The following is a 53908-nucleotide window of genomic DNA, read 5'->3' on the forward strand; positions in this document are numbered from 1 at the left end:
GTTGCTGAGCGCCCTGGACGCTCCCTTTTCGGCCTTGGCCGAGCTTGCCTTGGCGGAACCCGTCTTGGCTGCCGGCTTGCCGGCGGCCTTGGCGGTGGCGGGAGCTTTCGTCTTGCGCGCGGCAACGGCCATCGGCGATCCTCCAGAGAACTTCGTCTTTGGTTGTAGAGGATCGCAAAACTGTTGGCGAGAGAGCCATCTCGCAATGCAGCATTGCCTAAGCTTATGGAATCACTGAATTTTTAAGAATTAACTGAAATTGAGTTAATCGGCTTATCCGGAACTATTTGCCGGCGCTGAGGGCGGTCACCGGCCCATCAGGATGACGTCGTTCCTGTGCACGCGGCCGAGTTCGTTACGGGCGCGTTCCTCGAGCAGGTCGCGGTCGACCGCATCGTCGCGAACCAGAGCAAGCCGCTGTTCCCAGCCCTTGCGCTCGGCGGTCAGCCCGGCGAGCTCGCCTTCCATCACCCGCAGCGATTCCACGAGCGTGTCGCGGGCACTCAGGCCCCGCGCGCCGTGCTGCGCATGGAACAGAAAATAGCTCACCGCCGCGCCCGACACGAGGTAGAGCGCGAGCGTGACGAAGACGGATCTGACGCCGCGACGGATGACCATGCGCGCAAGGCTAGGACGCCTTGGTTTCCGGCGCGTTAACGGGGCGCTCGTAGAGGCGGCGAAACCACGCGAGCGACCCCGTCGGAAGCGACTGCCGAGCCGCGCAAGACCGCCGCGAGTTCGGCTTCGACGCGCCGGGCGATGCGCAGCCGGAAATGCAGCGGATCCCAGTAGTTTTCGTCGTTGCGCGTCAAGCTGGAGCCATGGGCATAATCCACGATGGAGGCATTGCGCCGCCCCGCAAGTTCCCGCAGCGCCGCTTTGCAGGCGTCGTAGCGCTGGGCGTCGGCGCTGCCCTCGCGCGGCAGGGATGCAAAATGTGTCGGCGGCAGCACGATCATCCGGACCGTTTCGCCAGGGAACGCCGCCAGCGCCGCGTCGAGCCAGTCGAGCGCCGGGAAGCGCCAGTCGCGCCGCTGTACCTCCGACACCGTCTCGGGCGGCGAAAGCGGCGTCATGTCCCGCGCGACGCCGGCCGACCCGGCATAGAGATGCCCGCGCGCCTGCGCGAGGTCGTAACTCGCTTCCGGCGGGGTGAAGACCTCATAGCCATCGCCGCGAATCCGTTCCGGCAGCAGCCCCATTTGGTACCCCAACAGCCGTGCGGCGATTTCCAGCGTGGTCAGGTTGAGCTGGCGCAGGCCATCGAACCAGCCGGCTCCGTCATAAAGCCATGGCGGGAACGGTCGCGGCGTGAGCCGCTTGGCCGGCGAGGTCGCGTCGGGTTCGCACCAGGTGTGATCGACACCCCAGATCACGGCTTTCGCGGCCGGGACGGTGCGGGCAAACAGCCGGGCCATCTCGACCTGCTCCCAGGGCGTCGCCGCATTCATCGCGAGATTGGCAAACCGCCCGCCGACCGAGCGCGACAGGATCGCGGGATCGAGCAGCCGCATCGTCGAGGTGCCGAAGACGCCTGAGTCGAAAGCGCCCGAACGCACCAACTGCGGGTACATGAAGCGCTGGTTCAGATCCATCAGCGGCCGCGCCGCCAGTCCTGCCGAGATACGCAGGCCAAACGGGTCCATGGCGACCACGAAACCCGACAGCAGCCCCGCCAGGGCGAGGGTCGCGATAACGAAGGCCTTCGACCAGGCAAACCAGCCCGGCCCGTCCATGCGCGCGCCCTGCAGACTCATCTCGTGCACCGGCCCGCAGCCGCGGCATCACCGTTAAAACAGCTAATGACGAGCGCATTTCCAGCCAGCTCGATCATGACCAGGGCGAGCAATACGGACATCCGGCAACCTCCGGCGCGCTTGTGCCACGAAACCCGGCGCGCAAACAATGTTGACCGCAACGCCCCGCCTCCCTATGTCAGCGCACCGGTGAGGGCGGGTAGCTCAGTGGTAGAGCACGTGACTTTTAATCATGTGGTCGAGGGTTCGATCCCCTCCCCGCTCACCAGTTTACTTAATGATTACAAGTGTTTGCGGCAATCCTGCAGCATAATTTTTTCATCCCTGAGCTGCACGGGTAACATCTGGGGTAACGCGTTGGCGCGTAGGGCGTGCTGGCCTGAGCGAATCCGAGCCTGTTACCCCGGAATAGCGCGCGGTCGGATCTCTGCCGATACAGAGAATTGCCTCGCCAACGGGTAATCGCCGACCGATTGTTAGGTCAGCCCAATTTTCTTTTGAGCCTCACGCCAGGCCCCTCCCCATTCTCCGCAACGAATATGACGCCAGCGGCCTCGAGTGCCTTCTGGATCACAGCGATCGCGTCCGGCGAAACCGAGACTGCGCGGTCGCTCTCAGCCCGCTTGATCGTGGGGAGGCTCAATTTGGTTGCCGAAGCTATGTCAGCCTGAGAAAGGCTGACCAAATGCCGCCCCGCCCGAATTTGCGCTGGTGATGGCAAGGCTCTTGATCCCTAAGTGTCAATGTGTCATTGATACCTACGTATCACGACCACCCACTAGGAGCAAATCAATGACGACGGACCCGATTCCGGCGAGCGGCAGCGCTATGCCAAAAATCAACACGGACGCGCTCGACGCGATCCGCTCTGATCTCACCCATCTTTATCACCTGCTCAACGCAGCGGTCGCCGATCTGATGGACGCGCCGCGGCCGGCCGAGATGATCGGGCAGCTCGATCGCCTTGGCGCCTTCCTGTGGATCGCCCGGGACATGGCGCAGGCCGCAGAGCACAATCTCGGCGAGGCGCTGTCATGAGCACCTGGAACGATTGGATGGAAGAGAAGCGCCAAGCTGCATTGAGGCTGGCGCATATCACAGAGGCCGGGAAGGTGCGCGCCCTGTACGATGCTCTCTGCGTTGTCGCCGACACGCTGTCGGCATTCCAAGCGCAGCCGCGTTTTCTGATCGAAGAGACGTCGGCCTACAACGCGGCCGGCCAGTATCTTGAAGGCCTTGAGGAACGCGTTCTGGCCGACGTCGACGCTCTTGTCGCGACGGCCAGGGCCGCCGTTGATCACCCAATGCAGCCGATGTCGCGGGACCAGTTCAACCGCGTGCTGATCCACTATGACGCCCGCTGCGATCAGCCTGCGGATGAGATCGCTGTTCTAGCTTCGACGCTGGCCGTCCGAGGCGATCGGATCGAAGCCGCCGTGAGGCGCCGCGAGATGCAGGAAGGCGGTGCGCCATGAGCGGCGCGGATCTCATCCTGCTCCGCAATCAGGTTAGCGAAGCGATCGAGCGCCTCGTCGCGCTGATCGACGCGATCGACGGTGATCCTGATTTCGAGATCACCTGCGAGGACGAAGGCGCTCAGTGCGACGACGAGGGAGCGCTCTATGCTTGACCCTGTCCAGCGCTGCCAAATCGCGATGGCCGTAGTTCATCTCTGCGTCGACATCGGCGACGACGACGGCGCCAGGGAAGAGCAGGACGAGTTCGACGGCGCCCTGACGGTGCTGATCGTGACGCCGCCTACCAGCCTGCAGGACGCGTCGGACCGGCTCCGCGTTCTCGCCTGCGTCGGTAATGTCTACTGCCAATGTTCCACCGTGGGAGAACGCGTCAGGGAGGGGATGATCTGCGTCGCGTCGTGGCTGGCGCGCACAGACGCTTTAGCGAAAGAAGCCAGTTGCTTCGGGGGTGGGGTGAGCTTATCCCCGCAACTCACAAATCAGCACTAGATGTCGTGTCCACAGGGGATTAAAGGCGCAACAGCTTGCGGAAATGCATAAAAATCGCGTATCAATGTGCCGCAGCGCATCCCGCGCTGCCCGCTCTGGTAGCGGCAAAACAAAAGCCGAGGCAGAGCCCCGGCTTCAAGTTGATTGCTACTCGCTCGCGCAAGCAGCCTCCTTAGTTCGCACTCCTCTTAAACGAGGATCTGGGGTCAGCTGTCAAGCGCGAGCGGGTATGCATCAGAAAGGCACTCCCGTGTTCGCCTACGTTATCACCTACGATCTTCGATCAGAACATCGAGACGCTCATTCGGCGTTTCTTCGACACGCTCCCGGCTACGGTCTGTCCTCATGGACCGACTGCGGCGGCGAGATGGTGCAGTTGCCTAACACTACGGTGACAGGGAGCTTTTTGAGCCTCCCCGAAGCAGAGGCCGCTTTCGACAAAGCCCTGCGGGCAGCAGCATTTGAACTCGCTTCATCGATCTACCTGGTGAAACAGTTCATCATACCGCAGGGGGCGGCTGGCGTTGTCCTTTCGGACAATAAGCGTCCGAAAGTTTCGCTCGCTAATCTGTTCAGCGCGCTTGCGCCTACGCCTGCGACTGGGCCGCTATCTCGGCTTGGAAGCATCCGGGCTTAATTCAAGAAAGCCCTGCCGGAGCGATCCGGCAGGTGTCTTATGGATGGGGTTCAGCGTTCAAGTGACGTACAGGATTCAAACGGCACGCTGAACGCCACGGCCGGCCTGAGTTGACATTGCCCCGCCCTGCCCCAAGACCAGAAGCGCTCGCAGCCTCCCCCGGTCGCGGGCAGGCCGCTGGCGCGCTTAGGTCACTATGTGCGCCGGCGGCCACTCTCAAACGGAACCTGCCCACGCTCGCTCAGTTGAAAAATTTGCCCGTGGCGCATCGTTGGCGCGGAGGCGGCCCATGCTGGCGATCGCAGCCGATGCGGGCAGGCCGTCGGTGCAGGACCTCAATCCTCACCGGCGGCCACCGGGCACCGCCATTTTGCGAATAAATCGCCAGGCGGTGCAGCGTCAGCCCGCAGACCGTGGGGAACTGGCGGCGCCGTCATAGCGCCACGGTGTGCATCGCGCGGACGTTTTTATTGACTCCTGCTATCTCAACGTAGCGGAATGCTCTCAAGAGTTGAGGGCGGGATTCGGCATGACGAGAGAGATCGCCCGGTCAGTCATCTTGAACCGGGTACTAAATCGAACGGTGACGCAGGCCAGAGGCCGCACTCCGCCGTTCCATTCTGGCGAAGAACTGCTCGACCTGATCGCCCATTTGGCGTCTCGCGGGCAAGGTTTTGAGAGCTTTTCAGGCGACGACGAAATCACTGATGATGCTCGTTCTCCCACTGGAAGCTTTATTCGTATCCGGCAAGTCGTCAAAGAGCCCTCCGAAGACGATCTGATTTATACGTTTCTCATCGAATTCGTGAATGATTCTTTGAAATCATTCTCTGTAGTTGATATTGAAACATTTGATGGGCGAGAGATTACAGCACGTCCTAGAGAACGGGGATCATTTTCAACTCACGTCTTGATGCGCTTGCCAAAGACCGGTGAAAAAGACCTAGCTGAGTATCGGTGCGCCATCGAATATTCTCCCAACGTTCGGCGCCTGGACATTCAGACACTTTTCGCCAGGCAGCTCCGCCGCATCGCCAAGGTTTCGGGGTGGGATTTCATCGAAGAGCGAACGGGCAAACGGGGGCAGGCCCTCAAGCCCAGTGCCTTCAAGTATCATCCGAAGTTCGAATTTGCGGTAGACGTCGGCCGCTCTATGAAAGCCCTTTCCGCCGGCCGGTCTCTCAGCCAAATTCTCCTAACGAAGAAATCTGAAAGGCAATCGATAGGCCTCCCGACTGAGATAAAGCATGTGGACGTGATCGCCGACGTCCAGATGCGGATATCAGGGAAGGAGGCGCCAGCCGACCCGCTGGAGCGTTCTACATGGCTCGACAGGCTTTTAGCTGCCGCACATGCTGACGGTTTTCGATCGAGGCTTTATTACAAGGGTACCGGCGGCAAGCCCGTGATTGGCTCGCTGGAGCATGAGTTGGCATCGGCGATCGACTTGGCGATGTGTCCTCGCGAAACAATTTCGCTCGCCGTCGAACCGCCACCTTGGCGCGCTAGCCTGGACGCTGAAACCAAGAGCAAGATGATCCTCTTGCTGCGGGACGATAAATTATGGGCACGACACCCAGGCGGCTGACTGATGTAACGACTGGGGTCCGCCAATCGCGGCTTCGGTTGCTCGCGCCCCTGCGCTATCTCATGATCCATCACCCCGAGAAAGCCAAATTCGATCTTTGGTATCCTCTGGCATTTGCGGTGGTTGGCATCGCCGCGCATGTCGCGCTGTTTCCTGACCTAAGCTTTTTTGGCGATGGCGGCCTTCTAAAATTTGCGCGCGATCTCCTCATAATGGCGGTGCCTTTTCTCGTCGGCGCCTTGGCATCCGTCGCAATGGGCTTACCCGGCAATCACATCGACAAGAGGCCCATCGGTGCGGACTTGTTGCTTGATGAACGGAAACTGACCCTCCGCCAGTTCGTCTGTTATCTCCTCGGGTACCTCAGTTTTTTAGGTATCCTGACCCTTGGCGTTTCGGTGGCTGCAGACCTCGTACGACCGACTATCGCCATATGGCTCGCTGGCGCCCCATCGGCCGCTCCGGTGATCCTGAAAGCGATGGCATTCGGCTATTTCGCTCTTCTCTCGACTTTCACGATCACTCTGCTATGGGCCCTTTATTTCCTCACAGATATTGTCAATCGGCCCGCTGTCGAGGACGATATCTGACCGATTAGACCCGTCGGCGCCAATACATCCACGGCCTGAGGCGGGATGCCACGATTCTAAGCGAGAGGGCATAGCAAATGGCGCTGGCAAAAGAAGGTTGGACTGTGCAGGTGCAGACGTCCCTCCCAGGTGCGACCCCTAGCACGTGGTATTATCACGTCGGCTTCGATACCGAACCGGAATGCGAAGGTGCTGCTCGCATCGATCCTCGCGTTGAGCCCGGTTCCAAAATTCAAGCCGTCCGCCGGCTCACAGTGGGCGATATTGCGGGGCTCAAACTGCAAGAAGAAGAGGTCCGGGATGCCGATGGGCCCCCTCCCGCCAACGCTTCTTGAACGAACCTGAGATCGCCGCCCGCGCCAGTACATCCGTGGTCGCGGGCAGGCCTGTCGGCGAGGTGCTGACTACGGAATGATCAGGCGGACAAAGAGGGCCAGCGGTTGATCCAGCGGCAGGGGCACCCTACCTCCAATGCATGATCGAAAAACGGGTTAGCAAGGTTATCGCACTCACTGCGGTGATCGCCGCCGTTGTCTACTGGTGTTCGCCCTATCTCGCTGTGGCGCGTTTTGCTAACGAGGCGGAACGGGGCGATAACGCTGCGGTTATCCAGCGCCTCGACATCCCGCGGCTGCGGAACTCCTTTGCGAGGCAGATCGTTCGGGCCTATCCCGTGGACCCTGGCTTGGTATCGAGCCTCGATCCCGTAACGCGACAGGCTGCGGGGCTCGTGGCGGTGGCCTTCGTCGATGCCATTATCGAGAAACACTTCACCCCGGAGGCGATTTTGCGCGTCCTGGCAGCCCGGAGAGGATCGCCGCTGGCCGGTGCGGCCGGCGTCAGCCTGCCGACCATGCTCGCTTTGGGCGGGGCTTGGGACATCTTCATGGCCTCCGGCTTCACGGGTCCGGTTTCGTTCTCGGTGGAGGCCAAGGCTGAAGCCGGGGGGATCTACCGCTTGGGATTCCGTTTCATCGGTGGAACTTGGCGAATGGTCTCGTTCGGGTTGCCGTCCGATGTCATCGCACAAACCATCACCTTGCTGAAGGCGCGCACCCAAGGTCGGTAAAGAGCAATAGCGACGCCGCGCGCAGTGATCAGCCTGCCTTTGCCGTGGCGCGCTGCACCTGCTTCATGCGGCGCTGCTGTTCGCGCGATATCGGGACGACGTTGGCCGGCGGGTTCGGGTCTATGTGCTCGCCGACGCGATCATGCCAGGTCCGGACGATACGCTGCGCGATGCCATGCTCTGTGACCTGGGTGACGATCGCCTGCCCACCGACGCAGTGGCGCTCGGGCAGGCTCGGGTCCGTCCCCAGCCGCGTGCGATAGCCACGCTGGATTTCCATCACCTTCAACAGCGACGCCTCGATGTTGCTCTCGTCGAAGACGCCGTTGATCAGCACGCCGGCGGCGACGAGATCATGCAGGTGTGGGTTCGGCCCGATGATGACCGCGCCGCCCGACCAATCGAACGCGGCGCGGCCGGGGACATCGATGCTTGCCATCTGAATTGCGATCACCGCCTTACGGCTGTCGGACCAGCCGATCGCCGAAAGTTCGAACTCGCGCTCCATGGCTTCGTCGTTGTCTTGCTCTGCGAACCACGGCGCAATGAAGCCCGGGCTCTCAATCAGATTGTCGAAGCTGCTCACCATCAGGTCGATGCGCGACGCCAGCGCCGGAAGCGTCGAGATCAGGCCGCGCGTCGCCATCGCCATCCGCAGGCGCGGGATGGCGATGCTTTTCGACACGAAGGAATTCACTACCCCGTCGTCGTCATAGGCGGCCGTATCCGTCATCAGGAGCCCACGCGGCCCCGATGCGAAAAGATTGATCGCGGTCATGCGGCTTCTTTCTGCTGTTCGGGTTCCGGCGCCGGGGCGGGCTTAGGCTTGACGCCAAAGGTCCCGGCAAGGCCAGCGATCGAGACCAGGCCGCCCGCTAGCTGCTTGCCGTCGATGCCGAGACCAGAGAGGAAGCCGCCGCCGCTGTCATTGCCGGCGGCACGATGGAATCCAGCTTCGAAGCCGACGGCCGAACCGGACGCCGTGCCCTTTGAGACGGCATCCTGAAGCGGCTTCAGGTTTCCGCCAGTGAGCAGGCCCAAGAGCCCGCCCTGCCCATTTTTCTCCTGCGGCGCCAGGCCAGAAATACCCGCGAGGCTGCCCTTGCCGGATATCAGCGCGTCCAGCGATGACGAGAGGAAGCTCTTGCCCAGGCCCTTCAGCGCGGCATCGATCCCGCCGCTGCCCGTCAAGAGTTCCTCCGCGAAGGATTTGAAGCTGCTCCCGATCGCGTCGAAGCTCTCTTTGAGACGCCGGTTAGCCTCGATCGCATCCTCGGTGGCCTTGCGCTGTACCGCATACGCATCGGCCTGCTTCAGGATGGTCTCGGTGATCCCGTCTTCGTCGGCACGGCCCGCGCTCGCCGCAGCGCGACGCAAGCGATTTGCCTCCGTCAGGCGATAAACCTCGACGGACGTTTTGCCGGCCTGATCCTGTTGCAGCTTCAGCTCTTCGATGGAGTCTCGCGACTTCGCCAAGGCGTTGTCGAAGGCATCCGCAGTGTCGCTGGCTGCCGAGCCGGCGGATTTCGATGCGCCAGCCATGGCGAGCGCGCTTGCCTGTGTCGCACGCCGTTCCGCCTCGCTCTTGCCAATCACTTCGCCGACGAGATCCAGCGTCTTCTGCTTTGCGGCAATGGCTGCCTTGTCCGCGTCCGTCGTCGCGTTCTTCGCCTCAAGCGCCAGAGCGTCCTTCTGCCGGAGCAGTTCGGTGCTGCTGATAAGCTTGCCCTGGCTGTCGGTCAGCGACGACACGGCACGGTCATAGGCGTCGTACGCCGTCTTGACCTGATCGACGTTCGCGAGATCCCCCGGATTGGCCAGCGCTGCGCCGAGTTTGTCGCGCTTCTGCCGCAGCTCGTCGAATTTCGCGTTTAGCGGATCGAGAGCCCGCGCGATCTCGCCAGCGGCGATGCTGGTCTGGCGCGCGGTCGCCTCGCGCGCGACATTGGAAGCTGCCTGACCCTCGCGCCGGATTTGCTCGCTCATGCTCTCGATCTGCGCGTCGAGATAGCCAGCCGCCGCTTTGCCGCGTTCGGTCTTGCCGGTCGGCCCGTCAACGATCCCCTGCCGCTGGCTGATCAGCTTCTGATAGGTCTCCTGCGTCGATGCCGCGCGTAGGGCATTGGCCATCGCACTGGCGGCCCCCGACGCGGCCGAGGCAACAAACTGCCAGGCCCGACCAAGCACCGTCGTGCGATTGGCGGCGTCGCTGATCGACGGGCCGAGCGCGTCCATCAGCGAGCGCTGCGCCCCGTAGTGGTCATTGGCCTGTACCAGGTCGACGATGTTCTGCCGGATGCGGTCGGACAGGAAGCCGAGCTTGCCATTGAGCTCGTCGGCTCCCTTCACAGGATCCGCAAAGGCGGCCGCAAGCTGGCTCGTCGCTTCCTTGGCGTCGACGCCTATGACGGCGGCGAAGTCCTTCGTCTTCGTGATGATCCCTTCGAAGTTCTCGACGCCGATCTTTCCGGTGGAGGCGAGAGCGGCGGTGATGTCTCGCGCCATGCTCTCCGTCACCTTGCCGCTCGATGCCGCCTGTGTGGCGATGCGAGCAAGGCCGTCCACCGTCGCACCAGTGCTAGCGCCAAGGCCCAGCAGCGACCGGCGCAGCGCCTCCGCCTCGTCATTGTACCTGACCAGCCCAACGACGCCGGTGGCGCCGATCGCCAGCAGCGCAGCCGCCGCAGCGGTCGCGGGGCTGATCAAGCCGACGAGATAGCTACCGATCCCCGCCAGCGCGCCGCCGACGCCCGCCGACGATGACGAGAGAACCTGCTGAACCTGGCCGCCTTGTTGAGCGAGGATCATGAATGGCGACTGCCCAGAGGCGAGCCCGCCGGCGATGTCATTTAGTTGATATCCGAGGTTCTGAACCTGATGGCCGGCCAAACCCGTCGCCTGCGAAAACCGGCTTGCTGCAACGGCATTGTCGTTCATCGCGGCGCCATGCTGCCCGAACCGGGCGCGGGCCCGCTCCAGTAGCTCACCCTGGCGCTCCAGCGAGATCAGCCCCTGGCCACGCGCTCGATCGAGATCCCGCTCGACTTTCGCCAGTTCCTGCGTCGCACGATAGTGCTCATCATACCTGCGCTGGATCGACTCGACCCGCTTTTCGAGGCTGATCGTGGCGCGCTCGGATTGCTGAGACGCGGCCGCGACGCCTTGATGCGACCGGCCGAGCGCGTCGAGCTTCGCTGCCGTCTCCGCCACGCCAGACGCGGTCGCAACGATGTCGATGCGCTGGATTGTTGCAAGATCGGGCATCGGGCTACCTCATTGTCACGACGATGGCGGGAACACGCGAAGCACTGGCGGCCTTCCGCGTGCCGCCACCGATCGAGGCGCGATAGCTGAAGCGGATGCTCGCGACATTGCCGAAGCGGCGCTGCGCGGCACGGGTCGCTTGCTGAAAAACCGCATCCGTTCCGGGGACGCGCATCGTCATCACGCCAAGCTCGATCTTTCTCGAATAGGGCAGCGGGTTGAGGAAAATCAGTTCTTCGGCACCGGATACGTCCTCGCCAGGCGCGACCTCGCGACCGTCGGCGAACAGCTTGTGCGACGCCTTGTAGTCACCAGAATCGACCGGACTGACCCGCTGCAGTTCCGCCAGGATGAATGTCGCGATGTCGGTCGCGATCTCGAACGTAAAAACGATGCGGCCGCCATCGGCGCGTACCTGATCGAGCGGCTTGCCCTCGCTGCCGTCCACAAATTGCCGATGCGCGGGGACGCGGCCGAGCGCGCGCTGATTTTGGGCCTGAGCATCCTTCAGAGCTTGCCGCGCATATGCCGCAACTGCTGTGCTCTGCGCTCTCGGCGATATAGCGTGATCGACGACGAGACGGAGCGTCTGCTCAATGGGCTGGATTCGAGTCGCGACCGCCATCACGCCGCCTCGCGATCTTGCTTCGCCAGCCAGGCGCTCGATTTCCCGACGCGATCAGCAGCCCAGATGACAGCGTTGCGGAATAGCCGGAACCGTGGCTCGAGGATCAGCCGCTCGGCCGTGTCGCGCGAATACAGCACGGGCTCGCCGCCATCCGTCAGACCGCGCCAATCGAGCAGGACGGCCTCGATCAGCACACGCGACAGTGCGGCAGGGTTCGGCCGAGCCATCAATTCCCGGACCATTACATCGGGCATGTGCTGATGCCGCAAACCGCTTTCGCGCATCCGCGCTACGCGAGCGCGAACTCTCTGCGCCGCGTCGCAATCCAGCCCGCGCACCAACAGCTCCAGGTCGCCCATCTCCGGGATCCCAGAAACCCAACGGCCTTCGTTCTCGGCCGCGATGTCGATGCGCAGATCCGACAGGTTCACGGCGCCTTGGCTTTCTTCGCCAACGCCGCCGCCTTGCGCTTGGCGGCCCGGTTTGGCTTGGGCTCCTCCGGCGGTTCAAATGCCGTTGCGATCGCCGCGGTGTAGGCGTCGAAGTGTGCGCAAAAAGCGTCCTCAAAACCGGCGACATAGGCCTCCAGCCCCTCGCCATCCGCGCCGCGCCCGGCCAGATCGAGCAACTTGTCGCTGACAAGCACCATCCGCTGCCGCTCGGATTCGACGTTAGCGGCCTGCGTACGGGCCTTGCCTGCAGCGGGCTGGCAATAGGCCGTCCGCGCCTCTGGCGTCATCGCGATCAGCGCACGCATCTCAGGGTCGTGGTGATCGCGGATGCGCTGCCGGGCGAAGTCCTTGCCGTCGATCCGGCCGATGGCAGCACACTGGTCTGTCGTCAGGGTGGCGCTCGTCATCGGTTCGGTCTCCTCATGATGCTGAAGGGGTGAGCAAAAGCGCGCGACGGGCTGGAGCCCCCCGTCGCGCGCTGCTCAGCGGCGCTACCCTCATCCAGACCAGCGCTGCGAGGTGGTGGTGCTCAGACGAGGGCATGGGTTAGCCGATCGCTGAAGGCACGCATTTGAATTCGGAGTTTTTCAAAGGCCTCGTCGACGAGGAGACCGCCTGTCCCGGCTTTGGTCAGTGAACTGCCGTCATCCTGCTTCAGGACGGCGAAGGCCTGAGGAACCGCGCCACGATCGACGAGGGAGATTTCGACCAGGTCGCAGTCGTATAGGATGCGGACCGAACAGCCCTCGATCTCCTTCGTCTCTGCGTCGCGGATCTCGTACCCAACCGACATCCCCGCCCGGCCGAGCCGGCGGACCATCATCTTCGCCAGTGTGCCGTTCACGGTGGAAGGCAGCAGGCACTTGAAGGCTAATCCCTTGTCGTCGGAATGCAGTTCGAGAGCGTCGGCGGTCGTGGCGACGAGCTTCGACTCGTCATGGTGCATTAGCAGCCGGACGGCGCGGCCGGAGCACAGGGTCCGGGCGAAACAGCCGACCGCGAAGACGTCGACATGGCCCTTATATTCGTGGGCCTTGTTGAAGCGAGTGGCATAGCCGGCGATGACATCGCCTCCGCTGGACACAGGCCAATCGAGCAAGCGCAGCGGGACCAGGCCATCAGGCCGACGGATCTTCGTCTCGCCGTCCCAGACGACGTTACCGTGGCCGAACCGCTCAAGCAGAGCGTCTGTCTCGGGACTGTAGGCACCGCGGGCGATCATCACCGATACGCCTTCGGCAGTTCGTCGGCCGCGACGTACCCGACGCTCACAAGCTCGCGCATCCATCGCGCCAGCTCGCCATCGCGACGCTCCGGCGCCACGCCCATGAAGTCGGGCCGGCGAGGCTGCAACCGGCCCATCGCGACGTTGTCGGCGATCAGGCGGTCAAGCATCGCCTCGTGGCGCGTCCAAATCGCATGCACCTCGACGAGCTTGCCGAACAGTGCCCGCATGATCTCGCGATGCTCGCCGGCGAGGCCGTCGCAGACGATAGCCGACGCCTCGAGCCAGGCAGCGCGCTCCTGATCCGCCACGATCGCGATCGCCTGCTTTACGTCTTCGATCTCGGCCCGCATCTCGCTAAGCAGATCGCTATCGCTTTGGCGAAGCGACGGAGAGACCAGTCCGGCCAGGCCGGCGACGCGATCCTGGCGAGGGGGAGGCTCGTACCCCGCGCCACCGATGCAGCGCTTCAGGGTTTCGGCGTATGTAGCCTGCAGCTCGCGCTGCCTTTCCAGCAGCGCCACATGACGCAGGCGAGCGTCGCGATAGGGCGCATGATCGTCCAGAGAGGGCCACGGCGCAGGAGCAGGAGCGGATGGCAGGAAGTTGCGTGTCAGAGCGTTCATGCGGTGAAGTCCCTCGATTTCGGAGACCATCGCAGCTCAGCAGATCCACTAAAATTATGGTGGCAGAATTTTTTTGCGGTGCTTCCGACGAAGGCGCTCCGCACAGCTCTTCGCCTTTCGGCGAGGCCCATATGCCTTTGCCACGGCCAGAAAGCCGGCCGTCAGGCTCTTCACCGCACCCGTCGCAAGCATGTTTTCAGCCTCTGCTATCGCGGTGTCGTCGTCTATCGGGGGCCGGCCAGGCGGCGTGCGGATCATGCGCGCGGCCGAGAGATACCGGCGCTCCCCGGTCACCCCGGCGACATGGTCCAGGAAGGCAGCAACGTCCTCCGGTTTGAAATCATACCGCGCCATGGGCGATCACGCGCGCTGCGATGTCAGGTGCAAATCCTTCGACAGGCGTCGCGCGGTGGAAGTCGTCGCCTCGATCTGGCGCAGCACGGCGAGCTTGTCGCTCGGGAACGGCGCTTCAGGCAGCATGTCGCGCAGATCGTCGAGCCGGGACCGCGCCGCGACTAGATCGCAGAGCGCGTCGAATTCAATCGACTGGACGGGCCTCCCGGCATCAGAACGGGCCTGAATCAGCCTCCGGAACGTCGTTTTCTCCGCCTTTTTCATCCACGACGGCGGGGTTAGCTGCACCCCAGACTCTGATTTCATTGATCAATCTCCAGTATGCCGCAGTGAAAAATCCGCTGTGATCTGCATTTCTGCGCATTAATTCAAAGCTGCCGGCCCGAAAAACGCGGCAGCATTATTCAGCGCCCTAAATTTTCTGCACGTGAGACCGGAAGCGGTGGAGGCCCCTTAACGTCCCAGACATTGAAGATGGGGGTGGGGGTCTCGTCATCCGCTGCCCCCCGGCGCGGTCTCAATGCGCTGGACAAGGCAGCGCCCGAATTCGTCCCGGCGCAGTAACAGCGCATCGGTGATGTTGCCGCGCTCAGCGACCTCGCGAGAAGGCCAGGCGGCAATCCAGCCGGCGCGCGGGCGATCAGGCTCGACCCAAACGAGCCGGAAGCCATGATGGTCGTTGATACGATGCCAGCCGGTGGCAATCGGTGTCATCATGCCCTTACCCCTTCGACCGACGCGGGCATGTACGTCCCCGGGGATGCGGGGTGGCGACGCGGGAACGGCAGGATCGGCGCCGGCGCGAGTTTACCTCGCTGCCTCGCCACAGCGCGGTCGTAGCCAGCGAGCGGCTGCAGGCTGATCGCGTGCCATCGCGGAAGCTCCTCGCGCTTTGATCTAAAGCTAACGACTTTCTCAGGCGGAAGGCGCTCAGCCCAAGAGAACAAGTCAGATGCAATTTCCGTCATGCCGATGCCCTCCTGGCAGCAGCCCGCCGCGCGAGAGCTTGCTCGCGGGCATGCAGGATTTCGGGTTTGCATTTTTCCGCACCGAACACGCGGACACGCTGAAGCGCGTTGGTCAGCAGGCCTGGCGGCACGTAGTCGGCCAGATCGCGGCCGTCGGCTTGGTCCCCAGCGCCAAGCACCACCATCATGGCGAGCTCATCACGATCGGGAGAAACATCCTCGTGCGTGCGCTCTGAGTATAACCTCCCCTCGGTAGCAGAATTTGAGGGTGTTTCTGTTGAGGGTGTTATGAAGGTGTACGGGGGGTCCTGCATGACGGACTGTCCGACATCCCCATGACGGACTACCCCGGTATGCGCATGACGGACTGCATCAATCGGTTGCGGCTCCTGTAGTCCGACATCCCCATGACGGACTGCGGCCTTCCGAGCGCGCCACGCTGCGGTGGTCTGTCTGCGTCGCTGAATACGTTTTGAGCGCAGTTCATCAAGCCCTGCGACCAGCGCCATGGCGGCCTTGAGATTGATCGTGTACTCGGTCGTCCGGTCGCCTGACCCTGGCTTGACGGTCCAGTACCCAATAGCCTGAAGATTGCGCCTGTTGGCCTTGCAGGTGGACGGGCTGCCACAGCTCGGCACCTCGGCCATGATCGTCTCATCGCCGATCACCGCCACACGCGTCGTCTCGTTCATCGCTTTGAGCACGCGAACGAACATCCGAAACTGTCCATCCGTCACGCGACGATCGGCGCAAATCCGATGCTGCAGGTCCAGCTTCTGGCTTGTGAAGCTCTTCGATGGCGCTTCGCTCACAGGGGCGCCTCGAGGCTCATCAAGCGGCGGCCGACCAGAGCGACCAGCAGCTCGGCTTGGCCGGGCCCGATCTCTAAGATGGCTGCCTGCTCGCGCAGGAGGTCGGGCCGCGGATCGAGCCCCAGGGCCCGCACGGTGGCGATCGTCGCGTCCACGTTCGCGAGCGTGTCGTGGTCGGTCAGCAGAGCGTCGAGCGCTGCGGGGCTGAAGCTGATTTGCTGCATGGCCGCGTCTCAGGCCACGCGGGAAGGCTTGGGCGGGTTCAGGCCCGTTTCCGTCGGCAGGGATGCTTCCCACGCCTCAAGGTCGGCCAAGCGCCAGTACTTCCGCTTCGCGATGACGAGCGCAGGCTTTGGTAGATTGAGGGTCGGGTCATTCGCCCAACGGTATAGGGCGGATTGCGAGATGCTGTAGCGCTGCAAAAGCTGAGCGCTCGGTAGAAGTTCGACTGACATTCGAAAAGCTCCGATGCGTTGCGGAGCCTTCCAATTTCATCACAAACCTTCCGTTGTCATTGGACTTCGTTGATGGGCGGATGTCCAACGGCATGGGTCAGCGCCCGATAGGCCCGCTCAATACGCTTGCGGGCGGCTTCGAAGGAATTGCCGCGGATGCCGTGTCTGGCGACCGCTCGCGCTGTGGCCTCCCGCAAACTCATGGTCCCATCACGCGAGAGACCCTTAACCGTCGCGAGCGCCATATTGACTGACGTTTTATCGACATCAGGCCAGTATCCCCGGAGTCGATCGTCGTCCCATTTACCGTCGCACCTAACAAGTTCGAAAGCATTAATCAGCTTCTCGAACTCGTCGATAAAGCTTACGCCCCGGTTATTCTCTGCCGTTGCGCCCATGAACTGCGATAGCAAGCGGACTTGCTTCATGAAATTCTCGGCGTTTGCGAAGTGCTCGATTGGCGGCTCCGGAATGATCCGGACCTCCGATTGCCAGCGCTCCATCATCTCTCGATAGACGAAGTCACGGCCGTCATCGTCATCGACCGGCCTATTCATGGTGATCCACCTTGTCGAAGGCAATCGACTGAGCCCAACGAACCAAGGCCGAACGCTTTTCGTCGAGGTACTGATGGCGGTTGTATACGCCCGCGACGCCGCCGCGACTGGCGCCCTTGTGGTTTAGCGTTCTTTCGATGACCTCGAACATCACGCCCAGCTCGGCCATGCCACTCGCCATCGTCCGACGAATGTCATGGAAGGTCCAAGGCTCGCGCGGGCGGATCTCAGCAGGCGATAGGCCGGCTGCCTTGCCCCGCTTCAAGTCGAGCTTGGCAATCTCTTCGTCAAGCTTCTGCTTCGCCCTGGCGAAGCCGCTGACGGGCGTCTCCAGTGTCGTCGTGAATAGGTACTTGGCCGGCTTCCCAAGCTTGGGCTGCTCCCGGATTAGGTCGACAACGGCCGGCGCCAGCGGGACGACGTGGCGCTCATCGTTCTTCGCCCTCACCGGGGGAATCTCCCAGAGGCCGGCGTCGAGATCGAATTCGTGCCACTCGGCTTCCGCGACCTCGCGCAGGCGCTGACCTGTCAGGATCAGCATCTGCACCATGGGCCCGAACGGATAGCCCAAGCCGTCGGCAACAGACCAGATGTCGGTGAGCTCGGCCCGGGACAGCACGCGGTCGCGCTTGGACTCGGCCTGCTTCTCAATCCCGCTGCATGGGTTCACGCTGATCAGGTCGCGGGACAACGCCCAATTGAAAACGCGGCGGGTGTGAGCGAGTGCGCGGTTGGCGGCTATCGGTGCGCCGCGATCGACAACGGCATCCACCATGCTGATCACTTCGCGCTTCGTGATCTCGTGAATGAGCTTCGATGACCACCTGTCTTTCGTCTCGCGCTCAAGAATGGACTTGATCGAGTCGTGCGAGCGGAGCGCCGATGCGTCGCGCTGCAGATATTGCTCGACGACGGTCCACCATAGATCGCGGGTCCGGCTTGGCGCGTCAGTGAAGACGATGCGCTTGAGCGAGCGCTTCTCTGCCGCCGGATCCGCGCCCTTCGCGACCTTCTGCAGAACCTCCCTCGCCTGCTCTCGCGCCTCCCCTAGGGCGATCATAGGATAGGGCCCGAGCGTCACCTTGACGGGCCGGCGCTCCATGTCCCGATAGCGCACGCCCCATGAGCGCTTGCCGCTCGGCTGCACGATGAACGCCAAGCCGGGCACCAGCGCGTCCAAATGCTCCCGACGCTTGCCAGACGGATCGCCCTTGGCGGCGTCGCAGAACTTGTCCGATAACCGTACCGCCACCCATTGACCTCATGATTTGGCGCATCATGCAGTCCGGTCAGGGTAACAGGGGTGTCAGAGACTGTCGATAGGGAGCGAAAGGGATTGGAAGGGAGCGAACGGGATAAAATGGGATAACCATCTGACAAATGGCCAAATATGCGGATTTTGACATGGCTATCGGAAGGCCTCGAAATACCCCCTGCCCTACCTTTTAATCATGTGGTCGAGGGTTCGATCCCCTCCCCGCTCACCAGCGACCTCGGGAATCAGGCTTGGACAGAAGCTCCGCCCGTTCCCCGGATTCGTCCCGAATGTGAAATTCGGGAAGCATGCCGGGCAACCTTATCGCGCAAAATCTTCCTATTGGGCAGTGCCTCCCGAGGGCAGCACGTCCGGGCACAATCCCTTGGGATTGGCGGGAAGATAAGTGCGGACGCGCTTCAACAAGCCGGCGCGAACCGGGTCGGGGGTCGCAAGCGACCGGATATGACGCGCCCATTCACAAGCCGTGGTTTCGACGAGAAGGTCTGGGTCAAGCGAATTGACGATGGCGATGGTCAGGGGCCCGAGCCTTCCATCTGCAGGAATCGGCTGGCCGCCGGCCTTGCCTATGGCGATCTGGGTGATCTGCATCGCCCGGGTCGCGCCCATGTTGACCGCCATGCTGAGATAGGTCGCTTTGACGGCAATGGAATTGATCGGGCTGACGCTCTGCAGATAGAGCTTGCGATAGATGTCCCTGGCGACGGGCAGAGACAGATTGCGCAGCTCGTCCTTGGTCACATCCCGTCCGAGGAAGGTCTTGAGTTGCGGCAGGCTGATGCCGAACTTGGTCGCGCCCATCGGGTCCGCGGGAGGGTCGATGTAGCCGCCTTCGAATGAGATCACGAGATCGATCGCATCGTCGTCCGTTCGCACCTCGTTCAGACCGGTGGCAGCGGCCGTGGGCGCACTATTGGGGTTCTTCTGCAGATAGGTCCGGATGCGCTCGGCGTAATCGGGCAAGAGACCGACATCGGCGAGAAAGGTCAGATTGGTCCGCACCGTCTCCCGGCTCGGGCTCTCGACGAATTTTTTGATCAGATCGGCCTGAAGCGCTTGCCGGGACCTGGCCGCCTCTGCCTCGATCGTATTCGACGCATTGATCGAGCCGGTGATCGTCGTCGTCATCAGCGTCAGGAAACCGCCGACGATCGCAAGCGTGAGGGGATTGGCGAGAAGATCCTTCCACGCCGTCCGCCGCGAAGTCCTCGACTCACGCCGCTGCAACCAGAACTCGGCGCCGACCTTTTGCCGCTCGAAACGCAACCGTTCGAATTCGAGCGCCAGCCGCCGCTCTTCCAGCCGGGCGGCGGCATCTGACAAGTCTCCCGGCGGCGAGGCTCCGTCTGCCAATTTCTTCCCCAAAGGACGCCATACGCAAAAACCCGCGCAATTCTTGCGCCTCGATCCGCCGATATTCGGTCATCCGCGAGGACACGAAACCTCGCCGGAATTTGACACGGCGGACGCCAGAGCAATTTCATTTAAAAGCGCCGCAACCGATCCGGTCGCGGTATAGTCAAAGCCGAAATCCATTTGGGGACAATCCCAAAACTGTTCAAACAGGCCAAGCTGGCCGAACATTTCGTGCAGCACCGGGACCCGGAACGCTGTCTATGGCGACATTAGCGTCTGGAAGGACCAAGCCGATGAAAGAGCCGATTGTGATCCATACGGAAGAGGATTACGAGGCGGCGCAGGCCCGCGCCAGGGAACTGGAAGCGGCCGAAAGCCCGGCCAACCATGACGAGCTTGCGGCGCTGGCCGAAGCGATGCTCGCATGGGAGCTGCGGCGGGACGAAGCCTAGAGCCGACAAGACGCCACTGCCCCGCGCGCGCCGGCCTTCAGCGCTGGCGTAGGCGATCCCGCAGCGGTTCTGGCCCGGTTGCGCCAGGCAAGCTGGTGCTATCACGCCCGATGCGGCATTCCTTCACCATCGAGACGACTTGTCCGAGTCGGCGCTTCTCCGAGGACTACGATGACCATCGCTCCGAATTTCGACCTGTTGATCGACCGCCGCGGCACCCATTCGGCGAAATGGGACAAGATGGAAACCATCTACGGGGTTTCGCCCTCCGATGGCATCGCGATGTGGGTCGCCGACATGGACTTCCAGCCGCCAGCTTGTGTGCAGGCGGCAATCGAGGCGATGGCGACGCATGGCGTCTACGGCTATTTCGGCGACGACCGGGCCAATCACGCCGCCATCCGCTGGTGGATGAAAACCCGGCATGGCTGGGAGTTCCCGGCGGAAGCGATCTTCACCACGGCAGGGCTGGTCAATGGAACGGCGCTCTGCGTCGATGCCTACACCAAGCCCGGCGACGGCATCGTCCTGATGACGCCGGTCTATCACGCCTTTGCGCGGGTCATCGAGGCGGCAGGCCGCCGCGTCGTGGAATGCCAGCTCGCGCTCGATGAAGGGCGCTACGTCCTCGACATCGCCGGCTGGGACGCGATGATGACGGGCACGGAGCGTATGCTGATCCTGTGCTCGCCGCATAATCCCGGCGGGCGCGTCTGGACGCGCGACGAGTTGCGGGAGATCGCGGATTTCTGCCGCCGCCACGACCTGATCCTCGTCTCGGACGAGATCCATCACGACCTCGTCATGCCCGGCCACAAGCACACGGCCATGGCCGTCGCCGCGCCCGAGATCATGGATCGCCTCGTGATGATGACCGCGACGACCAAGACCTTCAACATCGCCGGTGCTCACGTCGGCAACGTCATCATCCCCGACGAGGCGCTGCGCGCCCGCTTTCGCGGACGCATGGGCGCGCTTGGCATCTCGCCCAACTCCTTCGGCATGATGATGGCGACGGCCGCCTACAGCCCCGAGGGCGCGGCCTGGGTCGATGCGCTGGTCGCCTATCTAGACGGCAATCGCAAAATCTTCGACACAGCGCTCGACGCCATCCCCGGCGTGCGCTCGATGCCGCTGGAAGCGACCTATCTCGGCTGGGTCGATTTCGGCGGCACCGGCATGGAGCCGGCCGAATTCACGGCTCGCATCGAGAAGCAGGCAAGGATCGCCGCCAACCACGGCGCGAGCTTCGGCACCGGCGGCGGCAGCTTCCTGCGCTTCAACCTGGCGACGCCGCGCGCCGTCGTCGCAGAGGCGGCCGAGCGCCTGCGGGACGCCTTCTCCGACCTGCAATAGCAGCGCCCGGCTATCGCTCGAAACGTCGACCGATCCCGCGCTCAGCGCGGGATCGGGAAGATGGGCTGTGCGTCGGCGAAGGCGGCCGGGTAGATCACCTTGATGTCGTCGCCCTGGACCTGGGTCACGACGGGCGCCGCGCCCATGTTCTGGCCGTTGACGAAACGGGTTTCGCCATAGGGCATGATGTGGTCGGCGAAGCGTGAGGCCTGCAGCGCCGCCAGCACCTTCGGACGCTCGCGCGATGCGGCGCGCTCGACGGCGTCGGCCGTCAGCTTGACGCAGGCATAGTTCAGCGCGAGCTGGTAGGTGAAGAAGCGCCCTTCGCCTTCCAGCTGCTTGCGCAGCGCCAGAGCTTCCGCGCTCTTGGGATTATACCAGTGATTGCAGTCCATGACGTACTGGGCCGCGTCGTGGTTCTCCTTGAGGAAGCGATAGTTCGAGGCGGCGCCGTTCAGGACGGCAAAGATCGCCTTTGGCCGAATACGCTGCTGCTGGATCGTCCGCGCGAGCAGCGAGGCCTCGCCATAATAGCTCGCCGGAATGATCAGGTCGGGATTGCGAGCGCGAATCTGCAGCGCGATATTGCCCATGTCGCGCGCCGGCGTCGGATGGGTCAGAGGCGCAAGCACCTCGAAGCCCATCTTCTCCAGCTCCGGAGACATCAGATCGGCCAGCCCCTGGCCGAAGAGTCCTTCCTCGCGCACGAGCTGCACCGACTTGATCGGCTTGCCGGCGGCTTCGTTTAGCTTGCCGATGTTCTCCAGCGCGGCCCGCACGACGATGCCGAGCCCCGGGCAGAAGCGGAAGGTATTGGTCAGCCCGCGCGAGGTGATCTGGTCGGACACGCCGACATCGACCACATAGGGCAGATCGTACCGCGCCGCCGTCTGGGTCGCGGTAAAGCAGATCGGGCTGGCATAGCCGCCGACGATGGCGCTGACACCCGCCTCCTGCATCTTCTCGACTTCCTGCGCCGCCGCCTCGGGCCGCGACTGGCAATCGCCGACAACCATCTCGATCTGCGCGCCGCCCAGCGACTTGATACCTCCGGCAGCGTTGATCGCCTTGACCGCAAGTTCGGCGCCATAGAGACCCTGCTGACCGTCGAAGGCGAGCGCACCGGTCACCGGCTGGAGGATGCCGAGCTTCACAGTCGGCGTCTGGGCGCGCAGCACGGCCGGCATGGCGATGGCAGCGACGCCGAGGGTTCCACTCTTCAGGATCTGGCGACGGTCGAGGGTCTGAGACGTGGTCATGACGGCGTGGTCCTCCCGGTTTGCTTTTTTCCAGCTTGTTGTCGTGATTGGCATCAGCCCGGCGCTTTTCGCGCGCCCGGAAACCGCGTCCGCAACCGGTCGATCCAGGGCGCGTCGGCGGCAAGCCAGGGCAAGGGCGACGCCGGCGCCGCGCCGCGTCCGCGCAGGATCTCATCCACCGCCCAGCTCAGGCAGAGATTGGACGACAGCACCGGGGCGCCGCCTATCGCGTTCAGCGCCGGCAGGCCGGCAAGCGACGGCAAGCCGGTCCCACTGATCAGCACCGCGTCGACATCGAGCGAGGCGAGATCTGACAGAACCTCGGAGCTGGCGCTGCTGCGTTGGGCATAGATCGGGTGGTAGCCGCTGGGTACCGGCGTAGCGTAGCGCAGCACGGCGATCTCGTAGCCGAGGCGGGTCCAATACTCGGTGCAGGGCGTCGTCAGCCATTCCGGATAGGGGCTGACCATGGCAAGCCGCCTTGCGCCGAGCGCACGAAACGCCGCGTCGATGGCTGCAGCGGCGGAGACGACCGGACGCGGCCCGTCCCAGGGCTTGTCGAAGGCCGCGACTGGCTGCTCGAGGACATAGGTCGCGCCCGTGCAGGCGACTGCGATCACCTCCAGCGGTGCGTCGGCGAACTGCGCGATGGCGTCGTCGATGGTCTCGAAATAGGCGGCCAGCCGGCGCTTCAGATCGGGCGCCTGGCAGGTCAGACGACCGGTGATGACGCCGACATCAGGGCTGGCCAGCAGCGCCATCTCGATCTCGGCCGTGGCGTTCGCCTGCGGCGTCAGCACGCCGACGAGCCCCGCATGACCATATTCGAGATTGCGCGACATCCGCCCCCTCCCCGCCGCCGTCAGTGTCTCAAGGCCGCCAACGCAGCACCCAGCCCTCAAGGCGCTTCAGGCCGCTGTTGATCAGCGCGCCGACGATGGCGAGTACGATCAGGCCGGTGAAGACCGAGGTCGTGTCGAACAGGCCCGATGCCTGCGAGATGATGAAGCCGATGCCGCGATTGGCGGACATGAATTCGCCGATCACCGTCCCGACCAGCGCGTAGGGCACCGAGACCTTGAGGCCGGTGATGACCCAGGCGGCGGCCGAGGGAATCGTCACCGTGCGCATCACCGCCCATTGCGAGGCGCCCATGATCTGGGTCGCGTGGATATAGAGCGGGTTGACCTCGCGCACGCCCGAGAAGGTGTTGAGAAAGACGACGAAAAACACGATCGCCGCCGAAACCGCGATCTTGGAGGCGAGCCCGATGCCGAACCACATGATGAAAAGCGGCGCGAGCGCGATCTTGGGCAGCGAGTAGATCGCGGTGATGTAGGGATCGAAGACTTCCGCCGCGAATTTGAAGCGGCCAAACAGCAGCCCGAGCGCAAAGCCGATCGTGGCGCCGATGGCGAAGCCCGCCGCCGTCGCCTGCAAGGTGATCGAGAGATGCAGCCAGAGCTGGCCGTTGAGCGTCCACTGCCAGAGCTTGGCGAAGACCTTGCTCGGCGAGGAAATGAAGAACGGGTCGAGCAGCCGTCCCGAGGACCACTCCCAGAAGGCGAGGAAGGCAAGCCCAAACGCGATCTGGCAGAGGATGACGAGCTGCTTGCGCCGCGTCAGCCCGGCCTCGAAATCGACGACGGCCTTGCTGCGCGTCGGCGCGCCGCCGGCAATTGCGCTCTCGTCGGCAGGAATCGTCACAGGTCCTCTCCCCGCGCAATCTCCGGGGCGAGCTCGGCCCAGAGCTTTTCATAGGCCGCCTCGAAAGCCGGCAGGAAGCGGACCTTGAAGACGTCGCGCGGATAGGGAATGTCGATCTCCTCGATATGCTTGATCTTGCCGGGCCGGCCAGAGAAGACCACCACGCGGGAGGCGACCGCGATCGCCTCGGCCAGATCATGCGTCACGAAGACGATGGTCTTCTTCTGCTCCTGCCAGATCTTCAGGAGCTGCGCCTGCATCACCAGCTTGAGCTGCGCGTCGAGCGCCCCGAAAGGTTCGTCCATCAGCAGCGTCTGCGGCTCGTAGACCAGCATCTGCGCCAGCGCGACGCGCTTGCGCATGCCGCCAGACAGCTCGCGCGGGAAGGCCTTGCCGAAGCCGGTGAGGTTGACGAGCTTGAGCATCGCCTCGACGCGCGGCTCGCGCTGCGCCCTGGGCACGCCGCGATACTCCAGCGGCAGGCCGACATTGTTCTCGACCGTGCGCCAGGGCAGCACGCTGTCGGTCTGGGTCAGGTAGCCGACATGGCGGTTGATGCCGGAAACGACCCGGCCCTCATGCGTGATCTGCCCGGCGGAGGGGTCGATGATGCCGGCGACCATGTTGAGCAGCGTGGACTTGCCGCAGCCGGATGGACCGACGAAGGCGACGAGTTCGCCCTCCTCGATCGTGAGGTCGACATTGTCGAGCGCGACCGTCTCGCGACCGCGCCCGACATAGCGTTTCTCGATGCCCCTGATCGCGATCGCGGGCTGCATCAGGCGAGCGCGTCCTTGCAGAGGCTGGCGTCGACCAGCGTGTCGAACGTGACGGACGCCGGCACGGGATCGGACTTCATCGATTTGTTGACGAGGTTGATGAAGCTCAGGTTTTTCTCGAACAGCTCTCTCTTCGGCGTCGGGTCGATGAAATAGATTCTGCCGTTGTTGGCGAAGGCGGAATCGAACAGGGCCGGATCCATGCCCTCGAACCACTCCTTGGCCCACGCCTTGAATTTCGGCTGGTCGTCAGCGATCGACTTCAGCGTCAGCGAAATGCCCTTGCAATAGCGCACCAGCTGGTCGCGCTTTGTCTTCAGCGTCTGCTCATGGGTCGAGGCGCCGATGTACCAGAACTCCGCCATGGCCGGCGGCGGATTGGTCGCCATCTGGAAGAGGTAGTCGCAACCCTGCTTCTGGATCGCGAGGTCGGCGGTCGGCGACGAAAGGCAGAAGCCGTCGATCAGGTTCTGCTCTAGCGCGGCCAGCATGCCAGGCCCGCCGCCCTGGATCGGCACGAGCTGGAGATCGCTGTCGGCATCGAGCTTGCCGAGATCGGCGAGATAGCGCAGCAGCGCATCGGGCGCGGCGCCCGGCCCTGTCGTACCGAGCTTCAGACCCTTCAGCGCCGCGAACTTGGTCGCTGGCGGCGAGGCTTCGGTGATGCCGGCCTTCTGCAGCACGGTCTTCTTGACCACGACATGGCTGGCATAGCGCGCCACCGTCGAGATGAAGGTCTTGACCTGCAGGTTCTGGCTCTTGGCCCGGATCGGCTCGCCGGGATCGCCGAGCACGATATCGACGCCGCCGCCCTGCAAGGCAGCGATATTGGTGCCGCGATTGGAGGCGTTCGAGGTCACCTTGACGCCGGCCTGGGTGAAGAACCCGCCGGCATTGCCGTAATCCTCGGCCGCCCAGAGCCAGGATTTTGAAGTCGAGCGCAGCGTCACCAACTCCGGCAGCGCCGCCTGCGCATAGATTGTCTTGGGGATGAAAGGCGTACTCGCCAGCGCGCCTGCACCGGCCACCAGTACGCCGCGACGCGAAATCGACCGGAACACCGTCATCTCTCTTCTCCCCTGATGGCCTGCTGCGACGCCGGCGCCGCGTGAAACGATACTCTGCCTTTTTGCCTCCCGGCCCTGTTCCGGACCGTTCGAGCGCCATTGCCTCCGCTCGCTAAATTGGTATCGTCGTCATAATCAAATGACAAGTTGACTTTCGACCCGGAGCGCGGATTTGGAGTTCGATTTTATCATTGCAGGCGCAGGCTCGGCCGGGTGCGTGCTGGCGAACCGGCTCTCCGCCGATCCGCGCCACCGCGTGCTGCTGATCGAGGCCGGCGGGCGCGACTGGAACCCGCTGTTTCGCGTGCCGCTGATGACAGGCGTGCTGCTTCGCAATCGCTATGCCAACTGGTTCTACCGCACGGAAGCCGAACCGCATCTCAACGGCCGCACGCTGTTCTGGCCGCGCGGCAAGGTGCTCGGCGGTTCATCCGCGATCAACGGCATGGTCTACACGCGTGGCACGCGGCTCGACTATGACAGCTGGGCGCAACTCGGCCTGCCCGGCTGGTCCTATGACGAGGTGCTGCCGGCTTTCAGACGCTCGCAGGCCCATCATGGCGGCGAAAGCACCTATCATGGCGGCGACGGCCCGCTGCCGGTGTCACGCCCCGAGACGCCAAACCCGCTCTTCGACGCCTTTATCGCGGCAGGCCGGCAGGCCGGTTTCCCGCTCAATCCCGATTTCAATGGCGCCGAGCAGGAGGGTTTCGGCCGCTACGAGTTCACCACCCGCGCCGGCGAGCGCTGGAGTGCCGCGCGCGCCTTCGTCGCCCCCGTCCGCTCGCGCCAAAACCTCGCGATCATGACCGGCTGCCAGGTGCTGCGCGTGATCTTCGAGGACGGCCGCGCCAGTGCGATCGAGATCATGCAGGATGGCCAGACCAAACGAATTCCGGCCAGACACGAGATCATCGTCAGCTGCGGCACGGTCAACTCGCCGGCGCTGCTGATGCATTCCGGCATCGGCGATCCCGGGCAACTCGCCCGCTTCGGCATCCCGGTCGTCGCCGCCTCGCGCGATGTCGGGCGCAATCTCCAGGACCATCTGCTCGCCCGCGTCGAGCATGTCTGCACGCAACCCGTCACACTATACGACACGCTGCGCGGCGACCGGGCGGCGCTCGCCCTGCTGCGCGCCCTCATGTTCAAGACCGGCCCGGCCGCGTCGTTTCCGCTGGAGGCAGGCGCATTCCTGAAGTCCGATCCTGCGCTCGATACGCCCGATCTCCAGTCGCATTTCCTGCCTGGCCTCTCGACGGCCGCACTCCGTCTGCCTTTCCTGCCGCGCCCTGCGACGAGACATGAGGGCCACGGCTTCTTCGCCAACATCTATCAGTTGCGCCCGGAAAGCCGTGGCGAGATCGCCTTGCGCTCGGCCGATCCGCGCGAAGCGCCGGCGATCAGGCCGAACTATCTCTCAAGCGAGACCGATCGCCGGGTGCTGCGCGAGGGCGTCAAGCTGCTGCGGCGCGTGATGGCGCAAGCCGCCTTCGACCCCTATCGCGGCGCCGAGCTTGCACCGGGGCCGGGCGTCCAGTCAGACGACGAGATCGAGGCCTGGCTGCGGGAGACCGCCGATACCGTCTTCCATCCGATCGGCACCTGCCGGATGGGAGCGGACCCGCATGCCGTTCTCGACGAAAAACTACGCGTGCGCGGAGTTCGCAACCTTCGCGTCGTCGATGCGTCGAGCATGCCGACGATGCCGAGTTCAAACACCCACGCTCCGACGATGATGGTCGCTGAGCGGGCCTCCGAGTTCATCCTTGCGGAGGCGGCGGCATGACGCGGCGCCATTCAAGCCTTGCCGGCGGCCTCGCGCTTGACCTTCTCGTCATAGCCGCCCTGCCCCGACAACTCGGCCCAGGCGCGGAAGGCGGGCGACGCCTCGACCTCGCCGGCGAGGATCAGTTCGCGCCAGACCCGCGCCGCCTCGACGAAATGCGGCACGCTGCCGGGGAACATCGTCAGCGAGATCGCCTCGGCGAGATCGCCCTCCGGCACGCCGTCATGGTACGCCGCGACGATCTGCCAGGCGAGCGCATCCCAGTTCGCCTTGCACGCATGCACCGCCGCCGCCGCCATATGGACGAGCCGCATCGGCACACCGCCGGAAGCCGTCGCCAGCGCCTTGAGATAGGTCTCGCGCGGGCTCAGTCCCGGCAGATGCGGCAGCCAGTTGCGTTCGACGAAGCGGAAGGATTCGAAACCGAGCGCCAGCGCCGTGACCGAGAGGATTGTCTCGATCTCGGCTTGGGTCCCGCCTGCCTCGGTGAATTTCGGAATGTGATGCGTCGCGATCGCCTCATTGGTCGCGATCAGGATCGCCAGCCAGACGAATTCGCGGTCGTGCCGGTTCAGAATGCGCTCGTCGAGCGCCAGCGCCGTATAGGCCGCGTCATAGGCGTCGAGCAGTTTCGGCGCAGTGATCGCCATCAGGCCGTGATGCGGCAGCAGGTAACCGCGCTTGGCGCGCACGGCTTGCAGCAGTTCGGTCAGGGCGCGGTCGTCGGCCATCGTTTGGCATCCTCATGGGCGGTACGCCATGACAAGTAGTACAAGTCTGCACGGCCGTCGCCTGCTGATCACCGGGGCGGGCTCCGGAATCGGATTGGCTTTAACGGAACTGGCGGTTGCCGACGGCGCCGATTGCGTCGCGCTGGTGCGCAGCGACGAGGAGGCGCAGCGGCTCTCGTCACTGCTGTCGCCGGAGAAGATCGTCGCGGCCGACCTTGCCAATCTGCCGCGCCTTGCGGAGGTCGGTCGCGCTGCGCTCGCGGCGCTCGGTGGGCCGCCCGATGGCCTCGTCTGCTCGGCCGGTATTTTCGATCATCGCCCCGGTCTGGAAACCGAGCTCTCGCAGTGGCAGGCGACGCTCGACATTAACCTGACCGCAAGCTTTGCCATCGCCCGCGACGCCGCCCGTATCATGCAGGGTGGCAGCGCGATCGTTTTCGTCTCCAGCCAGATCGGCATCATCGGCCATCCGCGCGCAGCCGCCTATGCCGCCTCGAAAGCCGCCGTCAACGGCCTGACCCGGGCGCTGGCGCTCGAACTCGCCCCGCGCAATATCCGGGTCAACGCTGCGGCGCCCGGCCCGATCGCGACCCCGATGACGCAGCTTGCGCGCGACGATCCCGGCCGCGCCACCCGCATGCTGGCCTCGATCCCGCTTGGCCGCTTCGGCGAGCCCGGCGAGGTGGCCGAGGTCATCCGCTTCCTGCTCTCGCCGGCGGCGTCCTTCGTCACCGGCCAGATCCTCTGCATCGACGGCGGCGTCACCGCGGCCTGAATCGAAAACGAGGGACGAAACCGGACGACGAATTGCATTTGCGACGCAACCATGGCTTGCCTCGGACAGGCAAGGCGAGCCCGCTACGAGAACGACCGAGGAGGAACCGGCGGATGTCGATGCCGCTCAGCGTGAAGACGACGGAGGTGCGCCAGGATCTGGTCGCGCCGCTGCATCATCAGGTCTATGTCGTGCTGCGTCAGCAGATTCTCGACGGGCACTATGCGTCCGAGAAGGCGATGCCGTCCGAGCACCGGCTTGAAGAGCTGTTCGGCGTTTCGCGCATCACCATCCGCCGCGCGCTCGACCGGCTGGCGTCGGAAGGCCTGATCATCCGCCGCCACGGCAAGGGCACCTTCGCGCAAGCCGTGCTCGCATCGCCACCGATCCAGACCAATCTGCGCGGCATGCTCGAAAACCTGCTCGCCATGGGCCTGAAGACACATGTCGAGCTGATCGATTTCGGCTATCTCGCAGCCCCTGCCGAGATCGCCGGCCTGCTCGAGCTGGAACCGGGCGCGCTGGTGCAGAAGGCGATCCGCGTGCGCAGCTTCGAAGGCACGCCCTTCTCCTTCCTGACGACCCATATCCCCGAGGCGATCGGCCGCTCCTTCGCCGCCGACGACCTGCGAGAAAAACCCTTGCTGGCGCTGCTGGAGCGCGCCGGCGCGGAGGTCTCGCAGGCTGACCAGACGATCACCGCCAAGCTTGCCGACACCCGTGTCGCGCCGCTGCTCAAGGTCGAGCTCGGCGCCGCGCTGCTGTGCGTAAAACGGCTCGTGCGCGACCAGAACGACCGCCCGGTCGAACTGCTGGAGGCGCTCTATCGGCCCGACATCTACGAATACCAGATGACCATGTCGCGTGCGAAACACGGTGCGACCGGGGTCTGGTCGGCCAACGTGAAATGAGCCCGGGGATGGAGCCCGACGACGCATCGGCAGCCGAGGGTCTTCGCGCCCGTATCGAGGCGATCCGCCGGGATCGCGGCTTCCTGCTGCCGCATCATGGCGCGATGGCCGCCGCCATGCCGGCGCTCCAGGACGCCTATTTCGCGATGTATCGCGAGCTAACCTTGACCGAGCGCCATCTCGACGCCTTCGAGAAGGAGTTCGTCTGGCTTTGCGTGCTGATCGCCTGCAAGGAGGCTGTCGGAACCCATCATCTCGACCTGTTCAAACGCCATGGCGGAACAGACGCACAGGCCGTGACCGCGACGCGGCTGACGGCGTTCGCGATCGGGGCCGAAGCCTTCGGCTTCGTCGCGCAGCATTGGGGCTGTGTCTTTCCGCCGCTCGCAGACAGTGGCGCCTATCGTTCAGGAGTCGAAGCGTTGCTCGCCGGCAGCGACGTTTCCGCCAGGTTGGCCCATCTGGCGATGGCTGCGGTCCAGGCCGCGCTCGGACGGGATTGGGGCCTCGCGGCGCATATCGAGGCGGCGTACGCGGAAGGCACAGCCGAGGACAAGCTTGCGGAGGCGCTGAGCCTGATCATGTGGCCGGCCGGAGTAAACCGCTTCCTCGACGCCTGCGCCGTCTGGCACGATCTGATGACCACGGGCCGCGTGACGCCGTCCGAGCGCTTCAGGATCTGGGCGGAGACGCCACGGCAGGACGGTTTCCGGCCGGAACGGGCTTAAGGCGAGCGGCTTGGCGGGCGTTCGCGCAGCGCCTCAGAACTCGGCCAGAAGCCTTCCGAACCCGTCCATCCTGTCCTTGAGGCCGTTGGCGCGCAGGGCGTGCCGGTAGCACGGTGCGCGAGACGCTGCGACGGCTGATGGCGCTGGTTTCGCGCCGGCAGGGTTCAGGCGCCATCGTCGAGCGCGCCGACGCCCAACCCGCAGATCGGCAAAAGCGAATACTTGGCGCCGCCAGACCATCGGGTGAGACGCGGATTTTGTAGCGCTTTCGCAAATGCAATATCGATTGATATCGACATGAAAGTTACGGCCCCAGCGAAAATCACGCGCCAAGGATTTTTCTGATGCCTCATCAGTGAACCAAATCGCCTCCGGCACGTTCTCTCGGCATACCGCTGCTTGCGGATACTGACAGGAGGACATAATCATGTTGAAGCGTCGTATCGCATTGACGACCATCGGCTGCGCCATGCTAGCCGCCACGGCCATCGCCCAGACCAGCGCTCCCAGCCCCAGCGCTCCTGCTACCTCCGCTGCGCCGGCCGCCAGCGCCAGCACCAATACCCCGGACCAGAATCTCGCTGGCCAGGGCAAGTGGCGAGCCTCGAAACTGATGGGCGTGGATATCTATGGCCCCGACGACAAGAAGGTCGGCGACGTCACGGAAGTCCTGTTCGACAAGATGGGCAAGGTCGAGATGGTGACGGTCGGCGTCGGCGGGTTCCTCGGCATCGGCTCGAAGGACGTCGCGATTCCCTTCGAGCAGGTAACCTGGAGCGACCAGCCCATGGCTGCGACCGCTCCCGCACCGGCGCCCGCAGGCGGCAGCACCCTGGCGGCAGCGCCTGCCTCGTCCACTGCGGCCGCGCCGAAGGCTCCGGCGATGTATCCCGATCATGGCAAGATCACCATGACCAAGGACCAGCTGAACGCTGCTCCCGCCGTGACCTACAGCGGCACCTGATCTCGTATCAGCCTCGCGCGTATCTGGCCCGCCTTCTCACGAGGGCGGGCCTTTTCATTTGCCGGCAAAGTCGTTGGTTCGGACAAGTCCCGGCAGGGCGTCTGGAAGATCGTCTGCGATCAGCCCGAAACCCAACGCCTCGCCCGCCCTGCCGTGCAGCCAGACTGCGGAGCAGGCAGCCTCGAACGCCGGCATGCCCTGCGCCAGCAAACCTGCGACGATCCCGCCAAGCGCGTCGCCGGAGCCCGCCGTCGCGAGCGCCGCCGATCCGGTCGTGTTGATCGCCGCCCGGCCATCCGGCGACGCGATGACGCTGTCGGCTCCCTTCAGCACGACGACAGCGCCGGCGCTCGCTGCCGCAAGCCTCGCCCGTTCCAGCTTCGACCGGCTGTCCGCGATTGCGGGCAACGCTCCGAAAAGCCGGGCGAACTCGCCTTCATGGGGCGTCAGCACGCAAGGCGCGCCGCGTCGCTCGCACATCCGGCGCAAATAAGCGGGTCCGCGCTCGGCCAGAAGCGTCAGTGCATCGGCGTCCAGCACGGCCGGGATCGGCGCGCGAAGCACTGCGGCAACCCAGGCACGAGCCTCGGCATCGAGCCCCAGCGCCGGCCCGGCCAGCACGGCCGACACCCTATTGTCGCCGAGCAGATGGTGCAGCGCGGCCGCGTCGGGGATCGGCCTCTGCATCAGCGCGTCGGGCCCGCGCGAGGCATGGGCGATCAGCGCCTCCGGCCGACAGGCGATCGTGACGAGCCCGGCCCCGATCCGCAGCGCAGCCCTGCCGCCGAGCCGTGGCGCGCCGACGCCAAGAAGCCCACCGGCGAGTACAAGCACCGCGCCGCGGCGATATTTATGCGTCTCGACTTCATGGACGGGCCAAGCCTGCGACCATAGCGCCGGATCGTTGCGAAACGTCTTTTGCGGCGGATGACCCGCGTCGAACACCAGTTCGGACGCAATGCCGATATCGGCCAGCGTCACCACGCCACAAAGCGCCCGCCCCAGCTGAAGCAGATGGCCCGGCTTCAGCCGAAAGAACGTCACGGTCTCGTCGGCGCGGATCGCCGGCCCTTCGATCTGGCCGGTATCGCCCGATACGCCGCTGGGAACGTCGACCGCGACGACCGGCTTGCCCGACGCATTGATTGCCTCGACCAGCCTCGCGACCTCTCCTGACAGGGGCCGGCTGAGGCCGGCACCGAACAGCGCATCGACGATGATGCCAAAAGCGTCGGGCGCGGCGACACCCGGCATATCGACGCCGCCCGTCCAGCGCTCGGCCATTGTTGCCGCGTCGCCCGCCAGAGCGGAACGCTCGCCAGCCAGCGCCAAACTCACGGCAAAGCCGCGTTCGCGCAGCAGCCGCGCGGCGACGAAGCCGTCGCCGCCATTGTTGCCCGGTCCGCAGGCGACCAGGACACGCTGCCCTGGCCGCGCCCGCCGACAGACCGCATCGGCAACCGCCCGCCCTGCCCGCTCCATCAGGACGAGCCCCGACGTGCCGGCTGCGATCGCCGCGCGATCGGCCGCCGCCATCTCCGCAACGCTCAGCAGCGCCAGGCTCGTAGGATCCGTTTTGCTCATCGCGACATCATCGAAGACGCGCTTGCTGCCGGCAAGCGAGTCGCTCAACTCTTGAATTGCCTATATAATAATCATTTGATTATTATATAGGCCAAATTCTGCCCCATCATCGGGCGCGGCCGGCCTTTCTTCCACATGGCGGGTGGCTTGCGCCGATGCTATGAGCAAGGTCGACGGGCATTTCATCGGCCCCGGCGAGACGTTGGCCCGGCCTGTGCTGGTACCGACCCAGCTCGGCGGCGGGCGGACGGAGCGTTCGTTTCGTCCGGGCGCTTGTCCCGGGCCTGTCACGCGCGAAGGAGGCCGGTCGGCGCATGAAAAAGATCGAAGCGATCATCAAGCCGTTCAAGCTGGACGAGGTGAAGGAAGCGCTTCAGGAGGTCGGCCTGCAGGGCATCACCGTTCTGGAAGCCAAGGGCTTCGGCCGGCAGAAGGGTCATACCGAGCTTTATCGCGGCGCGGAGTATGTCGTCGACTTCCTGCCCAAGGTGAAGATCGAGATCGTGCTGGCCGACGAGATGGTCGAAAACGCCATCGAGGCCATCAAGAAGGCGGCCCAGACCGGGCGCATCGGCGATGGCAAGATTTTTGTATCGTCGGTGGAGGGGGCGATCCGCATCCGTACCGGCGAGACCGGCGCGGACGCGATCTGAGGGCGTCAATCCCCACCCGAGAGTTACGCGTCCCGGCGGTCTGGATGACCCCGCGGATCGAGTGAACGTTGAGAAACTGCTTGCGAGAGGAATGCTGAGATGAAGAGCGCCAAGGATGTCCTGAAGGCGATCAAGGACAACGACGTCAAATATGTCGACTTCCGCTTCACCGACCCGCGCGGCAAGTGGCAGCATGTGACGTTCGACATCACCATGATCGACGAGGACATCTTCGCCGAGGGCACGATGTTCGACGGCTCCTCAATCGCCGGCTGGAAGGCGATCAACGAGTCCGACATGCTGCTGATGCCGGATCCGACGACGGCGGTCATGGACCCCTTCTTCTCGGCCGCCACCATGGTCATCACCTGCGACGTGCTCGAGCCCGCGACCGGCGAGCCCTATGGCCGCGACCCGCGCGGCATGGCCAAGAAGGCCGAGGCCTATCTCAAGTCGACCGGCATCGGCGACACCTGCTATGTCGGCCCCGAGGCCGAGTTCTTCGTCTTCGACGACGTCAAGATCGCTTCCGACCCGTACAACACGGGCTTCAAGCTCGACAACGTCGAGCTGCCGATCAACGGCATGACCGAATACGAGGGCGGCAATCTCGGCCACCGCATCGCCGTCAAGGGCGGCTATTTCCCCGTCCCGCCGCAGGATTCGGCGCAGGACATGCGCGGCGAGATGCTGGCCGCCATGGCGGCCATGGGCGCCAAGGTCGAGAAGCACCATCACGAGGTCGCCTCGGCCCAGCACGAACTCGGGCTGAAGTTCGACACCCTGACCCACATGGCCGACACCATGCAGGTCTACAAATACGCGATCCACAACGTCGCCCAGAGCTACGGCAAGACCGCGACCTTCATGCCCAAGCCGATCTTCGGCGACAACGGCTCGGGCATGCACGTCCACCAGTCGATCTGGAAGGGCGGCAAGCCGATCATGGCCGGCAACAAATACGCCGACCTGTCGCAGGAGTGCCTCTGGTACATCGGCGGCATCATCAAGCACGCCAAATCCCTGAACGCCTTCACCAACCCCTCGACCAACTCCTACAAGCGCCTCGTTCCCGGCTATGAAGCCCCGGTGCTGCTCGCCTATTCGGCGCGCAACCGCTCGGCCTCCTGCCGTATTCCGTGGACGAACTCGCCCAAGGCCAAGCGCGTCGAGGTTCGCTTCCCCGATCCGATGGCGAACCCCTATCTCGCCTTCGCCGCCCTGCTGATGGCCGGCCTCGACGGCATCATCAACAAGATCGATCCGGGCCCGGCCATGGACAAGGATCTCTACGACCTGCCGCCGAAGGAGCTCAAGAAGATCCCGACGGTCTGCGGCTCGCTGCGCGAAGCCCTCGAAAACCTCAAGAAGGACAACGCCTATCTCAAGGCCGGCGGCGTCTTCAACGACGACTTCATCGAGAGCTATATCGAGCTCAAGATGCAGGACGTCATGAAGTTCGAAATGACGCCTCACCCGGTCGAATTCTCGATGTACTATTCCTACTGAGCCCGGCGCTCAGGGGAACGGACTTCCTCCCGACCGCGATGGTTTCGCGGTCCACCTTCCAGGCCGGGGCGCATGCGCCCCGGTTTTTTTTTCGTTCAGCCTGCCATCGCGCTGCGTCGGTCGTCTTCGGCCGCGCCGCGATAGGCTGCGATTGTCGCCTCGACATGGCGCTGCGTCGTCAGCGGATCGGCCCAGTAGTCGCGGTGGGCGGCGAGTCCAAGCCGGCTCGCGACTGCATCGTCCGTAAAGGTCTCAAGCGCGCCGACCAGAGCGTCCTCGTCTCCGGTCGGCACGAGCAGACCGTTCTCAGCGTCGCGGATCAGTGCACTTGCGCCCATTTCGCGCGCAGTGATCGCGGGTACGCCCTGCGCCATCGCCTCGGCCACCGTCATCGGCCCGGTCTCGTACCAAAGCGACGGCGCAACGAGGCAGCGCGCGGCCTGCATCTCGACGCGCGCAGCCTCCGCCGTGACCCAGCCTGTGATCTCCGCGGCCGGATTGAGTCTGGCGATCTCGGCCAGGATCGCCTTCTCGCCGGGGCCGACGAAGCGCAAAGGCATGCCGGCTCGCGCCGCAGCGCGGGCGAGCAGCAGCACCCCCTTTTCTTCGGTCAGCCGCCCGAGGAACAGCGCATGGCGATTGCGCGCCACATCGGCCGCCGGCCCGGGCAAGGCCTCGATCATGTTGTCGACCACGAAATGGCGACCGTTCTTCGGCAGGAACGGCTCGGCGAAACGGCGTGCGAAAGCGCTGACATGGATGAAAAGCGGCGCGCGCAGGCCACGCATTGCCTCGTCGGAGCGCCATTGCCTGGCGACGCGCACGAGCTTGTGGACATAGCTCGCCCGATCGCAATTGGCGGCGACGCAGGCCCCCGACATCGGCTTGTGGCGGCAGGGCGCGCCAGCCTTGAAGTCGAAATAGCCCCCGACCGGGCAAAACGAGAAATAATCGTGCAGGGTAATCGCGACCTGAAGGCCGCTTTCTCCTGCCGCCGCGATCGCGGCAGGGCTGAAGGCCTTGGTCCATTGATGCAGATGGACGAGCGTGCCGGCGGGCTGTTGTTTCAGCAGTCCCGTCAGGAACTCGTGCGCCTGCGCATTCCAGATGCCCTGTCGTGCGGCTGCGACCTTGCCGCCGACCTTCCAGACCTCTTCGCCCGAAAACATCTCGACCTGGATACGCGGATGGTCGAGCCGTTCCGAGACCGGGCCGATGGCGCAGGCGAAGACGATCTCGACGCCGGCTTCGGCCAGCCCGCGCGCGCTCTCGATCGCGACCTTGGCGGCTCCGCCATTGACCGAGCCGAAATCGCTGATGATGACGCTGCGCATCGAACAATCCTCCGCAGCCTGTCTCTAGGCCGCAAAGGTTGATTTTTCGTCGGTTGACGAAGAGAAGCCTGGCTTCAGCGCAGACCGATCACGGTGAGCGCAACCAGCGCGGCGACGCCTGAAAAGGCCCAGAACAGCCTGGTCGAGAGCGAGGCGCCGGCATCGGGCACCACGGCAAGCTCTTCGTGACCGAAGGATTCGCCGGCGAAACGCTGCGCGCGCTCCAACCCGGCCAGACGAACCAACACGACGGACTGACGCGACACCACGACGCTCTCCCTACTCCCGATCGTAGCACTTCGCGGCTTTCCGCATAGTCACCTGCCGGTACGACCAATGTCTGACGCGCGTGGTTAACGCCGGCTGAACCTCGCCGGTTCCTGACGAAAATTCGCATCGGATGATGACAGACAGGCGACAGGCCCGGGCCCGAATTCAAAGGTGCCCGGAAAACCGCTTCCGGCGACTTTTTCCCGCGTGGATTTGCGCCTATAGCGGCCTCGACGGCGCAGGAATTTCCCGACTGCGCTAATGTTTGCTGTTGCGAATCAGGAGTTGACGCAGGCGATGGCTGAGAACGGCGATCTTTTCGGCACAGATGGGGACCGGCCGCAGCCGGAGCGGCCCAGGCCGGAAACGCGCGCCGTCCCGCCGGTCCCGGCCCGACCTGTCCAGCAGCCCGCAGCAGGCKCGCCGCCGCGCAACGGAACCCTGTCGGAGACCGGCTACGACGCCTCGGCGATCGAGGTCCTCGAAGGGCTGGAGCCAGTCCGCCGCCGCCCCGGCATGTATATCGGCGGCACCGACGAACGCGCGCTCCACCACCTCTTCGCCGAGGTGATCGACAACGCGATGGACGAGGCCGTCGCCGGTCATGCCAGCTTCATCGATGTCGAGGTGCTGGAGGATGGCTCGATCGCGGTGACCGACAATGGTCGCGGCATTCCCGTCGACCCCCATCCGAAATTCCCCGGCAAATCGGCGCTCGAAGTCATCATGACGACGCTGCATGCCGGCGGCAAATTCGACTCCAAGGCCTATGAGACCTCCGGCGGCCTGCACGGTGTCGGCGTGTCCGTGGTCAATGCGCTCTCCGACCGACTCGAGGTCGAGGTCGCGCGCGGGAAGACGCTCTACCGCCAGCATTTTTCGCGCGGCATTCCCTTGGGTTCGCTGGAGACGGTCGGCGCCGTCGCCAACCGGCGCGGCACCCGCGTGCGCTTCCATCCCGATGCGCAGATTTTTGGCGAGGGCGCGCATTTCGTGCCGGCCCGCCTGTTTCGCATGGCGCGCTCGAAGGCCTATCTCTTTGGCGGCGTCGAAATCCGCTGGCGCTGCGCGCCGTTGCTGCTGAAGCCGGAGGGCGATGTCGCGGCCGAGGCCGTGTTCAAGTTTCCCGGCGGCTTGCGCGACTATCTCGGCCGCGAGATCGAGGGCAAGGACCTCGTCGCGGAGCCGATCTTCGCCGGTAAGATCACAAAGGACGGCAGCCACGGCTCGCTGGAATGGGCCATCGCCTGGCTCGCGACCGGCGAGGACGGCTTCATCTCGTCCTATTGCAACACGATCCCGACGGCGGAGGGCGGCACCCATGAGCAGGGCCTGCGCGTCGCCCTGCTACGCGGCCTGCGCGACCATGCCGAGCGCATCGGCCAGTCCAAGCGCATGGCGCAGGTCACCTCCGACGACGTCATGGCGACCTGCGCCGCGATGCTCTCCGTCTTCATCCGCGAGCCGGAATTCCAGGGCCAGACCAAGGACAAGCTCGCGACACTGGAAGCCGCTCGCATCGTCGAGAACGCGGTGCGCGACGCCTTCGACCATTGGCTGGCGGCAGCACCCCAGCAGGCGCTGCGCCTGCTCGACTGGTCGGTCGACCGGGCCGAGGAACGCCTGCGCCGCCGCCTCGAAAAGGAAGTTTCGCGCAAGACCGCGACGCGCAAGCTGCGCCTGCCCGGCAAGCTTGCCGATTGCAGTTCCGCCGGCGCGGCTGGCTCCGAGCTTTTCATCGTCGAGGGCGACTCGGCCGGTGGCTCGGCCAAGCAGGCGCGCAATCGTGCAACGCAGGCGATCCTGCCCTTGCGCGGAAAAATCCTGAACGTCGCCAATGCGACCCGCGAAAAGCTCAACGCCAACCAACAGCTCGCCGACCTGATTCTGGCGCTGGGCTGCGGCATCGGCAGCCAGTTCCGCGAGGACGATCTGCGCTATGAGAAGGTCATCGTGATGACCGACGCCGATGTCGACGGCGCCCATATCGCCTCGCTGCTGGTGACCTTCTTCTGGCGTCAGATGCCGCGCCTGATCGAAAAGGGCCATCTCTTCCTCGCCGTGCCTCCGCTCTATCGGCTGCAGTCCGGTGGCAAGAGCATCTATGCCCGCAACGACGCCCATAAGGACGAGCTGATCGCGAGCGTGTTCAAGGGCAAGAAGCCCGAGATCAGCCGCTTCAAGGGGCTGGGCGAAATGATGCCGGCCCAGCTCAAGGAAACCACCATGGACCCGAGCAAGCGCATCCTGCTCAAGGTCATGGTCGATCACGAGGCACGAGACGAAACCGCCGATGTGGTCGAGCGCCTGATGGGCAACAAGCCCGAAGCGCGCTTCCTCTTCATCCAGGAAAGAGCAGCGTTTGCGGGCGAACTGATCGACCTGTGAACCTGCACGGAGACGGCGAAGAAAACGCGCGCTACCCCGGTATTTCTGATGGGCTGAGGCTCATCGCCGGCGGGCTGTCACGGCCGATATGGGCGGGCATTGTCCCGCCATGTCAAACGAAACCCTGCTACCCGAAACGCCCCGTCATGACGACCCGCCACACTGCGACGCGACGGAGCCCTTTGCTCGGCAGCGCCCATATTGTCTGCCGTTGACCGCATGGGGAACCCTGCTGCCGCTGCATCTCGACGCGCTGGCGATCTGGCAACGCCCGGCTGGGACGACATCGCGATCTTCCACGCCATCGCCAGCGGCGGGTCGCTGGCCGTGGCGGCGGGACGGCTGGCGCTGAGCGAGGCCACCGTCGCGCGCCGCCTGAAAGCCTTCGAGGCCAGTCTCGGCCTGTCCCTGTTCAGCCGCGGCGCGAACCGCCTGTTCCTGACGACGATCGGCTCCGAGCTCGCGCAGGACGCAGCGGCGATTGCCGCGGCGGCCGAGCGCTTCGCGACGCGGGCGCATTCGGCGCGTGCGCTGGCCGATGCGCCCGTCAGGGTCACCGCCACGACCTCTATCAGCCTGTTCCTGACCATGCATGCGACGACGATTTCGGCGGCGGCCGGCGGCGTCGAGATCGTCATCATCAGCACGCGCGACCGGCTCGATCTGGCGCGCGGCGAGGCTGACATCGCGGTGCGGATGCGCGCCATTCCCGAGGAGCGCGGCCATTTCGGCCAGAAGATCGGCCGCCTCGTTCAGGCGCTCTACGTCCGTCGCGACGTCGATCCCGCGACCGCGCCGATCATCTCGGTCAGCCGGGACGTCTCGTCGCGGATCGAGCAGCACATCCTGCGCTGGGCGGCCGGCCGGCCGATCGCGGCCCGCGTCGGCGATTCGGCGGCGCGCTATGAAAGCGTCCGTTCGGCCGGCGCGGTGTCGATGGTGCCCTGCTTCATGGGCGATTACGACGAGACGCTGCTGCGCCTCGAACCGCCGCCACCCGAAACCGCCGACGAGATCTTTCTCGTCTCGCACGAGGTCTCGCGGGAGAGACCCGCCGTCGTAGCCGTGCTGGCGGCGCTGCGTTCCGTATTCCGATCCAACCGCGAAAGGCTGACGGGGACAGGCGCGCCGCACCGGCCCTGAAAGCCTCGACTCAAGTGGTCTGGATGCCAAGAAACAGCATGTATTGCGGCATCGTCCAGTTGTGCATGTAGTTGAACTGGTCCTTGGCCGCCGGCGTGTTGAACAGCATCTCGTTCGACCAGCGGCCGAAAGGAAGCAGCTCGACACCCGCCAGAGGCGGCTCCTTCGACGTCACTCCGCTTCGGAACTCCCGTCGCTTGGCGCCTTTGGGTGCATTGACGTGCAGTTGCGGGTTGCAGTCGATGCCGTAGCAGCAGACGACGTTGAGCTGGCTGCTGATCGCATTGACGAAGGTGTTGTGCTCGCTGATGCCGCTGCTGAAGGTCATCGTCTCGATCTGGTCGATCGAGAACGCATTGTTTGTCAGGCCCTGCATTTCCGTGAGCGCCTGGCGCACGAAGGGCCCGTCATTCGCAAACGGCCCCAGCTCCTGCCCGGCCGAGCGGACGATGTAGAGGAACCCCATGTTCTTGCGGCCATGCAGCGTCTCTGCGCCCCAGCGATTCACGACATGCTTGAGCAGGCAGAAATTGATGAGCTGGGGCGACAACGGATTTTTCCAGTTGAGACCCTCAAGCGTCTTGATGGTTTGGGCGCCCTGTCCGCCAAAGCCCTGACTGATGCAGATCAGCAGGCGGTCCGGCCTTTCGTTCTGCGGAAGCAGCAGAATGGCGGCCCGCTCGACGCCATTCTTCTTGGCGGCGAAGATCGCGAGCCGCCCGGTGCGCAGCGGCATGAAGCTGAACTGCAGCGCTCCGCCATTGGGGCCGGGCTTGTAGCTCGCGATGTCGATGCAGCCACGCGCTGGCAGAATCTGGGTGATCAGATTGTCCTTGCTGGGAAACGTCCCGACGATCTCGTCCGTGATCAGCCGGACGAGCGGATCGGGCTGGGGGATGATGTTGTTCAGCGCCGCGATCAGCTGCTCGATCAGGGTCGTCGTCAGGGGGCCGACGACGCCGTCCTTGCCGAGCTTGTTGTCGCCCTGGAATTCGACGACGCGGCCATGCGTTCGGGAACCGAAGATGCCGTCGGCGACCAGTTGCACCAGCTTTGTCGGTAGCAGGTTGAGATTGGCCTGCAGCAGCTTGACTGCATCGCCCTGGGATCCCCAACGCAGCGCCATGATGTCGAACCTTGGTTGATCTACGCGAATACTAGCCGCGCGGACAACGACTATACAAGGCTCGCTGGCGTCGACTCGACCAGCCCCTCGCGCAGCCCAACCGGGTCACGACGACGATGCGATGTCGCGCATCCGCGCAACGCTTCGCTAACCATCCTTTTACGGCTGCGGGCGCAAGGTGTGCCGAAGGTCGCCCGCCGCGACCGGGATCACGGAGCAGGCCCCATGCGGCTGATCGAACTTTTCTGGAAGAACCAGCGCGGCACGGTTGTCGCCAACCTCGCCAAATCGGCTGCGGCGATCGCGTTCCTCTCTGTCGTCGCAGCGAACTTCGTCTCGACGCAGACCGCAAAGCTCGACAGGGATCGTCTGAGCCAGGTCGCCTCGGCAGCGTCCGCGGGTAAGCCGATCGACCCGATGACGACCGGCTCGCTGCTGAAGCGCGCCGGCGACACCCGCCTCGACCCTTGCGTGGTCCAGCGCTGAGGCTTTTCAGCCCAGCCAGGCCAGCAACTCCCGCGTCACGGCTTCCGGCGCTTCCAGCGTCGAGAGATGGCCGCATCCCGGTACGACGACCAGCCGCGCCTTCGCCCCGATCCCGGTCGCGATCTCATGCGCTTCGGCGGGCGGCGTGATCAGGTCCTCCTCGCCCACCAGAACCAGCGTCGGGACAGTGATCGCCGCCAGTCCCGGCCGCGCATCGGGCCGCGACATGATCGCGCGTTGCTGGCGCACGAAGCCATCCGCGCCGATCGCCTCGGCCATGGCCCGCACCGCAAGCCGCAACGGCTCGTCGGTCAGCCGCGCGGGCGCGACCAGCCGCTGCCAGAGCAGGGTCGTGACGTTGTCGAAGGCGCCCTTTTCGGCGAGCGCGATCATCTGCTCGCGCGGCGCATTGGTCTCCGGCGTCGCCGGCTTGGCGCTGGTGTCGAGCAGCGCGAGCCGCGTGACCCGTTCAGGCGCCCGGCGCATCACCTCCAGCGCGATATAGCCGCCCATCGACAGGCCGCAGAGCGCAAAACGCTTTGGCGCGGCGGCGAGCAGCCTTTGTGCGATCTCGGCCAGCGTCTCGTCATGCGAATGATCGGCGACGAGGATTGCGCGGCCGGTGGCGAGCGCCGGCCATTGCGGTGCGTAAAGGGCTGCATCGCAGCTCAGCCCGGGAATCAAGACAAGCGGTTCCTGCATGGCGTCTATGGTGCCCGTCCGGTCCTAGTTTATTGACTTCGCCGCGCTTTTTCTGCATTGCACGGAAGTCCGAGGGCGCGCTGGAAAGAGAAGTCGCGCCACCGTTGCGGTCGATAGGTCATCCCGCCACGAGTAACCGACCCTTGAAGAAGCGCAACACTCGATGTCATTTGCCGAACTCGGCCTGAGCGAAAAGGTTCTGACTGCGGTCACGACTGCAGGCTACACGACGCCGACCCCCATCCAGGCCCAGGCCATCCCCCACGTCCTCGCCCGCCGCGACGTTCTCGGCATCGCCCAGACCGGCACGGGCAAGACCGCCGCCTTCACCTTGCCGATGCTGACCATCCTCGAAAACGGGCGCGCCCGGGCCAGGATGCCGCGCACGCTGATCCTGGAACCGACGCGCGAACTCGCGGCACAGGTCGAGGAGAACTTCACCCGTTACGGCGTCAACCAGAAGCTCTCGGTCGCGCTGCTGATCGGCGGCGTCTCCTTCGGCGACCAGGACGCCAAGATCACGCGCGGCGTCGATGTGCTGATCGCAACGCCCGGCCGCCTGCTCGACCATGTCGAACGCGGCAAGCTGCTGCTCACCGGCGTCGAGCTTCTCGTCATCGACGAGGCCGACCGCATGCTCGACATGGGTTTTATCCCCGACATCGAGCGGGTCTGTAAACTTGTTCCCTTCACGCGGCAGACCTTGTTCTTCACCGCGACGATGCCGCCCGAGATCACGCGCATCAGCGAGCAGTTCCTGCATAACCCGATCCGCATCGAAGCCTCGCGCCCGGCCACGGCGGCAGCCACGATCACGCAGCGGTTGATCGCCTCGAACAGCCAGGATTTCGAGAAGCGCGACACCCTGCGCAAGCTGATCAAGGAAGCCAGGGAGCTGCAGAACGCGATCATCTTCTGCAACCGCAAGCGCGATGTAGCAACCTTGCACAAGTCATTGCAGAATCATGGTTTCCCGGCGGTCGCCCTGCATGGCGACATGGACCAGTACGCCCGCATGGCGGCGCTCGAATCCTTCCGCACCGGCGAGATGCCGATCCTGGTGGCGAGCGACGTCGCCGCGCGCGGCCTCGATATTCCCGCCGTCAGCCATGTCTTCAACTATGATGTGCCGACCCATGCCGAGGACTATGTCCACCGCATCGGCCGCACCGGCCGCGCCGGCCGCGAGGGCGCGTCCTTCACCATCGTGACGCGCCATGACGAGAAGCTCGTGACCGCGATCGAGAAGCTGACGGGTGTCCCGATCGCCTGGGAGGGCGGCGGCATCGACAGCCTGCCGCCAGGCGCACCGCGCGAGGAGCGCTCCGGTGGTCGCGGTGGACGCAGCGAAGGCCGTTCCGGCCGTGGCGGCGAGCGCGGCGGCCGTGGCCGCCCCGACCGTGGCCCCCGTGCGGAGCCCGAGATGGCCGCGCCGCGCCCGATCCGGGTCGAGCGCAGCGCGAGCGAGGACGAGGCTGCTCCGCGCCGGCGCCGGCCCGAAGCGGACGGTCCGACCAAGACCAAGATTCGCGGAGACGGCGCCGCGGCGCCCGCGCCCCAGGCCGCCCGGCCGGAGCGCACCCAGGAGCCACGCCCGGCCAAGCCGGAACGCGCATCCGAACATCGCTCCGTCAGGCCGGACCGGCCCTCCGAGCCGCGCCGGCGCGACGATGATGACGGCCCGAAGGTCAAGGGATTGGGCGACCACGTACCGGCGTTCCTGATGCGGCCCGTCAAGGCTGGCTGATGGCTCTGCCTGACGTTCGGGCATAACCTCGCATTAACCCCGGCTCGTCATAGTCAATTCGTGGTCGCTGCTAGCGTAGCGGTCGCGAACGGGCGCATGCCGCCGTCGTAACGGACAGGATGTCCCGCTTCGATGTTCAATCGAAGCTGTCGTGGCTGAACGCCATGAGCCGGCTTCACGTCCGGACTGTCGGTAATGAGCGACCACGCGCAGGTTTCCGCCCAATCCTACGATCTGGCCGATCGCGTCATCGCGGCGATGCGCGAGCATGATTCGCCGGGATATCCCCGTGCCTTCGAGGTCTGGTACGCCCATCTCAGCGGCGAGATGCCGGCCGTCAGCCTGGCGATGAACGCCATTCTCGCCGGCAGCGACGGCAAGGTCGGCGTCGCCGACATCGACAACCTCTACGAACGCTTCATCGGCACGGACCGCCTTGCCAAGCAGGCCGAGCGCACCAGCCTGCAGGTCCTGGGCGAGATCGACGGGCTGATGTCGCTCGTCAACAAAGCCCTCGATTCCAGCGAGCGCTATCATGGCCGCCTCGCTGCGATGTCGGAGGACGTGCCGCCGCCGGCCGACCGCCAGAAGCTGCGCGAATGGGTCGAGGCGCTGGTGATGTCGACGCGCGAGGAGGTCACGCGCAAAACGCAGCTGGAATCGCAGCTGAAGGATTCCTCCAACGAGATCCGCAATCTGCGCGAAGCGCTCGAGACGACGCGCGCCGAGGCGCTGACCGATCCGCTGACAGGCCTGGCCAATCGCCGCCATTTCGAGGAAATGCTGCAGAAGTCGATCGATCAGGCGACGTTGCGGCGCGAGCCCTTCGCGCTGGTGATGGCCGACATCGACTTCTTCAAGAAGTTCAACGACGCCCATGGCCATCTGACCGGAGACCAGGTGCTGCGCCTCGTCGCGCGCACCATGAAGGACAAGTTCAAGGACAAGGCCGTGATTACCCGCTTCGGCGGCGAGGAATTTGCGATCATCCTGCCCGAGGCCGACGTCGTCGCCGGCAAGTTCGGGGCCGAGACCGTGCGCCAGGCGCTCCTGACCCGCGAGCTGGTCAAGCGCTCGACCAACGAGAACCTCGGCCGCATCACGATTTCGCTCGGCGTCGCCGGCTATCGTCGCGGCGATACGGCGGGCTCGCTGGTGGACCGCGCCGATCAGGCGCTGATGCAGGCCAAGCGCGACGGCCGCAACCGCACCGTCACCGAGGACGCGGTCGACCCGCTGAGCCACGTCGCCTGACCGGTGCAACATTAGCCCTGCGTCGGGCTGCCGCCCGCGCTAGATCGGTCCAGAGCCTCAATTCATCGGAGTCGTCGAGCGCCGCATCCGGCAAACGCCAATACCCGAGCGCACGTTCGCGGCCGCGCGCTTCATAGGTGAACGGCTGGCTCCCGGCCGCCTCGAAGCGGCCTTGCGTCTGTTCGTCGATTTTCAGAAATATCTCGTCCTGAAACACCAGCGCGAAAATCCGCTCATCGTCATAGACTCCAAGCCCGCCGAACATGCGCCGGACTCGCACGGGCAAGATATCCGCAAAGATCTCGCGGATACCGTCAGCGTCCACGATGCAGACTCACATCACCCGGGCTCAATGCCCCGCCAGAGCGCTTTCCGCCATGGGCTTGATCTCGACCGATTCGCCACAGCCGCAAGCGGAAACCTGGTTGGGATTGTTGAACACGAAGGTCGACGAGAAACGGTCGGTCTTGAAATCGAGCTCGGTGCCGAGCAGGAACAGCACGGCCTTGGCGTCGACGATGACGGTCGCATCCTTTTCGGAGACGATCTCGTCGCCCTTGCGGGTCTCGCGAGCCACCTCGAACGTATATTCCATCCCGGCGCAGCCGCCCTTCTTGACGCCGACCCTCAGCCCGAGCGCGGGCGCCGCGGCATCGACGGCCGATTGCGCCATGATCTCGCGAATCCGCATCGCTGCGGCATCGGTCAGCGAAACGACCTTCAGGCCGGGGATAGAGAACATCGTCGGTCCCTCCTCGATCGGGTCCCATCCTTTTTGAGAAGGACTGGCCCGATGAAGCAAGATTGCAGACCCCAACATAAGGATTGGTAAGCGCAACGTCGAGATGCCGGCGCGCAACGCCGTTCTTTCGCCTGGCGCATTGCATGGCGTGCACGCTCATGCACTGTGGCGGCCTCGAAACCAGCGACGAAGCCTCATGACGTACCGCACGCACCGCCCCGAAGCGCTCCGCGCCCTCGTCCGCGACATGGTCACGAAGGCTGGATGGACAGCCGGAGAGGCCAGCGAAACCGCCGATCACCTCGTGCTGGCCAATCTCAGCGGGCATGACAGCCATGGCGTCGGCATGCTGCCGCTCTATTTCAATTCGCTGGCGGACGGAAACCTCAAGCCGACATCGCTTCCGCTGACCAGGCTCGACGCCGCGCCCTTCCTGATCATCGACGCGCAGATTTCGCTCGGGCAGCCGACGGCGCGCAACGCCGTCGCGCGCGCCATCCCGATGGCGCAATCGGGCGGCGTCGCCATCCTGAACCTGCTCGATGCCCATCATATCGGCCGCATCGGACACTATGCCGAGATCGCGGCGCAGGCCGGGCTGGTCTCCTTCTTCTGGGTCAACGTCGCAGGCCGCCCGCCGATCGTCGCGCCCTTCGCGGCGAAGGAAGCCCGCTTCGGCACCAATCCGCATGCGATCGGCATTCCCGTTCCCGGCGGCGATCCGATCATCCTCGATTTCGCCACGAGCCGCATGGCCCATGGCAAGGCCCGCGTCGCGCTCAACAAGGGCGTAGCCGTTCCCGAGGGCTACATCATCGATGGCGAGGGCCGACCGACGACGGAGCCGCGCCACGTCTTCCTGCACGCCATCGGCGGCAACGAGACGCTCGGCGCGCTGCTGCCCTTCGGCGACCACAAGGGCGCCGGCCTCTCGCTGATCGCCGAATTGCTGTCGGCAGGGCTGATGGGCGCGGCCCGCATCGACCAGAAGCCGGCCAAGAGCTGGATCATCAATTCGCTCTTCGGCATCCTGATCGATCCCGCCCGTCTCGAACCCGACGAGGCCCTGCGCAAGGAGCGGATCGAGAGCTATCTCGCCTTCGTGCGCGCCGCCAAACCGCAGGACGAGGCCAACCCCGTGCTGACGCCGGGCGAAAAGGAGCGCGCGACGCGCATCGCCCGGCAGAAGGACGGCATCCCGCTCGACGACGAGACTTGGTCGCAGATCGCGGCGGCGGCCAAGCGCTTCGGCATCGACGCCGAGAGCTATTGAAGCCCCGGGATGACGCTCGACGGCTACAATGCCTTCTGCACTTCGCTTCCGGCGACCAGTCATGTCGTGCAATGGGGCGGCGCGCATGTCTGGAAGGTCGGCGGCAAGGTTTTCGCGATCGGGCGCGGCGACGACGGGCCCGAGCTCACCGTCACATTCAAATGCTCATGGGGCAGCTTCGATATCCTGAAAGAACAGCCCGGCCTGCGGCCCGCGCCCTATCTCGCCTCGCGCGGCATGAGCTGGATCCAGCGCCGGACCGACGAGAGCATGCCCGATGAGGCGCTGGAGGATTATCTGCGCGAAAGCCACCGGCTGATAGCGCAGAAGCTGACGAAACGGGCGCGGGCGGAGTTAGGCCTCGGCTGACCTACAGCAGCGCCTCACCGCGAAACACCGGCACGCAGGAGCCGCCGACCGTCGCGCGGATGCCATCGACAGCGCGCCAGGCCTTGAGGTTGAGCAGGCTCGGCCGCCCCATCTCGACGCCCTGCGTCAGCATGAACTCCGCCATCTCGCCACCATCGAGCGAAAGCAGCAAAGCCGCCGTCGTGGCGCTGGCGCTGCCAGTCGCCGGGTCCTCCCAGGTGCCGCCGAGCGGCGCGAACATGCGCGCCCGGATGTCGGCGCCATCGCGCGCATAGATGAACAGCGAGAGCCGCCCCTCTAGCGCAGGCCTGGCGTCGCGCAATCGCCTGAAGGCGGCGATATCGGGCGTCGCACGCGACAGGGCATCAGCCCTGACCTCGGCCAGCACGAAACGCACGCCGACCGAGGCCCGGACCGGCCGGTGATTGGCGACGACCAGATCGGCCGCGTTCAGCCCGGCGCAGGCGGCGATGCCCTCGACCGGGAGTTCGACGCCGGTCGAAAGCGGCTGCGGCGCGGCGATGGTCGCACCCGTGACTTCGCCGTCCGCCCCGCCAGCGACCCTGATCTCGACAAGACCCGCGATCTCCTCGAAGCGCAGCAGGCCATCATTGTCGCGGCCATGCCGCGCCAGCACATAGGCCGTCCCGACATTGGGATGCCCGGCAAACGGCATCTCGTGCGTCCGGGTGAAGATGCGCACGCGCGCCGTGTTGGCCGGATCGGCCGGCGGCAGCACGAAGGTCGTCTCGCTGTAGTTCATTTCCGCCGCGAGCGACTGCATCTCGGCATCGCTCAGTCCGCGGGCATCCGTGAACACCGCGAGTTGGTTGCCGCCGAAGCGCTCTGTCGTAAAGACGTCGACGGTCTCGTAGGCGAATTTGCGCATGGCGGTCTCCGGCGAACTGGCTGCGCCCGCCTTGATTGATGCCACTCTTCTCGCGCGCCGAATAATCAAGCTCGCTCATGCGAACGATCACGCGGCACGATGCGACAGCGACGGCCGTCAGAGCAGAAAGTGGAGGCCGAAGCCGAGGATGATAAAGCCGGCGGCGACGATCTGCGCCACGAATAACGGCTTCAGGCGGGCAAGTTGCCCGGCGTGCAAATCGGCCCTCTCGGCGCGGGACATCCGATTGCGGGCCTTGAACTGCTCTTCCAGCACGCGTGGATCGCTGCTGGCGCCGTCGCGCTCCAGATCCATGCGCACCGCGATGAAGCCGATGATCAGGCCGAGGATGCCGAGCCCGAAGAACCCGACGAGACGCAGCGCGCTATAGACCACGCCAATCGCGAGCGCCGCAAGCAGCGGGAAGGCCAGATAGTCCCATTTCGTGAAGCGCATGCGGCGACTATGCGCAAAAGTGGGAAATACGTCCATCAGGCGACGGTTCGCCCATAAAGCGGAACGATCGCCCGACGGGTTGGTTGCCATGAGACCAGGCAATCAATGGAGGCCGCCATGACGGAGCAGAACCGCGAGCACATGGATCGTCCCGAGGACGACAAGCCGCGCCGACCGGGAGACCTTGGGGCGGCGGCACGGCAGCGTCCGGGCCCAAGTCCCGATTCAGGGCATCCGACCGGGCCCCACGCGCCTTTCGACGAGGATGCCGGCAGGGCGGCCGAACGGGTCAGGCAGGACGCTGCCGGCCAGTACCGGCCCGGAATGAGCGATCCCAATCCCGATGGGCTGGTGAGCGCGAACCCGGTTGTCCTGTCGAAGGACGGCGACGCGACCAGCGGCAACGGCCATGGTCGCGACAGAGACGGCTCGAAAACGCCGCAAGATTAAGTGCGCAGTTGCCGCTCACCACATGTCGAGCGCGACCCTGGCCTCGTCGGACATGCGCGACTGGTCCCAGGGCGGATCGAAGGTCATGGTCACCTGCACGCCCGAGACGCCCGGCACGGCCGAAACCGCGTTCTCGACCCAACCCGGCATTTCGCCAGCCACCGGGCAGCCGGGCGCGGTCAGCGTCATGTCGATCGCGACCATGCGGTCATCGGCGATGTCGACACGGTAGATCAGGCCGAGTTCGTAGATGTCAGAGGGGATTTCGGGATCGTAGACCGTCTTCAGCGCGGCGATGATGTCGTCGGTGAGGCGGTCGATCTCCTCGGGCGGCAAGGTGCTGCTCGCGCCCATTGTCGGGGCGTTCGGCTTCAGGTCTTCGGCGGTGTCGGTCATCGCAACAAATCCGGTTCTGGCGAAAGGCGACCCTAGGAGAACAGGGTCTCGGCCTTTCGCAGGGCTTCGACGAGCTTATCGACTTCTTCGAGCGTGTTGTAGAGCCCAAAGGACGCACGGCAGGTCGAGGTCACTCCATATCGGGCGAGCAGCGGCATGGCGCAATGGGTGCCCGCCCGAACAGCCACGCCGGCGCGGTCGATCACGGTCGCGACGTCATGGGCGTGCGCGCCCTTCATCTCGAAGGCGACGATCGCGCCCTTGTCCCGCGCCTTGCCGAAGATGCGGATCGAGTTCATCTCGCCGAGCCGCTGCATGGCGTAGTCGCCGAGTTTGGCCTCATGCGCCGCGATGTTCTCGCGGCCGAGCGCCATCATATAGTCGAGCGCAGCGCCCAGTCCGACCGCCTCGACGATCGCCGGGGTACCGGATTCGAACCGGTGCGGCGCGTCGTTATAGGTGACCGTATCCTCGCTGACGGTGACGATCATCTCGCCGCCCCCCTCATAGGGCGGCAGCTTGTCGAGCCACTCCTTCTTGCCCCAGAGCACGCCCGAGCCGGTCGGCCCATAGACCTTGTGACCAGTGAAGCAGTAGAAATCGCAGCCCAGCGCCTGCACGTCGACCGGCAGATGCACCGCGCTTTGGCTGCCATCGACGACGAGCGGGATCTTGTAGGTCCGGCAGATCGCGGCGACCTCGGCGATCGGCACGATCGTGCCGAGCGCATTCGACATATGCGTCATCGCCACCACCTTGGTGCGCGGCGTGATCAGCTTCTCGAACGCCTCGATCAGGAAGTTGCCGTCCTCGTCGACCGGCGCCCATTTGATCACGGCGCCATGGCGTTCGCGCCAATAGTGCCAGGGCACGATGTTGGAGTGGTGCTCCAGGATCGAGAGGATGATCTCGTCGCCCTCCTGGATCTTGAGATAGCGTCCGAGCGAGGAGGCGACCGTGTTCAGCGAGCCGGTCGAGGAGCGCGTGAAGATGATCTCCTCGAGATGGGCCGCGTTGAGGAAGCGCCGGGCGCTTTCGCGAGCAGCTTCATAGGCTTCCGTCGAGGCGTTGGCGAGATAGTGCAGCCCGCGATGGACATTGGCGTAGTCCTCGCGCATCAGCCGGGTCATCGCCTCGATCACGGCTTCGGGCTTCTGCGCCGAGGCCGCGTTGTCGAGATAGACCAGCGGTTTGCCATAGACCTCACGCGACAGGATCGTGAAATCCTTGCGGATCGCCTCGACGTCATAGGGCTTCACGATCGCGTTCATGGTCTCAGGCCTTTGCGGGGGGCGCGGGCGCCCTGTCGGCGACCAGCTCGCCGCCATGTCCCCAGTTCTCGCGCTCGATCTCCTGGATCACGATATGGGTGTTCTGCGGATTCTTGCCGAGCACCTTGACCAGCGTCTGCGTGAACTCCGCAACGATCTGCGCTTTCTGCGCGCGCGTCGCGCCCTTGGTGATCTGGAGGTTGATGTAGGGCATCAGACCGCCCCTCCGACCGTGGCCCCGCGCTCGCCAAGCCAGGTTTCGATCTCGCGCATGATGATCTCCCGGACGGCTTCGTCGCTGACGAACTCGGCCACCTCGCCGGCGAAGGCGGTCAGCACCAGAGCCTCTGCCTGCGGGCGGGGAAGTCCACGCGCCATCAGATAGAACAGCTGCTCGCCATCCATCTGCGCGACTGTCGCGCCATGGCCGCAGACGACGTCGTCGGCAAAAATTTCGAGCTCTGGCTTGTTGAACATGGTCGCGCCGTCGTTCAGCAGCAGCGCGTTGCTCTTCATGCTGCCGTCGACCTTCTGCGACTGCGGCCGGACGACGACCTTGCCCTGGAAGACGCCGGTGCCTTCGCCCTCGATGACCGCCTTGAACAGCTCGCGGCTCTCGCCATGGGGCTTGGCATGGTCCATCACCAGTGTGACATCGCTGTGCTCCTGCCGGCGCAACAGCGAGATGCCGCGCAGCGCGGCGCGGATATGCTCGCCGCCGTAGCGCAGGAAGCTCTGCTGGCGGATGGTTCCGCAATTGGCGACCAGCGAGACGACGCCGAAATCGGCGTCGGCGCCGATTTCGGCCAGGATCGAATGGACCTGCACCGATTCCGGCCGCTGCCGCGTCGCCATGCGGACATGCTCGACGCTCGCGCCATCGCCGACTGAAAACGAAATCGCGTGGTTGAGCTGATAGGGCGAGGTTCCGAGATTCTCGTGAAGCTCGACAATGGTCGCCTTCGCGCCGGCCCCGATCTTGATCAGCGAGCGCGAGAAGATCGCGACCTCCTTGGTGCCGCTGCCGAGCGCCAGCAGCAGAATCGGGCGATCGAGCACGACGCCGGGCGCGATCTCGACCACGACGCCGTCCTGCATCAGCGCCACGTTCAGCATCACGCCGACATCGTCGGCCGCGACCTCAGGCGCGCGCAGCGCGTCGGCATACATATCCGGCGCCTCGATCAAGGCTTCGGCCAGCCCGCGCACGGACACGCCTTCGGGCAACCCGTCCATGTCGGACTGTGCCGGGCTGAAAATGCCGTCGATCGTGACGAGGCGCGTGCCGGATATGGTCTGCAGCGCGAGCCGGTCGGTCACGGCCTGCGTCAACACCGGCTTGCGGACCAGAGGGTTGGCCTCGCGCAGGAGCGAGCGCAGATCGGTATAGCGCCAGGATTCCAGTCTGCGATGCGGCAGGCCCTTGGCCTCGAAACCGGCAAAGGCATCCTCGCGCAGCTTGCGCACGGCATTTGCCCCGGGCAATTCGGCCTTGATCGCGGCAAATTGCTGCGAAAGCTGCTGCTCGGCCGCCGTCTTCAGGGGAGTGACGATCGCCATCACGCAGCGTCCGCGTAAGCGGCATAGCCGCTCTTTTCGAGCTCCAAAGCCAGTTCCTTGCCGCCGGTCTTCACGATGCGGCCCTTCGACATGACGTGAACGGTGTCGGGCACGATATGGTCGAGCAGGCGCTGGTAATGCGTGATGACGAGGAAGCCGCGATTTTGGGCGCGCAGGCGATTGACGCCGTCGGCGACGATGCGCAGC

General features: G+C 64.7%; 61 protein-coding genes and 1 tRNA gene (1 of these 62 running past the window's edge). 25 read left to right on the plus strand and 37 right to left on the minus strand.

Features of this window, described 5'->3' with window-relative positions; translation table 11 throughout:
- Nucleotides 1-306 precede the first annotated feature (306 nt).
- Nucleotides 307-618, minus strand: coding sequence for an FtsB family cell division protein (locus AC1DZY_RS15475; RefSeq protein WP_476821016.1), 312 nt, complete (start codon nucleotides 616-618; stop codon nucleotides 307-309).
- 35 nt (nucleotides 619-653) lie between these two features.
- Complete coding sequence (locus AC1DZY_RS15480) at nucleotides 654-1757, minus strand: hypothetical protein (protein ID WP_476821151.1); 1104 nt, start codon at nucleotides 1755-1757, stop codon at nucleotides 654-656.
- 193 nt (nucleotides 1758-1950) lie between these two features.
- Here AC1DZY_RS15480 and AC1DZY_RS15485 point away from each other — a divergent pair.
- The 8 genes from AC1DZY_RS15485 (at nucleotide 1951) to AC1DZY_RS15520 (ending at nucleotide 7608) form a co-directional block, all read left to right on the plus strand.
- Nucleotides 1951-2025, plus strand: a tRNA-Lys gene (locus AC1DZY_RS15485).
- Between the two features lie 524 nt (nucleotides 2026-2549).
- The gene (locus AC1DZY_RS15490) at nucleotides 2550-2795 is read left to right on the plus strand and encodes a hypothetical protein (RefSeq protein WP_476821017.1); all 246 of its coding nucleotides are present in this window, start codon (nucleotides 2550-2552) and stop codon (nucleotides 2793-2795) included.
- Nucleotides 2792-3232 carry a hypothetical protein gene (locus AC1DZY_RS15495; RefSeq protein ID WP_476821018.1) on the plus strand — a complete coding sequence of 147 codons (441 nt, stop codon included), beginning with the start codon at nucleotides 2792-2794 and terminating at the stop codon, nucleotides 3230-3232. Before AC1DZY_RS15490 ends, AC1DZY_RS15495 begins: the two co-directional genes overlap by 4 nt.
- A complete protein-coding gene (locus AC1DZY_RS15500) occupies nucleotides 3229-3387 on the plus strand; it encodes a hypothetical protein (protein ID WP_476821019.1) in 159 nt (52 codons plus the stop codon). Before AC1DZY_RS15495 ends, AC1DZY_RS15500 begins: the two co-directional genes overlap by 4 nt.
- Entirely contained in the window at nucleotides 3380-3724 is a 345-nt protein-coding gene (locus AC1DZY_RS15505) for a hypothetical protein (protein ID WP_476821020.1), read from the plus strand. The genes AC1DZY_RS15500 and AC1DZY_RS15505 overlap by 8 nt, the downstream gene beginning before the upstream one ends.
- A 1166-nt stretch (nucleotides 3725-4890) precedes the next feature.
- Nucleotides 4891-5949, plus strand: coding sequence for a hypothetical protein (locus tag AC1DZY_RS15510; protein WP_476821021.1), 1059 nt, complete (start codon nucleotides 4891-4893; stop codon nucleotides 5947-5949).
- On the plus strand, nucleotides 5925-6539 hold the full coding sequence (locus AC1DZY_RS15515) for a hypothetical protein (protein ID WP_476821022.1): 615 nt from the start codon (nucleotides 5925-5927) through the stop codon (nucleotides 6537-6539). Before AC1DZY_RS15510 ends, AC1DZY_RS15515 begins: the two co-directional genes overlap by 25 nt.
- 475 nt (nucleotides 6540-7014) lie before the next feature.
- Nucleotides 7015-7608: a DUF2939 domain-containing protein gene (locus tag AC1DZY_RS15520; RefSeq protein ID WP_476821023.1), complete on the plus strand. Its 594-nt coding sequence runs from the start codon at nucleotides 7015-7017 to the stop codon at nucleotides 7606-7608.
- 28 nt (nucleotides 7609-7636) lie between these two features.
- Here the strand turns inward: AC1DZY_RS15520 and AC1DZY_RS15525 are convergent, their stop codons facing one another.
- From AC1DZY_RS15525 to AC1DZY_RS15595, 15 genes are all read right to left on the minus strand, one after another.
- Nucleotides 7637-8386, minus strand: a complete 750-nt coding sequence (locus tag AC1DZY_RS15525) for a hypothetical protein (protein WP_476821024.1) — start codon at nucleotides 8384-8386, stop codon at nucleotides 7637-7639.
- Nucleotides 8383-10872, minus strand: a complete 2490-nt coding sequence (locus tag AC1DZY_RS15530) for a phage tail length tape measure family protein (RefSeq protein WP_476821025.1) — start codon at nucleotides 10870-10872, stop codon at nucleotides 8383-8385. Before AC1DZY_RS15530 ends, AC1DZY_RS15525 begins: the two co-directional genes overlap by 4 nt.
- 4 nt (nucleotides 10873-10876) lie before the next feature.
- Nucleotides 10877-11497 (minus strand): hypothetical protein, encoded by a 621-nt coding sequence (locus AC1DZY_RS15535; RefSeq protein WP_476821026.1) that lies wholly within the window; start codon nucleotides 11495-11497, stop codon nucleotides 10877-10879.
- Nucleotides 11497-11931, minus strand: coding sequence for a hypothetical protein (locus AC1DZY_RS15540; protein WP_476821027.1), 435 nt, complete (start codon nucleotides 11929-11931; stop codon nucleotides 11497-11499). Before AC1DZY_RS15540 ends, AC1DZY_RS15535 begins: the two co-directional genes overlap by 1 nt.
- Nucleotides 11928-12359 (minus strand): hypothetical protein, encoded by a 432-nt coding sequence (locus tag AC1DZY_RS15545; protein ID WP_476821028.1) that lies wholly within the window; start codon nucleotides 12357-12359, stop codon nucleotides 11928-11930. The genes AC1DZY_RS15540 and AC1DZY_RS15545 overlap by 4 nt, the downstream gene beginning before the upstream one ends.
- A gap of 122 nt (nucleotides 12360-12481) precedes the next feature.
- Entirely contained in the window at nucleotides 12482-13174 is a 693-nt protein-coding gene (locus AC1DZY_RS15550) for an HK97 family phage prohead protease (RefSeq protein ID WP_476821029.1), read from the minus strand.
- Nucleotides 13174-13803 (minus strand): hypothetical protein, encoded by a 630-nt coding sequence (locus tag AC1DZY_RS15555; RefSeq protein ID WP_476821030.1) that lies wholly within the window; start codon nucleotides 13801-13803, stop codon nucleotides 13174-13176. The genes AC1DZY_RS15550 and AC1DZY_RS15555 overlap by 1 nt, the downstream gene beginning before the upstream one ends.
- 54 nt (nucleotides 13804-13857) lie before the next feature.
- Nucleotides 13858-14157 carry a hypothetical protein gene (locus tag AC1DZY_RS15560; protein ID WP_476821031.1) on the minus strand — a complete coding sequence of 100 codons (300 nt, stop codon included), beginning with the start codon at nucleotides 14155-14157 and terminating at the stop codon, nucleotides 13858-13860.
- A 6-nt stretch (nucleotides 14158-14163) separates the two neighbouring features.
- Nucleotides 14164-14445: a hypothetical protein gene (locus AC1DZY_RS15565; RefSeq protein ID WP_476821032.1), complete on the minus strand. Its 282-nt coding sequence runs from the start codon at nucleotides 14443-14445 to the stop codon at nucleotides 14164-14166.
- Between the two features lie 204 nt (nucleotides 14446-14649).
- A complete protein-coding gene (locus tag AC1DZY_RS15570; protein WP_476821033.1) occupies nucleotides 14650-14874 on the minus strand; it encodes a hypothetical protein in 225 nt (74 codons plus the stop codon).
- 247 nt (nucleotides 14875-15121) lie between these two features.
- Nucleotides 15122-15937 (minus strand): hypothetical protein, encoded by an 816-nt coding sequence (locus tag AC1DZY_RS15575; protein ID WP_476821034.1) that lies wholly within the window; start codon nucleotides 15935-15937, stop codon nucleotides 15122-15124.
- Nucleotides 15934-16161, minus strand: coding sequence for a hypothetical protein (locus AC1DZY_RS15580; RefSeq protein ID WP_476821035.1), 228 nt, complete (start codon nucleotides 16159-16161; stop codon nucleotides 15934-15936). The genes AC1DZY_RS15575 and AC1DZY_RS15580 overlap by 4 nt, the downstream gene beginning before the upstream one ends.
- Before the next feature lie 287 nt (nucleotides 16162-16448).
- Nucleotides 16449-16949, minus strand: a complete 501-nt coding sequence (locus AC1DZY_RS15585) for a hypothetical protein (protein WP_476821036.1) — start codon at nucleotides 16947-16949, stop codon at nucleotides 16449-16451.
- Nucleotides 16942-18201 (minus strand): tyrosine-type recombinase/integrase, encoded by a 1260-nt coding sequence (locus AC1DZY_RS15590; RefSeq protein ID WP_476821037.1) that lies wholly within the window; start codon nucleotides 18199-18201, stop codon nucleotides 16942-16944. Before AC1DZY_RS15590 ends, AC1DZY_RS15585 begins: the two co-directional genes overlap by 8 nt.
- 342 nt (nucleotides 18202-18543) lie before the next feature.
- A complete protein-coding gene (locus AC1DZY_RS15595; RefSeq protein ID WP_476821038.1) occupies nucleotides 18544-19548 on the minus strand; it encodes a glycosyl hydrolase 108 family protein in 1005 nt (334 codons plus the stop codon).
- 326 nt (nucleotides 19549-19874) lie between these two features.
- Here AC1DZY_RS15595 and AC1DZY_RS15600 point away from each other — a divergent pair, with 326 nt between their 5' ends.
- On the plus strand, nucleotides 19875-20033 hold the full coding sequence (locus tag AC1DZY_RS15600; protein ID WP_476821039.1) for a hypothetical protein: 159 nt from the start codon (nucleotides 19875-19877) through the stop codon (nucleotides 20031-20033).
- A gap of 171 nt (nucleotides 20034-20204) precedes the next feature.
- Complete coding sequence (locus AC1DZY_RS15605; RefSeq protein WP_476821040.1) at nucleotides 20205-21389, plus strand: MalY/PatB family protein; 1185 nt, start codon at nucleotides 20205-20207, stop codon at nucleotides 21387-21389.
- A 41-nt stretch (nucleotides 21390-21430) separates the two neighbouring features.
- On the opposite strand, the gene AC1DZY_RS15610 is transcribed toward AC1DZY_RS15605, so the two are convergent.
- Genes AC1DZY_RS15610 through AC1DZY_RS15630 form a run of 5 tightly spaced genes read right to left on the minus strand, consistent with a single transcriptional unit; the run spans nucleotide 21431 to nucleotide 26201 of the window.
- Nucleotides 21431-22648: an ABC transporter substrate-binding protein gene (locus AC1DZY_RS15610; RefSeq protein ID WP_476821041.1), complete on the minus strand. Its 1218-nt coding sequence runs from the start codon at nucleotides 22646-22648 to the stop codon at nucleotides 21431-21433.
- 53 nt (nucleotides 22649-22701) lie between these two features.
- Nucleotides 22702-23490 (minus strand): aspartate racemase/maleate isomerase family protein, encoded by a 789-nt coding sequence (locus AC1DZY_RS15615; RefSeq protein ID WP_476821042.1) that lies wholly within the window; start codon nucleotides 23488-23490, stop codon nucleotides 22702-22704.
- Between the two features lie 28 nt (nucleotides 23491-23518).
- Entirely contained in the window at nucleotides 23519-24355 is an 837-nt protein-coding gene (locus AC1DZY_RS15620) for an ABC transporter permease (protein ID WP_476821043.1), read from the minus strand.
- Nucleotides 24352-25134, minus strand: a complete 783-nt coding sequence (locus AC1DZY_RS15625) for an ABC transporter ATP-binding protein (protein WP_476821044.1) — start codon at nucleotides 25132-25134, stop codon at nucleotides 24352-24354. Before AC1DZY_RS15625 ends, AC1DZY_RS15620 begins: the two co-directional genes overlap by 4 nt.
- Nucleotides 25134-26201, minus strand: a complete 1068-nt coding sequence (locus AC1DZY_RS15630; RefSeq protein WP_476821045.1) for an ABC transporter substrate-binding protein — start codon at nucleotides 26199-26201, stop codon at nucleotides 25134-25136. The genes AC1DZY_RS15625 and AC1DZY_RS15630 overlap by 1 nt, the downstream gene beginning before the upstream one ends.
- A gap of 172 nt (nucleotides 26202-26373) precedes the next feature.
- Between AC1DZY_RS15630 and AC1DZY_RS15635 the strand changes: the two genes are divergently transcribed.
- Complete coding sequence (locus tag AC1DZY_RS15635) at nucleotides 26374-27990, plus strand: GMC family oxidoreductase (protein WP_476821046.1); 1617 nt, start codon at nucleotides 26374-26376, stop codon at nucleotides 27988-27990.
- 11 nt (nucleotides 27991-28001) lie between these two features.
- Here AC1DZY_RS15635 and AC1DZY_RS15640 read toward each other — a convergent pair whose 3' ends face one another.
- The gene (locus AC1DZY_RS15640) at nucleotides 28002-28721 is read right to left on the minus strand and encodes a carboxymuconolactone decarboxylase family protein (protein WP_476821047.1); all 720 of its coding nucleotides are present in this window, start codon (nucleotides 28719-28721) and stop codon (nucleotides 28002-28004) included.
- Between the two features lie 28 nt (nucleotides 28722-28749).
- Here AC1DZY_RS15640 and AC1DZY_RS15645 point away from each other — a divergent pair, with 28 nt between their 5' ends.
- From AC1DZY_RS15645 to AC1DZY_RS15660, 4 genes are all read left to right on the plus strand, one after another.
- Nucleotides 28750-29496, plus strand: coding sequence for an SDR family NAD(P)-dependent oxidoreductase (locus AC1DZY_RS15645; RefSeq protein WP_476821048.1), 747 nt, complete (start codon nucleotides 28750-28752; stop codon nucleotides 29494-29496).
- Between the two features lie 113 nt (nucleotides 29497-29609).
- Nucleotides 29610-30407 carry a GntR family transcriptional regulator gene (locus AC1DZY_RS15650; RefSeq protein ID WP_476821049.1) on the plus strand — a complete coding sequence of 266 codons (798 nt, stop codon included), beginning with the start codon at nucleotides 29610-29612 and terminating at the stop codon, nucleotides 30405-30407.
- An 8-nt stretch (nucleotides 30408-30415) separates the two neighbouring features.
- Nucleotides 30416-31135: a carboxymuconolactone decarboxylase family protein gene (locus AC1DZY_RS15655; protein ID WP_476821050.1), complete on the plus strand. Its 720-nt coding sequence runs from the start codon at nucleotides 30416-30418 to the stop codon at nucleotides 31133-31135.
- Nucleotides 31136-31562: 427 nt separating this feature from the next.
- The gene (locus AC1DZY_RS15660; RefSeq protein WP_476821051.1) at nucleotides 31563-32099 is read left to right on the plus strand and encodes a PRC-barrel domain-containing protein; all 537 of its coding nucleotides are present in this window, start codon (nucleotides 31563-31565) and stop codon (nucleotides 32097-32099) included.
- A 54-nt stretch (nucleotides 32100-32153) separates the two neighbouring features.
- Here AC1DZY_RS15660 and AC1DZY_RS15665 read toward each other — a convergent pair whose 3' ends face one another.
- The gene (locus tag AC1DZY_RS15665) at nucleotides 32154-33683 is read right to left on the minus strand and encodes an NAD(P)H-hydrate dehydratase (RefSeq protein WP_476821052.1); all 1530 of its coding nucleotides are present in this window, start codon (nucleotides 33681-33683) and stop codon (nucleotides 32154-32156) included.
- Between the two features lie 314 nt (nucleotides 33684-33997).
- Between AC1DZY_RS15665 and AC1DZY_RS15670 the strand changes: the two genes are divergently transcribed.
- Both AC1DZY_RS15670 and glnA read left to right on the plus strand, forming a co-directional pair.
- Nucleotides 33998-34336, plus strand: a complete 339-nt coding sequence (locus AC1DZY_RS15670) for a P-II family nitrogen regulator (RefSeq protein ID WP_476821053.1) — start codon at nucleotides 33998-34000, stop codon at nucleotides 34334-34336.
- 99 nt (nucleotides 34337-34435) lie between these two features.
- Nucleotides 34436-35845 carry a type I glutamate--ammonia ligase gene (glnA, locus tag AC1DZY_RS15675; protein ID WP_476821054.1) on the plus strand — a complete coding sequence of 470 codons (1410 nt, stop codon included), beginning with the start codon at nucleotides 34436-34438 and terminating at the stop codon, nucleotides 35843-35845.
- A 95-nt stretch (nucleotides 35846-35940) separates the two neighbouring features.
- Here the strand turns inward: glnA and AC1DZY_RS15680 are convergent, their stop codons facing one another.
- Complete coding sequence (locus AC1DZY_RS15680) at nucleotides 35941-37179, minus strand: glycosyltransferase family 4 protein (RefSeq protein WP_476821055.1); 1239 nt, start codon at nucleotides 37177-37179, stop codon at nucleotides 35941-35943.
- Nucleotides 37180-37253: 74 nt separating this feature from the next.
- Nucleotides 37254-37445 carry a hypothetical protein gene (locus AC1DZY_RS15685; RefSeq protein ID WP_476821056.1) on the minus strand — a complete coding sequence of 64 codons (192 nt, stop codon included), beginning with the start codon at nucleotides 37443-37445 and terminating at the stop codon, nucleotides 37254-37256.
- 301 nt (nucleotides 37446-37746) lie between these two features.
- On the opposite strand from AC1DZY_RS15685, the gene parE reads away from it, so the two are divergent.
- Both parE and AC1DZY_RS15695 read left to right on the plus strand, forming a co-directional pair.
- Nucleotides 37747-39837, plus strand: a complete 2091-nt coding sequence (gene parE / locus AC1DZY_RS15690) for a DNA topoisomerase IV subunit B (RefSeq protein WP_476821057.1) — start codon at nucleotides 37747-37749, stop codon at nucleotides 39835-39837.
- Between the two features lie 219 nt (nucleotides 39838-40056).
- The gene (locus AC1DZY_RS15695; RefSeq protein WP_476821058.1) at nucleotides 40057-40980 is read left to right on the plus strand and encodes a LysR family transcriptional regulator; all 924 of its coding nucleotides are present in this window, start codon (nucleotides 40057-40059) and stop codon (nucleotides 40978-40980) included.
- A gap of 10 nt (nucleotides 40981-40990) precedes the next feature.
- On the opposite strand, the gene AC1DZY_RS15700 is transcribed toward AC1DZY_RS15695, so the two are convergent.
- A complete protein-coding gene (locus tag AC1DZY_RS15700) occupies nucleotides 40991-42106 on the minus strand; it encodes a peptidoglycan-binding domain-containing protein (protein ID WP_476821059.1) in 1116 nt (371 codons plus the stop codon).
- 225 nt (nucleotides 42107-42331) lie between these two features.
- Here AC1DZY_RS15700 and AC1DZY_RS15705 point away from each other — a divergent pair, with 225 nt between their 5' ends.
- A complete protein-coding gene (locus AC1DZY_RS15705; protein WP_476821060.1) occupies nucleotides 42332-42592 on the plus strand; it encodes a hypothetical protein in 261 nt (86 codons plus the stop codon).
- A 6-nt stretch (nucleotides 42593-42598) separates the two neighbouring features.
- Here the strand turns inward: AC1DZY_RS15705 and AC1DZY_RS15710 are convergent, their stop codons facing one another.
- A complete protein-coding gene (locus AC1DZY_RS15710; RefSeq protein WP_476821061.1) occupies nucleotides 42599-43294 on the minus strand; it encodes an alpha/beta fold hydrolase in 696 nt (231 codons plus the stop codon).
- Between the two features lie 163 nt (nucleotides 43295-43457).
- Here AC1DZY_RS15710 and AC1DZY_RS15715 point away from each other — a divergent pair, with 163 nt between their 5' ends.
- Both AC1DZY_RS15715 and AC1DZY_RS15720 read left to right on the plus strand, forming a co-directional pair.
- A complete protein-coding gene (locus AC1DZY_RS15715; protein ID WP_476821062.1) occupies nucleotides 43458-45041 on the plus strand; it encodes a DEAD/DEAH box helicase in 1584 nt (527 codons plus the stop codon).
- A 195-nt stretch (nucleotides 45042-45236) separates the two neighbouring features.
- Entirely contained in the window at nucleotides 45237-46295 is a 1059-nt protein-coding gene (locus tag AC1DZY_RS15720) for a GGDEF domain-containing protein (RefSeq protein ID WP_476821063.1), read from the plus strand.
- Here the strand turns inward: AC1DZY_RS15720 and AC1DZY_RS15725 are convergent.
- Nucleotides 46255-46620: a TfoX/Sxy family protein gene (locus AC1DZY_RS15725; RefSeq protein WP_476821064.1), complete on the minus strand. Its 366-nt coding sequence runs from the start codon at nucleotides 46618-46620 to the stop codon at nucleotides 46255-46257. The genes AC1DZY_RS15720 and AC1DZY_RS15725 overlap by 41 nt on opposite strands.
- Before the next feature lie 24 nt (nucleotides 46621-46644).
- A complete protein-coding gene (locus tag AC1DZY_RS15730; RefSeq protein WP_476821152.1) occupies nucleotides 46645-47037 on the minus strand; it encodes a HesB/IscA family protein in 393 nt (130 codons plus the stop codon).
- Between the two features lie 196 nt (nucleotides 47038-47233).
- Here AC1DZY_RS15730 and AC1DZY_RS15735 point away from each other — a divergent pair, with 196 nt between their 5' ends.
- Together AC1DZY_RS15735 and AC1DZY_RS15740 are read left to right on the plus strand one after the other, a co-directional pair.
- Entirely contained in the window at nucleotides 47234-48310 is a 1077-nt protein-coding gene (locus AC1DZY_RS15735) for a malate/lactate/ureidoglycolate dehydrogenase (RefSeq protein ID WP_476821065.1), read from the plus strand.
- A gap of 9 nt (nucleotides 48311-48319) precedes the next feature.
- Entirely contained in the window at nucleotides 48320-48679 is a 360-nt protein-coding gene (locus tag AC1DZY_RS15740; protein ID WP_476821066.1) for an MmcQ/YjbR family DNA-binding protein, read from the plus strand.
- 1 nt (nucleotide 48680) lies between these two features.
- Here AC1DZY_RS15740 and AC1DZY_RS15745 read toward each other — a convergent pair whose 3' ends face one another.
- Both AC1DZY_RS15745 and AC1DZY_RS15750 read right to left on the minus strand, forming a co-directional pair.
- Nucleotides 48681-49568 carry a PhzF family phenazine biosynthesis protein gene (locus AC1DZY_RS15745; RefSeq protein WP_476821067.1) on the minus strand — a complete coding sequence of 296 codons (888 nt, stop codon included), beginning with the start codon at nucleotides 49566-49568 and terminating at the stop codon, nucleotides 48681-48683.
- Nucleotides 49569-49685: 117 nt separating this feature from the next.
- On the minus strand, nucleotides 49686-50114 hold the full coding sequence (locus AC1DZY_RS15750) for a hypothetical protein (RefSeq protein WP_476821068.1): 429 nt from the start codon (nucleotides 50112-50114) through the stop codon (nucleotides 49686-49688).
- A 27-nt stretch (nucleotides 50115-50141) separates the two neighbouring features.
- Here AC1DZY_RS15750 and AC1DZY_RS15755 point away from each other — a divergent pair, with 27 nt between their 5' ends.
- Nucleotides 50142-50474 (plus strand): hypothetical protein, encoded by a 333-nt coding sequence (locus AC1DZY_RS15755; protein WP_476821069.1) that lies wholly within the window; start codon nucleotides 50142-50144, stop codon nucleotides 50472-50474.
- A gap of 15 nt (nucleotides 50475-50489) precedes the next feature.
- Here the strand turns inward: AC1DZY_RS15755 and AC1DZY_RS15760 are convergent, their stop codons facing one another.
- The 5 genes in view from AC1DZY_RS15760 to sufC are tightly spaced (at most 32 nt apart) and all read right to left on the minus strand, a layout consistent with a single transcriptional unit that may run on beyond the window.
- The gene (locus tag AC1DZY_RS15760) at nucleotides 50490-50870 is read right to left on the minus strand and encodes an SUF system Fe-S cluster assembly protein (RefSeq protein ID WP_476821070.1); all 381 of its coding nucleotides are present in this window, start codon (nucleotides 50868-50870) and stop codon (nucleotides 50490-50492) included.
- Between the two features lie 32 nt (nucleotides 50871-50902).
- Complete coding sequence (locus AC1DZY_RS15765) at nucleotides 50903-52141, minus strand: cysteine desulfurase (protein WP_476821071.1); 1239 nt, start codon at nucleotides 52139-52141, stop codon at nucleotides 50903-50905.
- Between the two features lie 4 nt (nucleotides 52142-52145).
- Nucleotides 52146-52355: a tautomerase family protein gene (locus AC1DZY_RS15770; protein ID WP_476821072.1), complete on the minus strand. Its 210-nt coding sequence runs from the start codon at nucleotides 52353-52355 to the stop codon at nucleotides 52146-52148.
- The gene (locus AC1DZY_RS15775; protein ID WP_476821073.1) at nucleotides 52355-53701 is read right to left on the minus strand and encodes a SufB/SufD family protein; all 1347 of its coding nucleotides are present in this window, start codon (nucleotides 53699-53701) and stop codon (nucleotides 52355-52357) included. Before AC1DZY_RS15775 ends, AC1DZY_RS15770 begins: the two co-directional genes overlap by 1 nt.
- Nucleotides 53701-53908, minus strand: partial view of a Fe-S cluster assembly ATPase SufC gene (gene sufC / locus AC1DZY_RS15780; RefSeq protein WP_476821074.1) — the final stretch only. It continues 545 nt past the right edge of the window; only the last 208 of its 753 coding nucleotides appear in the window; its start codon lies off the right edge, out of view; the stop codon is at nucleotides 53701-53703. The genes AC1DZY_RS15775 and sufC overlap by 1 nt, the downstream gene beginning before the upstream one ends.

This window comes from Allobosea sp. P2_A10 (assembly GCF_056405115.1).

Excerpts from the sequence above, each read along its gene's own strand:
- AC1DZY_RS15475 (WP_476821016.1), bottom strand. The coding sequence starts at position 618 with ATGGTCATCCGTCGCGGCGTCAGATCCGTCTTCGTCACGCTCGCGCTC.
- AC1DZY_RS15480 (WP_476821151.1), bottom strand. The coding sequence starts at position 1,757 with ATGAGTCTGCAGGGCGCGCGCATGGACGGGCCGGGCTGGTTTGCCTGG.
- AC1DZY_RS15490 (WP_476821017.1), top strand. The coding sequence starts at position 2,550 with ATGACGACGGACCCGATTCCGGCGAGCGGCAGCGCTATGCCAAAAATC.
- AC1DZY_RS15495 (WP_476821018.1), top strand. The coding sequence starts at position 2,792 with ATGAGCACCTGGAACGATTGGATGGAAGAGAAGCGCCAAGCTGCATTG.
- AC1DZY_RS15500 (WP_476821019.1), top strand. The coding sequence starts at position 3,229 with ATGAGCGGCGCGGATCTCATCCTGCTCCGCAATCAGGTTAGCGAAGCG.
- AC1DZY_RS15505 (WP_476821020.1), top strand. The coding sequence starts at position 3,380 with ATGCTTGACCCTGTCCAGCGCTGCCAAATCGCGATGGCCGTAGTTCAT.
- AC1DZY_RS15510 (WP_476821021.1), top strand. The coding sequence starts at position 4,891 with ATGACGAGAGAGATCGCCCGGTCAGTCATCTTGAACCGGGTACTAAAT.
- AC1DZY_RS15515 (WP_476821022.1), top strand. The coding sequence starts at position 5,925 with ATGGGCACGACACCCAGGCGGCTGACTGATGTAACGACTGGGGTCCGC.
- AC1DZY_RS15520 (WP_476821023.1), top strand. The coding sequence starts at position 7,015 with ATGATCGAAAAACGGGTTAGCAAGGTTATCGCACTCACTGCGGTGATC.
- AC1DZY_RS15525 (WP_476821024.1), bottom strand. The coding sequence starts at position 8,386 with ATGACCGCGATCAATCTTTTCGCATCGGGGCCGCGTGGGCTCCTGATG.
- AC1DZY_RS15530 (WP_476821025.1), bottom strand. The coding sequence starts at position 10,872 with ATGCCCGATCTTGCAACAATCCAGCGCATCGACATCGTTGCGACCGCG.
- AC1DZY_RS15535 (WP_476821026.1), bottom strand. The coding sequence starts at position 11,497 with ATGGCGGTCGCGACTCGAATCCAGCCCATTGAGCAGACGCTCCGTCTC.
- AC1DZY_RS15545 (WP_476821028.1), bottom strand. The coding sequence starts at position 12,359 with ATGACGAGCGCCACCCTGACGACAGACCAGTGTGCTGCCATCGGCCGG.
- AC1DZY_RS15550 (WP_476821029.1), bottom strand. The coding sequence starts at position 13,174 with ATGATCGCCCGCGGTGCCTACAGTCCCGAGACAGACGCTCTGCTTGAG.
- AC1DZY_RS15555 (WP_476821030.1), bottom strand. The coding sequence starts at position 13,803 with ATGAACGCTCTGACACGCAACTTCCTGCCATCCGCTCCTGCTCCTGCG.
- AC1DZY_RS15560 (WP_476821031.1), bottom strand. The coding sequence starts at position 14,157 with ATGGCGCGGTATGATTTCAAACCGGAGGACGTTGCTGCCTTCCTGGAC.
- AC1DZY_RS15570 (WP_476821033.1), bottom strand. The coding sequence starts at position 14,874 with ATGATGACACCGATTGCCACCGGCTGGCATCGTATCAACGACCATCAT.
- AC1DZY_RS15580 (WP_476821035.1), bottom strand. The coding sequence starts at position 16,161 with ATGCAGCAAATCAGCTTCAGCCCCGCAGCGCTCGACGCTCTGCTGACC.
- AC1DZY_RS15585 (WP_476821036.1), bottom strand. The coding sequence starts at position 16,949 with ATGAATAGGCCGGTCGATGACGATGACGGCCGTGACTTCGTCTATCGA.
- AC1DZY_RS15600 (WP_476821039.1), top strand. The coding sequence starts at position 19,875 with ATGAAAGAGCCGATTGTGATCCATACGGAAGAGGATTACGAGGCGGCG.
- AC1DZY_RS15605 (WP_476821040.1), top strand. The coding sequence starts at position 20,205 with ATGACCATCGCTCCGAATTTCGACCTGTTGATCGACCGCCGCGGCACC.
- AC1DZY_RS15610 (WP_476821041.1), bottom strand. The coding sequence starts at position 22,648 with ATGACCACGTCTCAGACCCTCGACCGTCGCCAGATCCTGAAGAGTGGA.
- AC1DZY_RS15615 (WP_476821042.1), bottom strand. The coding sequence starts at position 23,490 with ATGTCGCGCAATCTCGAATATGGTCATGCGGGGCTCGTCGGCGTGCTG.
- AC1DZY_RS15625 (WP_476821044.1), bottom strand. The coding sequence starts at position 25,134 with ATGCAGCCCGCGATCGCGATCAGGGGCATCGAGAAACGCTATGTCGGG.
- AC1DZY_RS15630 (WP_476821045.1), bottom strand. The coding sequence starts at position 26,201 with ATGACGGTGTTCCGGTCGATTTCGCGTCGCGGCGTACTGGTGGCCGGT.
- AC1DZY_RS15640 (WP_476821047.1), bottom strand. The coding sequence starts at position 28,721 with ATGGCCGACGACCGCGCCCTGACCGAACTGCTGCAAGCCGTGCGCGCC.
- AC1DZY_RS15645 (WP_476821048.1), top strand. The coding sequence starts at position 28,750 with ATGACAAGTAGTACAAGTCTGCACGGCCGTCGCCTGCTGATCACCGGG.
- AC1DZY_RS15650 (WP_476821049.1), top strand. The coding sequence starts at position 29,610 with ATGTCGATGCCGCTCAGCGTGAAGACGACGGAGGTGCGCCAGGATCTG.
- AC1DZY_RS15655 (WP_476821050.1), top strand. The coding sequence starts at position 30,416 with ATGGAGCCCGACGACGCATCGGCAGCCGAGGGTCTTCGCGCCCGTATC.
- AC1DZY_RS15660 (WP_476821051.1), top strand. The coding sequence starts at position 31,563 with ATGTTGAAGCGTCGTATCGCATTGACGACCATCGGCTGCGCCATGCTA.
- AC1DZY_RS15665 (WP_476821052.1), bottom strand. The coding sequence starts at position 33,683 with ATGAGCAAAACGGATCCTACGAGCCTGGCGCTGCTGAGCGTTGCGGAG.
- AC1DZY_RS15670 (WP_476821053.1), top strand. The coding sequence starts at position 33,998 with ATGAAAAAGATCGAAGCGATCATCAAGCCGTTCAAGCTGGACGAGGTG.
- glnA (WP_476821054.1), top strand. The coding sequence starts at position 34,436 with ATGAAGAGCGCCAAGGATGTCCTGAAGGCGATCAAGGACAACGACGTC.
- AC1DZY_RS15680 (WP_476821055.1), bottom strand. The coding sequence starts at position 37,179 with ATGCGCAGCGTCATCATCAGCGATTTCGGCTCGGTCAATGGCGGAGCC.
- AC1DZY_RS15695 (WP_476821058.1), top strand. The coding sequence starts at position 40,057 with ATGGGGAACCCTGCTGCCGCTGCATCTCGACGCGCTGGCGATCTGGCA.
- AC1DZY_RS15700 (WP_476821059.1), bottom strand. The coding sequence starts at position 42,106 with ATGGCGCTGCGTTGGGGATCCCAGGGCGATGCAGTCAAGCTGCTGCAG.
- AC1DZY_RS15705 (WP_476821060.1), top strand. The coding sequence starts at position 42,332 with ATGCGGCTGATCGAACTTTTCTGGAAGAACCAGCGCGGCACGGTTGTC.
- AC1DZY_RS15710 (WP_476821061.1), bottom strand. The coding sequence starts at position 43,294 with ATGCAGGAACCGCTTGTCTTGATTCCCGGGCTGAGCTGCGATGCAGCC.
- AC1DZY_RS15715 (WP_476821062.1), top strand. The coding sequence starts at position 43,458 with ATGTCATTTGCCGAACTCGGCCTGAGCGAAAAGGTTCTGACTGCGGTC.
- AC1DZY_RS15720 (WP_476821063.1), top strand. The coding sequence starts at position 45,237 with ATGAGCGACCACGCGCAGGTTTCCGCCCAATCCTACGATCTGGCCGAT.
- AC1DZY_RS15730 (WP_476821152.1), bottom strand. The coding sequence starts at position 47,037 with ATGTTCTCTATCCCCGGCCTGAAGGTCGTTTCGCTGACCGATGCCGCA.
- AC1DZY_RS15735 (WP_476821065.1), top strand. The coding sequence starts at position 47,234 with ATGACGTACCGCACGCACCGCCCCGAAGCGCTCCGCGCCCTCGTCCGC.
- AC1DZY_RS15740 (WP_476821066.1), top strand. The coding sequence starts at position 48,320 with ATGACGCTCGACGGCTACAATGCCTTCTGCACTTCGCTTCCGGCGACC.
- AC1DZY_RS15745 (WP_476821067.1), bottom strand. The coding sequence starts at position 49,568 with ATGCGCAAATTCGCCTACGAGACCGTCGACGTCTTTACGACAGAGCGC.
- AC1DZY_RS15750 (WP_476821068.1), bottom strand. The coding sequence starts at position 50,114 with ATGGCAACCAACCCGTCGGGCGATCGTTCCGCTTTATGGGCGAACCGT.
- AC1DZY_RS15755 (WP_476821069.1), top strand. The coding sequence starts at position 50,142 with ATGACGGAGCAGAACCGCGAGCACATGGATCGTCCCGAGGACGACAAG.
- AC1DZY_RS15760 (WP_476821070.1), bottom strand. The coding sequence starts at position 50,870 with ATGACCGACACCGCCGAAGACCTGAAGCCGAACGCCCCGACAATGGGC.
- AC1DZY_RS15765 (WP_476821071.1), bottom strand. The coding sequence starts at position 52,141 with ATGAACGCGATCGTGAAGCCCTATGACGTCGAGGCGATCCGCAAGGAT.
- AC1DZY_RS15770 (WP_476821072.1), bottom strand. The coding sequence starts at position 52,355 with ATGCCCTACATCAACCTCCAGATCACCAAGGGCGCGACGCGCGCGCAG.
- AC1DZY_RS15775 (WP_476821073.1), bottom strand. The coding sequence starts at position 53,701 with ATGGCGATCGTCACTCCCCTGAAGACGGCGGCCGAGCAGCAGCTTTCG.